The sequence below is a fragment of the Streptococcus sp. UBA632 genome (assembly GCF_002300045.1).
In the GTDB taxonomy this organism is placed as follows: Bacteria; Bacillota; Bacilli; order Lactobacillales; family Streptococcaceae; genus Streptococcus; species Streptococcus alactolyticus.
In genome coordinates, this window is record NZ_DBPA01000006.1 from 27,913 (window position 1) to 84,862 (window position 56,950).

General features: G+C 41.2%; 63 protein-coding genes and 1 pseudogene (1 of these 64 cut by a window edge). 16 read left to right on the plus strand and 48 right to left on the minus strand.

What is annotated here, in order from left to right; all coding sequences use genetic code 11:
• Positions 1-57 precede the first annotated feature (57 nt).
• Genes B3473_RS00440 through B3473_RS00455 form a run of 4 tightly spaced genes read left to right on the plus strand, consistent with a single transcriptional unit; the run spans position 58 to position 3,021 of the window.
• A complete protein-coding gene (locus B3473_RS00440; protein ID WP_167829297.1) occupies positions 58-822 on the plus strand; it encodes an amino acid ABC transporter ATP-binding protein in 765 nt (254 codons plus the stop codon).
• 14 nt (positions 823-836) lie between these two features.
• Positions 837-1,649 carry a transporter substrate-binding domain-containing protein gene (locus tag B3473_RS00445; protein WP_154455016.1) on the plus strand — a complete coding sequence of 271 codons (813 nt, stop codon included), beginning with the start codon at positions 837-839 and terminating at the stop codon, positions 1,647-1,649.
• Between the two features lie 14 nt (positions 1,650-1,663).
• The gene (locus B3473_RS00450) at positions 1,664-2,362 is read left to right on the plus strand and encodes an amino acid ABC transporter permease (protein WP_154455015.1); all 699 of its coding nucleotides are present in this window, start codon (positions 1,664-1,666) and stop codon (positions 2,360-2,362) included.
• Between the two features lie 11 nt (positions 2,363-2,373).
• Positions 2,374-3,021, plus strand: a complete 648-nt coding sequence (locus B3473_RS00455; protein ID WP_154455014.1) for an amino acid ABC transporter permease — start codon at positions 2,374-2,376, stop codon at positions 3,019-3,021.
• A 42-nt stretch (positions 3,022-3,063) separates the two neighbouring features.
• Here the strand turns inward: B3473_RS00455 and B3473_RS00460 are convergent, their stop codons facing one another.
• The 3 genes from B3473_RS00460 to B3473_RS00470 all read right to left on the minus strand — a co-directional run bounded on the left by B3473_RS00460 (position 3,064) and on the right by B3473_RS00470 (position 5,997).
• Positions 3,064-3,672: a TVP38/TMEM64 family protein gene (locus B3473_RS00460; protein ID WP_154455037.1), complete on the minus strand. Its 609-nt coding sequence runs from the start codon at positions 3,670-3,672 to the stop codon at positions 3,064-3,066.
• 180 nt (positions 3,673-3,852) lie between these two features.
• Positions 3,853-5,274: a sensor histidine kinase gene (locus B3473_RS00465; RefSeq protein WP_235280758.1), complete on the minus strand. Its 1,422-nt coding sequence runs from the start codon at positions 5,272-5,274 to the stop codon at positions 3,853-3,855.
• A gap of 39 nt (positions 5,275-5,313) precedes the next feature.
• Positions 5,314-5,997: a response regulator transcription factor gene (locus tag B3473_RS00470; RefSeq protein ID WP_269725554.1), complete on the minus strand. Its 684-nt coding sequence runs from the start codon at positions 5,995-5,997 to the stop codon at positions 5,314-5,316.
• 172 nt (positions 5,998-6,169) lie between these two features.
• Between B3473_RS00470 and B3473_RS00475 the strand changes: the two genes are divergently transcribed.
• Together B3473_RS00475 and B3473_RS00480 are read left to right on the plus strand one after the other, a co-directional pair.
• The gene (locus tag B3473_RS00475; RefSeq protein ID WP_235280756.1) at positions 6,170-6,688 is read left to right on the plus strand and encodes a TetR/AcrR family transcriptional regulator; all 519 of its coding nucleotides are present in this window, start codon (positions 6,170-6,172) and stop codon (positions 6,686-6,688) included.
• Between the two features lie 114 nt (positions 6,689-6,802).
• Entirely contained in the window at positions 6,803-8,572 is a 1,770-nt protein-coding gene (locus B3473_RS00480; protein ID WP_154455011.1) for an oleate hydratase, read from the plus strand.
• Positions 8,573-8,719: 147 nt separating this feature from the next.
• Here B3473_RS00480 and thrS read toward each other — a convergent pair whose 3' ends face one another.
• The 5 genes and pseudogenes from thrS to ccpA all read right to left on the minus strand — a co-directional run bounded on the left by thrS (position 8,720) and on the right by ccpA (position 14,437).
• Positions 8,720-10,663 carry a threonine--tRNA ligase gene (thrS, locus tag B3473_RS00485; RefSeq protein ID WP_154455471.1) on the minus strand — a complete coding sequence of 648 codons (1,944 nt, stop codon included), beginning with the start codon at positions 10,661-10,663 and terminating at the stop codon, positions 8,720-8,722.
• Positions 10,656-10,847: pseudogene (locus B3473_RS07320) on the minus strand (hypothetical protein). Before B3473_RS07320 ends, thrS begins: the two are co-directional and overlap by 8 nt.
• 126 nt (positions 10,848-10,973) lie before the next feature.
• Positions 10,974-12,305: a glycosyltransferase family 4 protein gene (locus B3473_RS00490; protein WP_154455472.1), complete on the minus strand. Its 1,332-nt coding sequence runs from the start codon at positions 12,303-12,305 to the stop codon at positions 10,974-10,976.
• A gap of 4 nt (positions 12,306-12,309) precedes the next feature.
• Positions 12,310-13,305 carry a glycosyltransferase gene (locus B3473_RS00495; RefSeq protein ID WP_154455473.1) on the minus strand — a complete coding sequence of 332 codons (996 nt, stop codon included), beginning with the start codon at positions 13,303-13,305 and terminating at the stop codon, positions 12,310-12,312.
• 130 nt (positions 13,306-13,435) lie between these two features.
• Positions 13,436-14,437: a catabolite control protein A gene (ccpA, locus tag B3473_RS00500; RefSeq protein ID WP_154455474.1), complete on the minus strand. Its 1,002-nt coding sequence runs from the start codon at positions 14,435-14,437 to the stop codon at positions 13,436-13,438.
• Between the two features lie 220 nt (positions 14,438-14,657).
• On the opposite strand from ccpA, the gene B3473_RS00505 reads away from it, so the two are divergent.
• Entirely contained in the window at positions 14,658-15,743 is a 1,086-nt protein-coding gene (locus B3473_RS00505; RefSeq protein ID WP_154455475.1) for a M24 family metallopeptidase, read from the plus strand.
• A gap of 38 nt (positions 15,744-15,781) precedes the next feature.
• Here B3473_RS00505 and B3473_RS00510 read toward each other — a convergent pair whose 3' ends face one another.
• Positions 15,782-16,108, minus strand: a complete 327-nt coding sequence (locus B3473_RS00510) for a DMT family transporter (protein WP_167829331.1) — start codon at positions 16,106-16,108, stop codon at positions 15,782-15,784.
• A gap of 175 nt (positions 16,109-16,283) precedes the next feature.
• Between B3473_RS00510 and B3473_RS00515 the strand changes: the two genes are divergently transcribed.
• On the plus strand, positions 16,284-16,964 hold the full coding sequence (locus B3473_RS00515; RefSeq protein WP_154455476.1) for an NAD(P)H-dependent oxidoreductase: 681 nt from the start codon (positions 16,284-16,286) through the stop codon (positions 16,962-16,964).
• A 42-nt stretch (positions 16,965-17,006) separates the two neighbouring features.
• On the opposite strand, the gene B3473_RS00520 is transcribed toward B3473_RS00515, so the two are convergent.
• From B3473_RS00520 to B3473_RS00580, 13 genes are all read right to left on the minus strand, one after another.
• Complete coding sequence (locus tag B3473_RS00520; protein ID WP_154455477.1) at positions 17,007-17,306, minus strand: bacteriocin immunity protein; 300 nt, start codon at positions 17,304-17,306, stop codon at positions 17,007-17,009.
• Between the two features lie 155 nt (positions 17,307-17,461).
• Positions 17,462-17,929: an SsrA-binding protein SmpB gene (smpB, locus tag B3473_RS00525; RefSeq protein WP_154455425.1), complete on the minus strand. Its 468-nt coding sequence runs from the start codon at positions 17,927-17,929 to the stop codon at positions 17,462-17,464.
• 42 nt (positions 17,930-17,971) lie between these two features.
• Positions 17,972-20,290, minus strand: coding sequence for a ribonuclease R (gene rnr / locus B3473_RS00530; protein ID WP_264879738.1), 2,319 nt, complete (start codon positions 20,288-20,290; stop codon positions 17,972-17,974).
• Positions 20,290-20,430, minus strand: coding sequence for a hypothetical protein (locus B3473_RS00535; RefSeq protein WP_154455426.1), 141 nt, complete (start codon positions 20,428-20,430; stop codon positions 20,290-20,292). Before B3473_RS00535 ends, rnr begins: the two co-directional genes overlap by 1 nt.
• A 59-nt stretch (positions 20,431-20,489) precedes the next feature.
• Complete coding sequence (gene secG / locus B3473_RS00540; RefSeq protein WP_154455427.1) at positions 20,490-20,726, minus strand: preprotein translocase subunit SecG; 237 nt, start codon at positions 20,724-20,726, stop codon at positions 20,490-20,492.
• A gap of 76 nt (positions 20,727-20,802) precedes the next feature.
• A complete protein-coding gene (rpmG, locus tag B3473_RS00545) occupies positions 20,803-20,949 on the minus strand; it encodes a 50S ribosomal protein L33 (RefSeq protein WP_167829324.1) in 147 nt (48 codons plus the stop codon).
• On the minus strand, positions 20,946-22,115 hold the full coding sequence (locus B3473_RS00550; RefSeq protein ID WP_167829327.1) for a multidrug efflux MFS transporter: 1,170 nt from the start codon (positions 22,113-22,115) through the stop codon (positions 20,946-20,948). Before B3473_RS00550 ends, rpmG begins: the two co-directional genes overlap by 4 nt.
• Positions 22,116-22,250: 135 nt before the next feature.
• Positions 22,251-22,859, minus strand: coding sequence for a dephospho-CoA kinase (coaE, locus tag B3473_RS00555; protein ID WP_167829325.1), 609 nt, complete (start codon positions 22,857-22,859; stop codon positions 22,251-22,253).
• A complete protein-coding gene (gene mutM / locus B3473_RS00560; RefSeq protein ID WP_154455430.1) occupies positions 22,844-23,665 on the minus strand; it encodes a DNA-formamidopyrimidine glycosylase in 822 nt (273 codons plus the stop codon). Before mutM ends, coaE begins: the two co-directional genes overlap by 16 nt.
• Before the next feature lie 85 nt (positions 23,666-23,750).
• Entirely contained in the window at positions 23,751-24,647 is an 897-nt protein-coding gene (era, locus tag B3473_RS00565) for a GTPase Era (RefSeq protein WP_154455440.1), read from the minus strand.
• Positions 24,648-24,693: 46 nt separating this feature from the next.
• Positions 24,694-25,122, minus strand: coding sequence for a diacylglycerol kinase family protein (locus tag B3473_RS00570; RefSeq protein ID WP_154455431.1), 429 nt, complete (start codon positions 25,120-25,122; stop codon positions 24,694-24,696).
• Positions 25,106-25,600 carry an rRNA maturation RNase YbeY gene (gene ybeY / locus B3473_RS00575; RefSeq protein WP_168260478.1) on the minus strand — a complete coding sequence of 165 codons (495 nt, stop codon included), beginning with the start codon at positions 25,598-25,600 and terminating at the stop codon, positions 25,106-25,108. Before ybeY ends, B3473_RS00570 begins: the two co-directional genes overlap by 17 nt.
• A gap of 128 nt (positions 25,601-25,728) precedes the next feature.
• The gene (locus tag B3473_RS00580) at positions 25,729-26,790 is read right to left on the minus strand and encodes a PhoH family protein (RefSeq protein WP_154455433.1); all 1,062 of its coding nucleotides are present in this window, start codon (positions 26,788-26,790) and stop codon (positions 25,729-25,731) included.
• Positions 26,791-27,091: 301 nt separating this feature from the next.
• Here B3473_RS00580 and B3473_RS00585 point away from each other — a divergent pair, with 301 nt between their 5' ends.
• Positions 27,092-28,783: a carboxylesterase family protein gene (locus B3473_RS00585; protein WP_293650844.1), complete on the plus strand. Its 1,692-nt coding sequence runs from the start codon at positions 27,092-27,094 to the stop codon at positions 28,781-28,783.
• Between the two features lie 105 nt (positions 28,784-28,888).
• On the opposite strand, the gene B3473_RS00590 is transcribed toward B3473_RS00585, so the two are convergent.
• From B3473_RS00590 to rplK, 7 genes are all read right to left on the minus strand, one after another.
• A complete protein-coding gene (locus B3473_RS00590) occupies positions 28,889-29,104 on the minus strand; it encodes a YozE family protein (protein WP_154455435.1) in 216 nt (71 codons plus the stop codon).
• Positions 29,101-29,610, minus strand: coding sequence for a peptide-methionine (S)-S-oxide reductase MsrA (msrA, locus tag B3473_RS00595; RefSeq protein WP_293650847.1), 510 nt, complete (start codon positions 29,608-29,610; stop codon positions 29,101-29,103). Before msrA ends, B3473_RS00590 begins: the two co-directional genes overlap by 4 nt.
• A gap of 98 nt (positions 29,611-29,708) precedes the next feature.
• A complete protein-coding gene (locus B3473_RS00600) occupies positions 29,709-30,566 on the minus strand; it encodes a CvfB family protein (protein WP_154455437.1) in 858 nt (285 codons plus the stop codon).
• Between the two features lie 70 nt (positions 30,567-30,636).
• Positions 30,637-31,194 carry a ribosome recycling factor gene (gene frr, locus B3473_RS00605; RefSeq protein WP_154455438.1) on the minus strand — a complete coding sequence of 186 codons (558 nt, stop codon included), beginning with the start codon at positions 31,192-31,194 and terminating at the stop codon, positions 30,637-30,639.
• 50 nt (positions 31,195-31,244) lie between these two features.
• Positions 31,245-31,982: a UMP kinase gene (pyrH, locus tag B3473_RS00610; RefSeq protein ID WP_167829326.1), complete on the minus strand. Its 738-nt coding sequence runs from the start codon at positions 31,980-31,982 to the stop codon at positions 31,245-31,247.
• Between the two features lie 192 nt (positions 31,983-32,174).
• Positions 32,175-32,864: a 50S ribosomal protein L1 gene (rplA, locus tag B3473_RS00615; protein ID WP_154455528.1), complete on the minus strand. Its 690-nt coding sequence runs from the start codon at positions 32,862-32,864 to the stop codon at positions 32,175-32,177.
• Between the two features lie 146 nt (positions 32,865-33,010).
• Entirely contained in the window at positions 33,011-33,436 is a 426-nt protein-coding gene (gene rplK / locus B3473_RS00620) for a 50S ribosomal protein L11 (RefSeq protein ID WP_003065913.1), read from the minus strand.
• 224 nt (positions 33,437-33,660) lie between these two features.
• On the opposite strand from rplK, the gene B3473_RS00625 reads away from it, so the two are divergent.
• The gene (locus tag B3473_RS00625) at positions 33,661-34,014 is read left to right on the plus strand and encodes a DUF3397 family protein (protein WP_154455396.1); all 354 of its coding nucleotides are present in this window, start codon (positions 33,661-33,663) and stop codon (positions 34,012-34,014) included.
• 30 nt (positions 34,015-34,044) lie between these two features.
• Here the strand turns inward: B3473_RS00625 and B3473_RS00630 are convergent, their stop codons facing one another.
• Positions 34,045-36,423, minus strand: a complete 2,379-nt coding sequence (locus B3473_RS00630; protein ID WP_293650932.1) for an FtsK/SpoIIIE family DNA translocase — start codon at positions 36,421-36,423, stop codon at positions 34,045-34,047.
• Between the two features lie 144 nt (positions 36,424-36,567).
• On the opposite strand from B3473_RS00630, the gene B3473_RS00635 reads away from it, so the two are divergent.
• The 4 genes from B3473_RS00635 to B3473_RS00650 all read left to right on the plus strand — a co-directional run bounded on the left by B3473_RS00635 (position 36,568) and on the right by B3473_RS00650 (position 40,055).
• Positions 36,568-37,398, plus strand: a complete 831-nt coding sequence (locus tag B3473_RS00635) for a peptidylprolyl isomerase (RefSeq protein WP_293650934.1) — start codon at positions 36,568-36,570, stop codon at positions 37,396-37,398.
• A gap of 117 nt (positions 37,399-37,515) precedes the next feature.
• A complete protein-coding gene (locus B3473_RS00640) occupies positions 37,516-38,172 on the plus strand; it encodes a metal-dependent transcriptional regulator (protein ID WP_154455399.1) in 657 nt (218 codons plus the stop codon).
• Positions 38,173-38,338: 166 nt separating this feature from the next.
• On the plus strand, positions 38,339-39,856 hold the full coding sequence (locus B3473_RS00645; protein WP_293650938.1) for an alkaline phosphatase: 1,518 nt from the start codon (positions 38,339-38,341) through the stop codon (positions 39,854-39,856).
• Between the two features lie 49 nt (positions 39,857-39,905).
• On the plus strand, positions 39,906-40,055 hold the full coding sequence (locus tag B3473_RS00650) for a hypothetical protein (protein WP_293650991.1): 150 nt from the start codon (positions 39,906-39,908) through the stop codon (positions 40,053-40,055).
• A 59-nt stretch (positions 40,056-40,114) separates the two neighbouring features.
• On the opposite strand, the gene B3473_RS00655 is transcribed toward B3473_RS00650, so the two are convergent.
• The 10 genes from B3473_RS00655 to metG form a co-directional block, all read right to left on the minus strand.
• Positions 40,115-40,807 carry a 5'-methylthioadenosine/adenosylhomocysteine nucleosidase gene (locus tag B3473_RS00655; RefSeq protein WP_154455400.1) on the minus strand — a complete coding sequence of 231 codons (693 nt, stop codon included), beginning with the start codon at positions 40,805-40,807 and terminating at the stop codon, positions 40,115-40,117.
• A 52-nt stretch (positions 40,808-40,859) separates the two neighbouring features.
• Positions 40,860-41,180, minus strand: a complete 321-nt coding sequence (gene macP, locus B3473_RS00660) for a cell wall synthase accessory phosphoprotein MacP (protein ID WP_154455401.1) — start codon at positions 41,178-41,180, stop codon at positions 40,860-40,862.
• Positions 41,180-41,734 (minus strand): NUDIX domain-containing protein, encoded by a 555-nt coding sequence (locus B3473_RS00665; protein ID WP_154455410.1) that lies wholly within the window; start codon positions 41,732-41,734, stop codon positions 41,180-41,182. Before B3473_RS00665 ends, macP begins: the two co-directional genes overlap by 1 nt.
• 165 nt (positions 41,735-41,899) lie before the next feature.
• Complete coding sequence (glmU, locus tag B3473_RS00670; protein ID WP_293650944.1) at positions 41,900-43,288, minus strand: bifunctional UDP-N-acetylglucosamine diphosphorylase/glucosamine-1-phosphate N-acetyltransferase GlmU; 1,389 nt, start codon at positions 43,286-43,288, stop codon at positions 41,900-41,902.
• A gap of 106 nt (positions 43,289-43,394) precedes the next feature.
• On the minus strand, positions 43,395-44,366 hold the full coding sequence (locus B3473_RS00675; protein ID WP_154455403.1) for a Gfo/Idh/MocA family protein: 972 nt from the start codon (positions 44,364-44,366) through the stop codon (positions 43,395-43,397).
• 23 nt (positions 44,367-44,389) lie between these two features.
• Positions 44,390-44,833 (minus strand): ASCH domain-containing protein, encoded by a 444-nt coding sequence (locus B3473_RS00680; RefSeq protein ID WP_264879680.1) that lies wholly within the window; start codon positions 44,831-44,833, stop codon positions 44,390-44,392.
• 9 nt (positions 44,834-44,842) lie between these two features.
• Complete coding sequence (locus B3473_RS00685; protein ID WP_154455405.1) at positions 44,843-45,541, minus strand: 3-oxoacyl-ACP reductase; 699 nt, start codon at positions 45,539-45,541, stop codon at positions 44,843-44,845.
• Positions 45,534-45,770, minus strand: coding sequence for a DUF2829 domain-containing protein (locus B3473_RS00690; protein ID WP_154455406.1), 237 nt, complete (start codon positions 45,768-45,770; stop codon positions 45,534-45,536). The genes B3473_RS00685 and B3473_RS00690 overlap by 8 nt, the downstream gene beginning before the upstream one ends.
• Positions 45,771-45,840: 70 nt before the next feature.
• Complete coding sequence (locus B3473_RS00695; protein WP_154455407.1) at positions 45,841-47,076, minus strand: aminoacyltransferase; 1,236 nt, start codon at positions 47,074-47,076, stop codon at positions 45,841-45,843.
• A 157-nt stretch (positions 47,077-47,233) separates the two neighbouring features.
• Positions 47,234-49,237, minus strand: coding sequence for a methionine--tRNA ligase (gene metG, locus B3473_RS00700; protein WP_154455408.1), 2,004 nt, complete (start codon positions 49,235-49,237; stop codon positions 47,234-47,236).
• Positions 49,238-49,416: 179 nt separating this feature from the next.
• Here metG and B3473_RS00705 point away from each other — a divergent pair, with 179 nt between their 5' ends.
• The gene (locus B3473_RS00705; RefSeq protein ID WP_154455409.1) at positions 49,417-50,244 is read left to right on the plus strand and encodes an exodeoxyribonuclease III; all 828 of its coding nucleotides are present in this window, start codon (positions 49,417-49,419) and stop codon (positions 50,242-50,244) included.
• Positions 50,245-50,288: 44 nt separating this feature from the next.
• Here B3473_RS00705 and B3473_RS00710 read toward each other — a convergent pair whose 3' ends face one another.
• The 5 genes from B3473_RS00710 to serC form a co-directional block, all read right to left on the minus strand.
• Complete coding sequence (locus B3473_RS00710) at positions 50,289-50,642, minus strand: arsenate reductase family protein (RefSeq protein WP_235280668.1); 354 nt, start codon at positions 50,640-50,642, stop codon at positions 50,289-50,291.
• Between the two features lie 13 nt (positions 50,643-50,655).
• Entirely contained in the window at positions 50,656-51,141 is a 486-nt protein-coding gene (locus B3473_RS00715) for a methylated-DNA--[protein]-cysteine S-methyltransferase (RefSeq protein ID WP_154454587.1), read from the minus strand.
• Between the two features lie 112 nt (positions 51,142-51,253).
• Positions 51,254-52,432, minus strand: coding sequence for a 3-phosphoglycerate dehydrogenase family protein (locus B3473_RS00720; RefSeq protein WP_168260458.1), 1,179 nt, complete (start codon positions 52,430-52,432; stop codon positions 51,254-51,256).
• Positions 52,433-52,478: 46 nt separating this feature from the next.
• Positions 52,479-53,027 carry a GNAT family N-acetyltransferase gene (locus B3473_RS00725; protein WP_154454582.1) on the minus strand — a complete coding sequence of 183 codons (549 nt, stop codon included), beginning with the start codon at positions 53,025-53,027 and terminating at the stop codon, positions 52,479-52,481.
• Between the two features lie 62 nt (positions 53,028-53,089).
• On the minus strand, positions 53,090-54,187 hold the full coding sequence (serC, locus tag B3473_RS00730) for a 3-phosphoserine/phosphohydroxythreonine transaminase (protein ID WP_154454581.1): 1,098 nt from the start codon (positions 54,185-54,187) through the stop codon (positions 53,090-53,092).
• Positions 54,188-54,323: 136 nt separating this feature from the next.
• Here serC and B3473_RS00735 point away from each other — a divergent pair, with 136 nt between their 5' ends.
• Positions 54,324-54,956: a copper homeostasis protein CutC gene (locus B3473_RS00735; RefSeq protein ID WP_154454580.1), complete on the plus strand. Its 633-nt coding sequence runs from the start codon at positions 54,324-54,326 to the stop codon at positions 54,954-54,956.
• 39 nt (positions 54,957-54,995) lie between these two features.
• Here B3473_RS00735 and B3473_RS00740 read toward each other — a convergent pair whose 3' ends face one another.
• From B3473_RS00740 to rsmI, 3 genes are all read right to left on the minus strand, one after another.
• Complete coding sequence (locus tag B3473_RS00740) at positions 54,996-55,337, minus strand: P-II family nitrogen regulator (RefSeq protein ID WP_154454579.1); 342 nt, start codon at positions 55,335-55,337, stop codon at positions 54,996-54,998.
• Between the two features lie 21 nt (positions 55,338-55,358).
• A complete protein-coding gene (locus tag B3473_RS00745) occupies positions 55,359-56,594 on the minus strand; it encodes an ammonium transporter (protein WP_235280674.1) in 1,236 nt (411 codons plus the stop codon).
• 344 nt (positions 56,595-56,938) lie between these two features.
• On the minus strand, positions 56,939-56,950 hold the end of the coding sequence (gene rsmI / locus B3473_RS00750; protein ID WP_154454577.1) for a 16S rRNA (cytidine(1402)-2'-O)-methyltransferase. Its footprint extends 858 nt past the window's final position; only the last 12 of its 870 coding nucleotides appear in the window; its start codon lies beyond the right edge, outside the window — the gene reads right to left on this strand; the stop codon is at positions 56,939-56,941.

Consider the following 56,950-nt stretch of genomic DNA (forward strand, 5'->3'; position numbering starts at 1 on the left):
CCCCTTATGTTAGATATGCTTACATCTAACTGTTTCTATCTTAAAAAGGAGATACTCGTGGCACTTATTGAATTTAAAAACGTTGAAAAATACTATGGTGATTACCATGCGCTTAGAAATATTAACCTAGAAATCGAGAAAGGACAAGTCGTGGTGCTTTTAGGACCGTCTGGTTCTGGGAAGTCAACCCTCATTCGTACCATGAACGCCTTGGAATCTATCGAAACAGGTAGCTTAAAAGTTAACGGGCATGAATTGGTAAATGCGTCTGCCAAAGACCTTGTGCAACTCCGCAAAGAAGTCGGCATGGTCTTTCAACACTTCAACCTCTACCCTCACAAAACCGTGTTAGAAAATGTTACTTTGGCTCCTATGAAAGTTCTTGGAAAATCAAAACAAGAAGCTGAAGAAATCGCTCAAAAATATTTGACTTATGTGAATATGTGGGACCGCAAAGATTCTTACCCAGGTATGCTTTCTGGTGGGCAAAAACAACGTGTGGCTATCGCTCGTGGATTAGCCATGCAGCCTGAATTGCTCTTATTTGACGAACCGACTTCAGCCCTTGACCCTGAAACGATTGGGGACGTGCTTGCCGTTATGCAAAACCTTGCCAAAGAAGGCATGAACATGATTGTCGTAACCCACGAAATGGGCTTTGCGCGCGAAGTGGCGGACCGCATCATCTTCATGGCAGAAGGTAAAATTCTAGTGGATACCACAGACGTCAAAGGCTTCTTTGACAACCCAACTGAGCCTCGCGCCAAACAATTCTTAAGTAAAGTCATCAATCATACCAGCGACAATGTTGCCCAAGAATAAAGGAGTTCACTGATATGAAGAAATTAACCAGAATGCTAGTTGTCGCTGTTATGGCACTAATCAGCTTGACCCTGTTTTCAAGTAAGGTCAGAGCAGACGATAGCAGTTCAGAAGCCATTCAAAAAATCCAAAAAGCAGGCGTGTTAAAAGTTGGGGTCAAACAAGACGTGCCAAACTTTGGTTATTATTCTGCCGAGGCTGGCCAATACGAAGGGCTCGAAATTGATTTAGGGAAAAAAATCGCTAAACAATTAGGCGTGAAAGTAGAATTCACACCCGTAACAGCTCAAACGCGTGAAGCCCTTTTGGACAATGGGCAAATTGATATTTTGATTGCGACTTATACCATTACCAAAGAACGTCAAGCATCTTATGCCATTTCAGAGCCTTACTACTACGATGAGATTGGCTTCCTTGTTGACCGTTCAAAAGGCTATAAAACCATTGACGATTTAAATGGCTTGACTATTGGGGTGGCACAAGGTTCAACAACCAAAGCAGCTATTGAAGAATACGGCAAAGCCCACCATCTCAAATTTAAATTTGTGCAATTGGGTTCTTATCCTGAGTTGGCTATTTCGCTTTATGCTAACCGCATCAACGCTTTTTCTGTGGATAAGTCTATCTTGAGTGGTTACGTCAGCAAGAAAACCAAAATCCTTAGCCAAGGATTTAACGTCCAAGAATATGGTATCGCGGCGACCAAAGCCAACCAAGGCTTGATTAACGATATCAACACCTTGCTTTCAGAATGGAAAGCTGACGGAGAGTTGCAAAAATTATATGACAAATATCATCTAACACCTGCAACACCGAGCGAGAATTAAGAAAGGAGAAACGTATGTTTTTATTAACGTCTAGTCCTTTTGCGCTCTCACGTTGGGCAGATTTCTTTGCCAATTTCGGTGAATTTGCAAAAGGGTTTCTATATACTTTGAGTATGTCAGCCTGTGCCTTGATTTTAGCCTTTTTGCTGGGCGTCGTTTTTGGTGCCATGTCTTCGTCTAAAAGCAAGGTCTTAAAAGGGATTGCACGGGTTTATGTTGAGATTTTCCAAAATACCCCACTGCTGGTCCAATTCGTGTTTGTGTATTATGGACTTGCCATTATCTCAAATGGGGCTATCATGATTTCAACCTTTTTCACAGCGGTTTTGTGTGTGGGCATTTACCACGGGGCTTATATCGCTGAGGTTATCCGTTCTGGGATTGAAGCCGTGCCAAAAGGGCAAACAGAAGCTGCCCTATCACAAGGTTTTAGCTACAATCAAACCATGAGCCTCATCATTTTGCCACAAGCGGTGCGAACGATTTTACCACCGTTGACTAACCAAGTGGTAAACCTTATCAAAAATACGTCAACGGTTGCCATCATTTCTGGGGCAGACATCATGTTCACAGCCAAAGCTTGGGCCTATGAAACAACTAACTACGTTCCTGCCTTTGCTGGAGCGGCGGTTCTTTACTTCATCATGTGTTTCCCACTTGCAACTTGGGCACGCCGTCGAGAAGAAAAGAACAAACGCTCATATTCACTTTAGGAGGAATCTAAATGTCAGTATTAACACCGACGAATATTAGCTTTATCCTCCAAGGATTACAGCTAACGCTTTATATTTCATTTATTTCCATTGTTTTATCAACGCTTATTGGAACAGTTTTAGCCGTGATGCGTAATGGGAAAAATCCTGTTCTTCGCATCATTTCAAGCATTTACATCGAATTTGTCCGTAACGTTCCTAACTTGCTTTGGATTTTCATCATTTTCTTGGTTTTCCAAATGAAATCCACTCCAGCTGGGATTACGGCATTTACCGTCTTTACCTCTGCGGCTTTAGCTGAAATCATCCGTGGTGGGCTAAATGGGGTCGATAAAGGGCAAACCGAGGCTGGCTTGTCACAAGGAATGACTTCTTTCCAAATCTTTGTTTACATCATTTTCCCTCAAGCCTTCCGCAAAATGCTACCAGCTATCATCTCACAGTTTGTAACGGTCATCAAAGACACGTCATTGTTGTATTCGGTTATCGCCATTCAAGAATTATTTGGGAAAAGCCAAATCTTGATGGGACGCTATTTTGAACCTAGTCAAGTCTTTACCTTGTATGCGTTTATCACAGCGATTTACTTTGTTATCAACTTTTCGATTTCAACTTTCTCAAGACGACTAGCCAAAAAATGGGAAAAAGCTGCCGAATAAAAACCTATCAAAAAAGCTTATTCATTTGAATAAGCTTTTTTATTAACGCAACAAGGCAAGCAAGTAGCCAAAGCCTTGGTAAGCAACGATGGTATATAGGTACAAGGTAACTGGCTTTGTCAGCAAGAAAATCAAGGTAAATCGCTTAAAGGTCATTTGGGATAAACCTGAAACCATGCACAAAAAATCATCTGGAAAACCAGGGAGAGCAAAGGCAATACCTAGAAATTTCTCATAAAATTTACCATCGTTTTTATCCAAGTAACCAATATATTTGTTATACGTTTCTTCTGAAACAAAGGCTCTGGCAAAATTTTCCCCGTAACGTCTTGCCAAGGCAAAAGCCATGAGGGACCCTAAAAAGATACCTGTGAGGTTATAGACAAAGCCCCAAATTGGACCAAACGCAATGTAACCAATGACGCTAGTCATGCCCCCAGGAATAATAGGGTAAACCACCTGAACCATTTGTGCTAGGATAAAAATAATGGGTGCTAGTAAGCCCATTTGACCGAGGTATTGTTGGAAAGCGCCGCCCACCTGAAAGTAACTTTGGTGTTGCTGAAAGAAAATGAACAAGGCAATCGAAATCACCACTCCGATACCTGTTAAGATTTGAATGTATTGTCGTTGTTTGCCAACTTGTGTCATCATATCTCCTCGCGTTCTATTCGATTTCTACGTGGTATTCTTTTAACAAGAACACCGTTGCCGTATGGTTCTATTATAACCTAAGGCTCTTTTAGAAATCTTGGTCAAAGTCTTGAAAAGTTGCGGCAAAATTGTGGCAAGTTTTTTGGCATTTGCGACGATAAAAGCACCCATGAAAACTCATAGATGCTTTTGGGTATTTGGCAAATCAATGATAAAGCAGGTTTTCTCCTCGTTAGAAGTGGCTCTTATCGTGCCTTGATGACGTTCGATGATTTCTTTAGTGATGGCTAAACCGAGCCCAAATTGCCCTGATTTGCCCTTGTAAAAGCGTTCAAAAAGATGCTCAAGGTCATCTGCAGCAATGGGTTCACCGTCATTTGCCAGCTCGATACGAACACCCGTTTCCAGCTGCTCAACTGAAATAGTCAGGTACTTGTTGTCATAACGGATAGCATTGGACACAATATTTGAAACAGCGCGTTCCAATAGCTTCTCATCACCCTCTATCACGACTTCTTCAGAACTAAAGTGGTGCACAAAGACAAGGCCACGCTCATCTGCGGTCGCTTTTAATCGCCAAGTCACGTCATAAAGCAAATCTGTGATGTTTACAGGCTCCAGATGCAACTGGGTTTGAATAGATTCCATCTTGGATAGGGTCAGCATATCCTCAACCAAATGAGCCATTTTATCACTCTCATCAACAATAATACCAGCTGCTTCTTGCGTATTGGGGATAATCCCCTCGCGAATCCCTTCAGCATAACCTTGAATAGACATGAGAGGCGTCCGCAATTCATGAGAGGAATTTTGAAAGAAGAGCTGCTGGCTGCGTTGGTTGGCGTCAATCAAATCACTCATGTGGTCCACTGTTTCGCGGACCTCGTTAAATTCATGGTAGGCAAAATGTGGGTCGTCCTCCATTTTTTCCCGATTGCCAAGGCGTAAAATATAAGATTTGAGATTGCTAAAATTGCGGTCCAATTTTCGTGAAGTCACATAAATGCTAAGGCTAGCTACCAAGCCCACAATCACCATGACCAACAACAAGATGTTAATGTAGGATTCAAATTCTTCGATGGGAGTAACATTAGCAAATACAAACACATAATATTTAGACGATTGAGCGTCACTTTTGGCAATATAATTTCCCTCTAATTGCCCAGAATAACTTTTCATCTTGACCATGTAGCTGGCGCCATCTACCCTGACTTTTCGAAATTGGTGCAATTGCGCTAGAAAATAATTGGACGACTCCCGATAGGACCAATCTGCCTTGGGGTGATTGATAAAATCATCGACCACTTTTTTGGAAATCGTCTTTTCTGATAAATCGTACAAAGAAGCCGAAATGTACTGAATGTCAAATTGGTCATCTACGATTACATAAGTGGTTTCAAAGATATTGCCCGTGGTTTTCTGAGGTGATTTTTCCCCTGAATGATAGGCATCCAGAGTGGCGTACTGCATTTGCATGGCCGTAATGGCTTGCTCAGCGATAAAAATACGAAAAAGCGTGTTAAAAACCAGCAAAATCATGATAAATGACAGCATGAGAATGGCTAGAGGTTGCACAAACAAAGTTGTGCGAAAACGCACCTGTCGCTGCCAAAATCGTCTGCCCTTAGCTGACTCTTCTTATTTCTTGGTGAGTTTGAAGTCATAACCCCAAACCGTTTCAATAAGGACATGGCTGTCAACCTCCCTCAATTTTTTTCGCAAGCGTTTGATGGTGTCATCTGTCACACGCGTTTCCACATCTTCCTCATAACCCCAAATCTGCTGGAGCAGGTCTTGGCGAGAAATGGCCTCCTCTTGATGTTTGAGGAGCATTTTCAACAACTCAAATTCTGTATTGGTCAGTTTCAATGGGACTTTCTTGTAAAGGACAAGCCGTTCTTTTTCTGACAAGGTCAAGCCTTCGTAGGCAATCACATCCGCGTCGCTTTTTTTAGAACTCGTGGCATGACGGCTCAAAATCGCCTTCACCCGGAAGCTTAATTTCAAAGAGGAAAACGGTTTGGTAAAATAATCATCTGCCCCTGCTGAAAAGCCCTGCAAAAAGTCCTCGTCCCCATCACGCGCCGTCAACAAGATAATCGGAACATCTGATTGTTTTCGAATACGAGCAGCAATGTCTATGCCACTGGTGCCTGGCATCATCACATCCAAAATAATTACATCCGCTTCTTCCTCCAAAAAGCGCAAAAACAACTGGTCCCCTGTTTCAAACACCTCTACCTCTAAACTTTGTTCACACAAAAAAGAAGCAATCAAGTCCCGAATATTCTTCTCATCATCTGCCACATAAACCCTTGCCATGACCAACCTCCTCAATCTTTTTCTCTTTATCCTAAAATGCCCATATCATCTCTTTAAAAGCGTTTTCGTATTTCTAATCATCTTATTATACCATACCGCAAGAGACTTCTCTTTTTTCAGGTTTTTCTAGGCAAATCATGATACAATGAAGACCGAATCAAGAAAGGACATTATGAATAATTTAACAGAACGTGCCTTTGCCAAGGCCTTAAAAGACATCATGCAGGACAAATCCTTTGATAAGGTGACCGTTACCGAATTGGTCAAAAAGCTCAATGTCAACCGCCAAACTTTTTACTACCATTTCAATGATTTGTACGACCTTTTGGAGCGTATTTACATCATGGATGGGGATACGATTTTAAATCAAGCTGCCAACTCAGGCACCTGGCAAGAAGAGCTTTTGGCTATTTTTCATTACATTCAAGACAATCGGCAATTTGTCTGCAACACCTATTATTCTGTAAACCGCAATTATCTGGAGCATTTTTTATATGACCGCATTTACCGCTTTATCAATCCAATCGTACAAGAAAAACACCCAAACTTGAGCGGAACAGAGCTAGATTACCGTGTGAATTTTTACAAATACGCTTTGGTCGGTTTTGTTTTAGACTGGATTGATTCTGGCTTAAAAGAAAATCCTGAAGCATTAGCGCAACACATCAGCCGTGTCCTTGAGCAATTATAACTAGACACATCTACCAAAGTGTCTAACATCTATACACTTTCCACAATTTGTCTATGTTCTTTTTTCTCATAATGGGGTTTAATGAGAATGAATTTAGATAAGGAGTTGACATGTATGTATTATTCAAATGGTAATTACGAAGCTTTTGCTCGTCCTAAAAAACCTGAAGATGTCGATAACAAATCGGCTTACATTGTCGGTGGAGGTCTAGCTGCCTTGTCAACAGCTGTTTTCCTTATCCGTGATGCACAAATGCCAGGCGAACGCATCCACATCCTTGAACAATTAGGGCTACCAGGTGGTAGCATGGATGGGATTAAAAATGAACGTTTAGGCTATGTCATCCGTGGTGGGCGTGAAATGGAACCTCACTTTGAAGTGCTTTGGGATTTATTCCGTTCCATTCCATCTTTAGACAATCCTGAACATTCTATTTTGGATGAATTTTACTGGTTAAACAAAGAAGACCCTAGTTATGCTAAGACACGTGCCATTCATCAACGTGGTAAAGCCATTCCTGACGATGGTCAATTAACCCTTTCTGAAAAAGCTATTAAAGAAATCATTCACTTGATTTTGATACCCGAAAGCCAACTAGACGATGTCCAAATCAATCAAGTCTTTAGCGATGAATTCTTTGAATCAAACTTCTGGCTTTATTGGAGTACCATGTTTGCCTTTGAACCTTGGGCAAGTGCGATGGAAATGCGTCGTTACCTCATGCGTTTCATCCAACACGTTGGGACATTGAAGAACCTTTCATCTCTTCGATTTACCAAATACAATCAATACGAATCATTGATTTTGCCTCTTGTTCACTTCTTGAAAGAAAAAGGCGTTGATTTCCAATACAATACAACCGTTACCAACATCTTGGTCAACCGCTCTGGAAATGATAAGATCGCCACTAAAATTGAATGGGTTAAAGATGGTGAACGCGAAAGCCTTTCATTGAGCAAAGACGACCTTGTCTTTGTTACAAATGGTTCGATCACTGAAAGTTCTACCTTTGGTGACAATGACCACCCTGCTCCTGTCGAACATCCACTTGGTGCCAGCTGGGAACTTTGGAAGAAATTAGCCGCTCAAGATAGCGACTTCGGTCACCCTGAAAAATTCTGTGAAAACATTCCTGATAGCAACTGGACCATTTCTGCGACAATCACTTTCAAAGATAAACGCGTGGCTCCTTACATTGAAAACATCAACCATAAGGACCCTTACAGCGGTTCTATCGTTACAAGTGGACCAACCAGTATCAAGGATTCTAACTGGTTGTTAGGTTATTCTATCAGCCGTCAACCACACTTCCAAGTTCAAAAAGAAAACGAACTTGTTGTTTGGCTCTACGCTCTTTACACTGACCGCGAAGGTAATTACATTGCCAAACGTCCTGATGAATGTAGCGGTAAGGAACTTTGTGAAGAATGGCTTTACCATATTGGTGTGCCAGAAGACCAAATTGAAGACATTGCCAGTGCTGCGTCAACCATTCCCTGTCACATGCCGTACATCACCACTTACTTCATGCCACGTGGCAGCAAAGACCGTCCATTAGTTGTTCCAAAACACAGTAAAAACCTTGCCTTTATCGGAAATTACGCCGAAACCCCAAGAGATACTGTCTTTACAACAGAATACTCTGTTCGAACCGCTATGGAAGCTGTTTACACCTTGTTACATGTTGACCGTGGTGTGCCAGAAGTATTCGCTTCTGCCTTTGACGTGCGCATGCTATTAAACGCCTTCTATTACTTGAACGACCAAAAATCATTGGATGAACTTGACCTTCCTTGGGCTGAAAGAGCCATTCTTAAAGAAACCCTCAAGAAGATTAAGGGCACTTATATCGAAGAACTCTTCCACGAATACCACTTATTGTAATTATCCTGTATATCGTAGAAAACTCTGTTCAAACTATTCAAATAGGCTCCACGTAAAGTGGAGTCTTTTTTGTTAGCTGATTTTGAGGAAAAGAAAACACCCAAAAGTCTAAGCTTTCGAGTGTTTCTGGTCCATTGAGCAAATGCCTTATTTAGCTGGACGAGATTTGCGAGCAATATCTGCCAAAATGTTTTCCACAAAGGCATCAACACTTTCTGTGTGGGTTTGTTTGCTACCGTAACGACGAACATTGACAGTCTTGTCAGCCATTTCTTTATCCCCAACAATCAATTGGTAAGGAATTTTCTTGGTTTGGCTTTGACGGATTTTAAGTTGCATTTTTTCGTTACGTTCGTCCACGTCAGCACGAACCCCTTTATCACGCAAGATTTTAGCTACTTCCCAAGCGTAATCAATATGTGCTTCGTTAGATACTGGGATAACAGTCACTTGGTGTGGAGCAAGCCAAGTTGGGAAAGCCCCTTTGTAATTTTCAATCAAGATGGCTGTGAAGCGTTCCATAGTTGAGATAACCCCACGGTGAATCATGACTGGACGGTGTTCTTCACCATCAGCACCGATGTATTTAAGGTCAAAACGTTCTGGAAGAAGGAAATCCAATTGGATAGTTGAAAGGGTTTCTTCATTACCAAGGGCAGTTTTCACTTGGATATCAAGTTTTGGTCCATAAAAGGCAGCTTCACCTTCTGCTTCAAAGTAATCCAAGCCCATGTCGTCCATGGCAGCTTTCAACATGCTTTGAGCATTTTCCCACATTTCATCGTTGTCATAGTATTTGTGAGTGTCTTTAGGGTCACGGTATGACAAACGGAAACGGTAATCAGTCAAGTTGAAATCTTCATACACATCAATAATCAATTGGAGGGTACGTTTGAATTCGTCTTGGATTTGTTCAGGTGTCACAAAGGTATGGCCGTCATTCAATGACATTTCACGCACACGTTGCAAACCAGTAAGAGCACCAGATTTTTCGTAACGGTGCATCATACCAATTTCAGCGATACGAATTGGCAATTCACGGTAAGAATGCACGTGGTGTTTGTAAACTTCGATGTGGTGTGGGCAGTTCATTGGACGAAGCACAAATGATTCGCCATCACCCATATCCATTGTTGGGAACATGTCTTCACGGTAGTGGTCCCAGTGACCTGATGTTTTGTAAAGGTCAACAGAAGCAATTGGTGGTGTGTAAACATGTTGATAACCAGCTGCGATTTCTTTATCCACAATATAGCGTTCCAACGTACGACGAATAGTTGCTCCGTCTGGCAACCAGAATGGCAACCCTTGACCAACTTCTTGTGAAATCATGAACAAGTCAAGTTCTTTACCAAGTTTACGGTGGTCACGTTCTTTGGCTTCTTCACGTTGTTTGAGGTAAGCTTTCAAATCTTTTTTATCAAACCAAGCTGTACCATAAACACGTTGCATCATCGCATTGTCACTGTTACCACGCCAGTAAGCACCCGCTACGTTCAACAAGTGGAAAACTTGGATGCGACCAGTACTTGGGACGTGTGGGCCACGACAAAGGTCTGTGAATTCTCCTTGTGAATAAATAGTCAAACCACCTTCATCTTCTGAATGTTCTTCAATCAATTCAAGTTTGTAAGGGTCATTTTTGAAGATTTCACGCGCTTCGTCTTTAGTCACTTCTTGACGAATACATGGGTAGTTTTCTTTAACAATTTTTTTCATTTCTTCTTCGATACGAGGAAGGTCTTCATCAGTGATTTGACCAGCAGCATTATCAGTATCGTAGTAGAAACCATCTTGGATAGCAGGACCAACACCAAGATGAATATCAGGGAAAAGACGTCGTGCAGCTTGTGCAAAGAGGTGAGCTGCAGAGTGACGCAAGATTGGCAAGGCATCTTCGTGATCAGGTGTCACGATTTCAAGACTACCGTCTTCTGTAATGGCACGCGTTGTGTCAATCAATTTACCGTTTAATTTACCTGCCAAAGCTTTTTTGGCTAATGAATTGCTGATGCTTTGCGCGATTTCAAATGTTGTCACGCCAGATTCAAATTCACGCACAGCGCCGTCTGGAAAAGTAATGTTAACCATATCTATCTCCTTTTATATTGGTTACAAGTGTTAGAAGGTTATCAAGCATCTCAGGATAAAAGAAAAACGACATCCCAAAAGGACGTCGTAACGTGGTTCCACCTTCATTTATCCACGACAAAAAATGCCATGAACCTCAGATCAGCTATATCGTAGCTACCGTTTTATGTTTGCATAAAAACAAGGAAGTAGTATTGAAGCAGTCAACCCTGTGCCCTTCTCACCAGCCGGCACTCGCTCTAAAGGTTGGTTCTTGTTCAACTTGTCTTCGTTAGTTATTATAGCACGATTATTTTATTTTTCAAGGAATCTAATCTAAAAAATCACGAATAGATTGAATCATGCGTCCTGGGACTTTGAGAACCTTGACAGACGTTTTAGCTGTTGATTTCGCCACTCCTCTTGGCAAATCTCTAGCAGAACGGGCAATATGGACAGAACGTTTTTCCTTGCGACGAATGGTCATGGAAATTTTTTCTTTTTTCTTGTTACGTGCTGAAATCAAGACATCCAAGTAAAATTCATAGACCGATTTGCCAAAATGCTCAGCTGAAATATCATACAACTTTTCTTGATAGGTTTTAGGGTTCATCGGTGGCGTGTCTGCAATCGCATCTAAAATAGCGTCCGCCAAATCATCCTCACGGTAAAACAGGGTTCCAAACATCTTGTGGTCAATCACGTCATCCAAGTAAGGATTACCATGTGCAATCACTGGTGTTCCGCTCGCCAAACTTTCTGTATAAGTCAAACCTTGGGTTTCACTGGTTGAAGCTGAGATGAAAAAATCGCAGGTTTTGTAATACAAGACCGTTTCATCATGTGGCACCATACCTGTAAAAATAACCGCGTCCTCAATACCCAGCTCTTTTGCTTGCTGCTGCAAGTCTTTCAAGTAAGGCCCATCACCAGCAATAACCAATTTGACGTGCTTGTTTTCAGACAAGACCTCTGGCAAATGTTTTAGAACAGCTTGAATGTTTTTCTCGTAAGAAACCCTAGACAAGCTAAGCAACATAATGTCATCATCAGCCAACCCTAATTTGTCACGTAAAACCTTGGTGTCTTCAGCGGTGATGTCATCTCGTTCGTATTCAGCCACACGGATGCCTGTTGGAACGACACGTTTAGGGATTTTGATATGATAGTCATCCAAAAGATTTAAAACAATACGTGATGGGCAAATAACCCCATCCAAGTCATTCAAATAGCCACGCATGATGTATTTGACCATGCCTGGTTTGATGATTTTTCCATTTGCAATATAACCCACATAATCTTCGTATTGGGTGTGATAGGTATGGACAGCAGGAATACGTAAGGCCGCTGCGATCATTTTTCCTAACATCCCAACGCTAAATTCGGTCTGCGTGTGAATAATGTCCAATTTGTATTGTTTGGCGATTTTGTAGGTTGAAATCAAGCCACGGTAAGCCACGCGACGGTCGGTAAACGACACAAAAGGAACGCTTGGCAAACGAATAATTGTGGGATCTTCGTAACGTTTCACCGCTTTATCGGTTGTTGTAAAAATATAAACCTCGTGCCCTGCTTTTTCTAACTCTTCTTTTAGGGTACGAATACTCGTTGCAACTCCTGATACCTGCGGAAAATAAGTATCCGTAAAAAGACCTACTCTCATGTTATCACTCCATTACTTTTTCATAAACCTGCACTAATTCATGAGCCACCTTGTCAATGCTGCGACTCTCAGCCACATGATAACCTGCCTCACGTGTAGAGGTTTTATCAGCAAGCACCTGTCTAAGCGCCTTGACAAAACCAGGAACATCGCTGGCAAAGGTAGCTGATTTATCATCCAACCAACCCTTATAAACGGGAATATCACGCAAAACGACTCGTTGGTGACTAGCCAAAGCCTCTAAGACCACGATACCTTCTGTTTCTTCACGACTTGGGAAAAAGAAAGCATCCGAACCACTCATAGCTCCCTCAAAAACATCACCTTTAATGTAGCCTGCAAAAGTAACATTTTCAGGGTGGTCGTGTTCGACTAAACGTCTGACTTTATGCGGAATCACCCATTTGTTTGTATCTCCAAACCAAATAAATCGGACATCAGGCATCTGCTCAGCGACCTTGATAAAATCATCAATACCCTTGCGCATGAAATACAATCCCGCACAAATAACCACTTTGTCATCAGATTTTAGCTTAAAATAATCCCTAAAAGCCTGCTCTTTTTGTGGATTTGGCACATAACGTGACAAATCAATGCCATTTGACACTGCATAAATAGGTGTTTGAACCCCATAACCTGCAATCAAAGATTTAGAATACTCGGTTGGAGTGATGACCGCATCGGCTGTTTGGTAAAAATGACGCAAATAGCGTTTCACCAAAGGGGAAACCAAATTAGAACCAATGAAAGAGTTTCTAAAATCTTCCTCCGTCGAATGCCCATGCACAATCACCTTTTTCCCAGCCCTTTTAGCCTGATGGAGCAGGTAACCACTCCTTAGACCGTAAGTGTTAATATGAATCAAATCGTAATCATCTTCAGGATTGATGGTATAAGCTTGTCCTACCATGTTTAAAGCGCGTTCTTGGTGTTTTATCGCACGCCCAATACCTGATTTACTCAAATAATTTTCCGCTTCCAAATATAGTAAAACTTTCATACTATTTATTATAGCTTATTTTCTGTTTTTTTTCATTTAAAGACAAAAAAGTGCCTGATTAGACACTTTTTTGCGGATACTCGGCGACTGCATCGCGAGTTTTTTTAAGGAAAGATCTCTAAGATTAAATTTAACGTGTGGTTCCACGTACAGTCACGCCATGGTTTAGAATGATTTCTTTTTCTTCTAACTCTTCTTTGTTCATGATTTTAGTGAGCATACGCATACTAACAGCCCCTAAATCATAAACTGGCTGACTGATACTTGTTAGGTTTGGACGTGTGTAGGAAGTGATTGGTGAATCATTGCTTGTGATGATTTCAAAATCTTCTGGAACATTGACACCCGCTTCAAACAAGCCATTAAGCAAGCCTGCTGCTAATTCATCTTCTGCCACATAAGCTGCGGTAGCACCTGAATTGAGCACACGCTTGGCTAACTCAAACCCATCTTTATAGTTGTAATTGATTTCAAAGACAAGACCTTCTTTGAACGATAAGTTGTTCTTTTCAAGACCTTGCTTATAGCCAGCTAAGCGAACTTTACCATTGATTTCGTCAATGAGCGGACCTGAAACAAAAGCGATTTCTTGGTTATTCTCAGCTAAGCGATCCACAACATCAGCCACAGCAGCCTTGTAATCAATATTAACACTTGGCAATTGGTGGTCTAAATCAACAGTACCGGCAAGAACAACTGGTGTACGTGAGCGAGAGAACTCTGCACGAATTTTTTCAGTCAAATGGTGTCCCATAAAGATAATACCGTCCACTTGTTTGGCAAACAAGGTGTTGATAACGTTGATTTCTTTGTCATCGTCTTCATCACTAGATGCTAGGACAATATTATACTTATACATAGCAGCGATATCATCTATCCCTTTTGCTAGAATTGAGAAATAACTATTGGCAATATTTGGGATAACCACACCGACAGTTGTCGTTTTTTTACTTGCCAAACCACGAGCAACGGCATTTGGACGATAATCCAAACGTTCAATGACTTCAAGAACTTTTTTACGTGTGTTTTCTTTGACATTTTTGTTTCCGTTTACAACACGGCTGACAGTTGCCATAGAAACACCAGCTTCTCGGGCAACGTCGTAAATTGTAATCGTATCATCAGTATTCATTGTTGGACTTCCTTTCTATTTGAAAATTTCGCTTTCATCATATTCTATCATTTTTTATAAACGCTTTCAAGTACTAAAGCACTCTTTTTAATTTTTAAAAGCTACTTTTTCGCTTAACCAAGCCGTTTTGCAGCTATCTCTAATCTTTATTTTTTTCAAGAAAGACTTGATTTTTTTACTTTTTTTTGAAAAAATGTGAGTAATAGAAAGAAGGGTTCTTATGTCTAAATTAACACAAATTCGTTCTTATCTTCAGCAAGAAAAAGCTAACCTTGCGGTTTTTTCTGACCCTGTAACGGTCAACTATTTGACTGGTTTTTACTGTGACCCACATGAACGCCAAATGTTCCTCTTTGTTTACAGTGACCGTGACCCTGTGCTTTTTGTTCCAGCACTAGAAGTGGCACGCGCTAGCCAAGTCCTTGATTTCACTGTTTTTGGCTATGTGGATTCTGAAAACCCTTGGCAAAAAATCAAAGCAGATTTGCCATCAACTGACAGCAGCAAAATTTTTGCAGAATTTGACAACCTTAATCTAACCAAATTCCAAGGCTTGCAAACTGTTTTTGATGGGCATTTTGAAAACTTGACACCGTTTATTCAAAAAATGCGCCTCATCAAATCACAAGACGAAATCGACAAAATGTTGGTTGCTGGACAATTTGCGGATAAGGCTGTTCACGTAGGATTTGACAACATTTCACTCAACAATACCGAAACAGACATCATCGCGATGATTGAGTTTGAAATGAAAAAACAAGGCATCAACAAAATGAGTTTTGATACTATGGTTTTGACTGGTAATAACGCTGCCAACCCACACGGTATTCCAGGTACCAACAAAATCGAAAACAACGCTCTTTTGCTCTTTGACCTTGGTGTTGAAACGCTGGGTTACACTAGTGATATGACGCGTACTGTTGCGGTCGGCAAACCAGACCAATTCAAAAAAGACATTTACGAACTTTGCTTGGAAGCCCAATTAACCGCTCAAGACTTTATCAAACCAGGTGTAACCGCTGCTGAAGTCGATGCTGCGGCTCGCAATGTGATTGAAAAAGCAGGTTACGGTGAATACTTCAACCATCGTCTTGGACACGGAATCGGTATGGACGTGCACGAATTCCCATCAATCATGGCAGGAAACGACTTGGTTATCGAAGAAGGCATGTGCTTCTCTATTGAACCTGGTATCTACATTCCTGGTAAAGTTGGGGTTCGTATTGAAGATTGCGGTCATGTGACCAAATCAGGATTTGAAGTCTTTACCCAAACACCAAAAGAATTACTTTACTTTGAAGGCTAAACACAAGAAAAAACGTTCAACATCTGAACGTTTTTTTGTTAATGCCCTGCATTTCCTAGCAAATTAACCATCAAGACTCCGACAATAATCAAGCCCAAACCAATAATGGTGTAAAGATTGAGCTTTTCATTGAAAACCAAGATGGAAATAACAGCCGTTACTAGCAAACCAACACCTGACCAAGTGGCATAGGTAATCCCCAGTGGAATTTTTTTCATGGCTAATGACAAGAAAAAGAAACACACTCCATAACTCAACAGGGCTGATACACCAGGTAAGGGTTTACTAAACCCTTCTGATACTTTTAACAATGTTGTCCCCAACAACTCACCTATTATCGCGATAAACAGGTAGATATACGACACAACTGATTGACCTCCTTATGTCTTGCTTTATCTATTGTATCTACGTTTTGCATCTCTTGTGGTAAAATAAAAGATAGATAACCCTATTTTATTTTAAATAGGTAAAAAAAACAAGTCTTAATTCTAATGATATGGTCATTTTAGTAACAATGATTAACTAGAAAGGAATGTGACAATGACATCTAAAGAAACCATCAAAGAAACCGTTCGTGCTGCATTTGATAACCGCGTGGCCGTTCGTGTCTATAATGACAAAGCCATTTCGCGTGAGGATATGGAATTTATTTTGGATAGTGCTTGGCTAAGCCCTTCTTCTATCGGATTAGAAGGTTGGCGTTTTGTCGTCTTGGACCGTCCACACATTGCCAAACTGCGTCAAGAACTCAATGCCGTCGCTTGGGGTGCCCAATACCAGCTGGACACTGCTAGTCATTTTGTCTTGCTCCTTGCAGAAAAAAATGCCCGCTACGATTCTGAATCGGTCAAAGAAAGCTTGATTCGTCGTGGGTTTATTGGTGAGGAAGAGCTCAATGCTCGCTTGGCGACTTATAAATCTTTCCAAAAAAACGACATGAAGATGGCTGATAATTCAAGAGCCTTGTTTGATTGGACAGCAAAGCAAACCTACATCGCTCTTGGCAATATGATGACCACAGCTAGCATGATTGGCATTGATTCTTGCCCGATTGAGGGCTTCAACTATGACAAGGTCAATACTATTTTGGCTCAGGAAGGCATCATTGACCCTGACAAAGAAGGCATTGCCAGCATGGTATCCTTTGGCTATCGCCTCCGTGACCCAAAACACCCACGCTCACGCAAACCACGCGAAGAAGTCATCACTTGGTGGGATTAAAAACCAAAAGGCTAGGACTTGTGTCCTAGCCTTTTTAACTGCTTAATAATAACCATAACGGATAGCCGATAGCTGCTGCAAAGCTTTAAATAAGTCGGATTGTTCTTTGGATAAAACAATGTGATTATCTGCCATGACCTTTACCAGTTCGATGTTCATTTGATTAAAGATAAAAGGCGTTGAGGTACCACTTGTTTTTAATTCCTGACGGTACTTGACCAAGAGTGCCTTCAAAGGCTCTTTTTTTCTATCATTTGCCATTGATGCGATTAATTCCTCAAAAATAGGCAAGGCTGCCTCTCTTCTCTCTTTACCACCTGAAAACCATTTTATTCCCATCATAATCACCCCTTCTATCACCTTTCGGTATCTTCTTAATGCTTACTAGTATAGCACACTTTTCAAAACAATGGACAGCTTAGTCACAAACGGTTATTTTTAAGTCCTAAACGGTTCTAAAAACAAAAAAAGCTCACCACGGAGCTTTTTTATGGTGATTAACGTGCATTGAAATTTTTCATTTGGCGTTTGATATCGCGGTCTTGTTCGCGGCGTTTGATGGATTCGCGCTTATCGTAATCGTGTTTTCCTTTTGCCACACCGAGCAAGACTTTAGCAAAGCCATTTTTCAAATAAACCTTGAGAGGAACGAGGGTCATCCCTGTTCCTTTTAATTCATTGGCTAATTTGTCAATTTCACGTTTTTTCAGCAATAATTTTCGAGTGCGGTCGGGGTCTTGATTCCAGATATTCCCTTGCTCAAAAGGAGAAATGTGGACATTAATGAGCCAAGCTTCTCCGTTTTTAATTTGAGCGTAGCCGTCCTTTAGTTGAATACGAGCAGCACGAACGCTTTTGATTTCAGTCCCTGTTAGGACTATTCCTGCTTCAATTGTATCAATAATGTTATAGTCATGACGAGCTTTTTTATTTTGGGCCACGACATTTCCTTCACCTTTTGGCATAGCGATACCTCTCTTGAACCTTTGTCGTCACGTTATAGCGACTTATTTCTTTTTACGTTTTTTTTTCTTGGCAACCTCTTTGTAAAAAGGTTTCTTACCTGATTTTTTAGCTGGTTTAGAGCCTTTGCGTTTTTTAGATTTGTGGTCCTTTGCTTGGTCTGATTTTGGTCGGCGTTTGTCCTTGTTAGAGCGGTCCTTACGGGATTTTTTCACTTTTTCAATCACGTCATACTCGCTTGGTAGGTATTCAAAGTCAATGTCGCCTGTTTCCTTGTCGGCACGAACCAACTTAATCTTAATTGGTTGCCCCACACGAAAGACCTTGCCAGACTTCTCACCTTGCAGCGTCATGGTACGCTCATTGTAGTTGTAAAATTCTGGGAGAGTCGTGATGTGAATCAACCCTTCAATGGTATTTGGCAATTCAATAAACAGACCAAATTTGACAACGCTAGATACCACACCTTCAAACTCTTCGCCAACGTATTCTTCCATGTATTCTGCTTTTTTCATAGCTTCTACTACGCGTTCAGCGTCGATAGCCCGGCGTTCAAGGGTTGATGAGGAAGTGGCTAATTCAGGGATAACTTGTCTGAAATGCTCGATTTTCTCATCAGTGACCTGCGTGTATTCGCGAATCATGCGGTGAACCAGAAGGTCAGGATAACGGCGAATTGGGCTGGTAAAGTGGGTATAATACTCTGCTGCCAGACCATAATGCCCATGATTGTGTTCTGAATAGCGGGCTTGTTGCATCGAACGCAGCAACATCATGTTCAAAACGTCTGCACCTGGCTTATTTTCCACCTTAGCCATGAATTCTTGCAAGGCTTGTTGGGTGATTTTATTGGCCGTCCCATGAATGTGAATGCCAAAAATACTTGCATAATCAAGGAATTTTTGCAATTTCTCTGCTTTAGGCTCTTCGTGAATACGATAGATAAAAGGCAATTTGCGTTTTGAGAAATGTTCTGCTACGGTTTCATTGGCTGCCAACATGAAAGACTCAATCATGCGTTCAGCTACACCACGCTGACGCAAGACGATATCCACAGGCATCCCTTTATCATTGATGATAATTTTTGCCTCATTGGTATCAAAATTCAAAGCCCCACGACGCACACGCATTTTCTCCAAAATGGCGTGCAAATCAGCCATGTGGTGAATCGATTCAACAATCGGCTGGTATTTTTCTGCCAATTCGTCATCCCCAGCAAGGATAGCATTGACATCACTATAAGTCATGCGGAAAGTGGTGTTAATCACTGATTGGCAAATTTGGTGATTGACCACACGACCCTTGCGATCGATTTCCATCAGACAAGATTGCGTCAAACGGTCCACATTTGGATTGAGGGAACAAATTCCATTTGACAAACGCTCAGGCAGCATAGGTACCACACGGTCCGTTACATAAACAGAAGTTCCACGCGCCACTGCCTCACGGTTTAGGGCAGAGCCTTCTGTCACATAATAAGATACGTCCGCAATATGCACACCCAATTCAAAATGGCCATTATCAAGCAATTTAATATGTACGGCATCGTCCAAGTCCTTGGCATCCGCACCGTCAATGGTAAACGTCACTTCTTGACGCAAATCCACTCGCCCAATCAAATCTTTGTTTGTTGGTGCATTGGGCACAGCATTGGCTTCCGCAAGCACATCATCTGGAAAGTCAGACACGATGTCCATCGATTCCAAGACCTCCAAGACATCAATCCCCACATCGCCTTGATGTCCCACAATATCACGCACTTGACCGACAAAATAATCGTGGCCACGCGTTGGGTACTTGTCAATATCTACCTTGATAATCTCAGTTCCGTCCAAGACCACGGGCTCTTTTTTGATGTAAATTTTTTGTTGGATTTTTTGGTTTTTAGATTTGATGTAACCAGCATATTTTGGCTTTTCATCATCGAGGATAAATTTCCCCACAACAGTCTTCAGGCTGCGTTCCACAATGCCAACAATTTTAGCTTCAGCAGCTGTTCCTTTCAAACGGTTAGCAGGCTTTTTAATGACTGCCTCAACCGTATCCCCATCAATCGCATAGCCAACATCATTGCGACCGATAAACATATCGTCTTCATTCTCATCAACGATTAAAAAGCCAAAGCCAGCCTTATTTGCTCGAAAAATCCCTGTAACGGTAACTTCTTTTTTCTTTTCTTGTTTCTTACGCAAAGATAGCATACCAGCGTCATTAAAACGCAACTTTCCCTGACTTTCAAGGGTTGAAATTTCCTTAATCAGCTTAGGAAATTTCTTAGCTCCAGTCATCTCCAAAGCCTCGGCTAATTCATTCACCGTCACTTTTTCTCGTGTTTCTAAATACGTTATAATTTTGTCATTCATCATACTGCTTTTTTGGCTTTTTCCTCTAAAAAGCCTTTTATATCCTCACCTTTAATCTCTTGATTTGGAAAAGCAAGTACTGTGAACTCGCTTTTACCACTTTCATTCATAATAAAAAATGAGCTGACTGACCAGCTCATGAGTTCTTAGACACCATTCAAGATGAGCGGCTAAGACAAAGTCCGTCCCTAACCGCTATCTAGTTACTTGATAAGATTGCTAGTACTAAAGCAATGGCTAACCAAAAGAAAACCAAAATGGCTGTAAAACGTTGCATGAATGCTTCAAAGCCACGTGCCTTTGTACGCTCAAACAAAGCTTCAGAGCTATTACTATCAAAGACATTGCTACTTGGATTCTTTTGTGGTTGCATTAAAATCGAAATCACAATAATAACTGATAAAATCAGTAAAACGGTTAATAAAAAGTCGTACATTTATGCCATCAAGAATACCGAAGCATTCTTTTTTCCTTCCTACACTATGGTCAATACTACTTTAACATAAAACTTATCAAGATTCAATATGTAGGGTCACTTTTCGTTCTTTTGGACAATATTTGGGTACCTCAATCCGTTCTGGATGGGTGGTTTTGTTTTTACTGGTCAGATAATTTTTTTGACCACAACTGCTACACGTTAAATGAATCTTTACTCTCACACTATTTCCTTAACTGTTAAATATTTTCTAAAGGTAATCAAACTCCACACAAAGTTGGCTAGGACAATCAGACTGGTTACATAAAAGACTGAACGATAGCCAAGACCTGTGGCAACAGCTGAACCAATGAATGGCCCAATAACTTGTCCTAAGTAACTAAAGGTTTGATTGTAACTAAAGATTCGCGATATCCCTTCTCGTGGTGCAATCTTATTCAAAAGCGAATTGATACTTGGCATCAAAGCCCCTGTCCCAAAACCGTAGAAGAAACGCACAATTCCCAATTGGAGGGTATTTTGGGAGAGGGCTGATAAGATATACATGCAAAAACTATAAAAAAGAGCAATAAGCAACAAACGGTGGTTACCAATCTTATCCCCAAGTTTTCCAAGGCTTGAGCTAGAAAGCATACTTGAGAAACCTAACGCCGAAACGATCAATCCTGAAACAAACATCAGATTTTCTTTTTGCCCCAAATGACGAATGTACATGGTCAAAATTGGAGCAATGGATTGCGCAGAAATTTGAATGGTCATGCTGGTGATAAACAAGCCAATCAAGATTTGTTTGTCTTTAATTGCTTCAAACACTTCGCGGGTTGATAAATCTTTTTCCTTGGTAACAGGCTTGAAATCTTCCTTGATAAAGAAGAAAGTCAACAAGTTACAAAGTAACAAGATAAAGCCGACCAATAAAAAAACGTGGCGGATACCTAGCCACTGAGCTAATACCCCACCAATTAAAGGACCCACCAAGGTTCCACCAATAACCCCTGTTGCTAAGGTTCCTAGAGCATAACCCGAACGTTCTTTGGGAACTTGACTAGCAATCAGAGCGGTTGAATTGGGCACATAACCCGAAAGCAAACCATTTAACACGCGCAAAGCCAACAACCAATACACATTGTGAACAAAGGCTAACCCCCCCATAGTAAAGGTCATGGCCAAACTTGCCCGCACCATCATTGGCTTACGACCATAACGGTCCGCAAAACGCCCCCACACTGGTGAAATCAAGGCTGAACTTAGTGCCGACAGCGAAACCGCCAAACCAGCGTACCAGTCAATCATATCCTTAGGAGCGCCTAATTCCTCAATATACACAATCATGAATGGCATAACAAGTGAAAAACTTGCCCCAGTAAAGAAATTACCGAGCCAAGCTATACGGAGATTTTGTTGCCAATTAACTTCGCGACTAATAATAACCCCTTCTTTCTAAAAAAATCATTGATATTATAGCACACTTTTTTCTTAATGGAAAAGTGATTATACAAGAAATTGTTTTTACAGCGTAAAAAGCTAAGGTTGGGATAAGTCTGTCAATAGAGCTTCTACTTGCTTCTCTAGGGCAGCTTTATCGCCATTATTATCTAAGATATGGTCCGCATAAGCCAGTTTCTCTTTGGTCGGCATTTGGCTAGCCATACGCTTTTTGGCCTCAGCTAACGTGAGATGATTACGCGCCATCAAGCGATTTAACTGCGTTTCATCGTCCACAACCACCAACCAAATGGCATCGAACCAACCCACATAATCCAACTCAATCAACAAGGGAATGTCCATGAAAAAGAGGCTTTCCGTTTTGGCAAGTTCCTGACGACGTTGGGCGAGTTCCTGACGAATAATATCGTTTTGCAAAGCAGATGACTTGGCCATCATCTCTTGATTTCCAAAAATTGCTTGCCCTAAGGCTTGACGGTCAAGTTCACCATTGTCCTGTAAAATGGCATCACCTAGCCAATCAAACAAAGCTTGATACAGCCTGCCACCTTTTTTTTGCAAGTCATGCACCACTTGGTCAGCGTCAATCACCTGATAACCGTGTTTGCGAAGCTGGGCTACCACCGTTGATTTGCCAGAAGCAATGCCGCCTGTAATACCAACTATCTTCGTCATCGTTTTTGGCACCTCGGACAAATATGCGTGCCACGCCCGCCCACCTTGATTTTTTCAATAGGCGTTCCACAACGTGGGCAAGGCTGACCTGTTTTGCCATAAACCTGCAAAAAATCCTGCATGCGGCCATTTTCACCAAAGGCATTCTGATACGTTCGAACCGTTGTTCCACCTTTTTCAATGGCCAACTGCAAAATACGAATAATCTCGTCATGAAGCAAGGTGATTTCAGGACTTGTCAAAGTCGAACTCACACGTTCTGGATGAATTTTTGCTGCCCAAAGCACCTCATCGACGTAGATATTACCCAAGCCAACCACCAACGTTTGGTCCAAAAGATGCGGTTTTATCAGTTTTTTTGATTGTCCCAGTTGCTTTTCAAAAGTTGCTAAATCAAAAGCCGCTTTGGTTGGCTCTGGTCCAAGCTTCCTCTTTTGGAAATAAGGCTCAACTTGCTCAGGCAACAACAATTCCATTGTGCCAAACTTGCGGACATCTTGGTAAACCAAGGTTGAGCCATCATCTAACGTGAAAAAGACGTGAAAATGCTTGTTTTCAGGAACTTCTTGTGGAAAAAGCAGGTATTTTCCTTCCATACGCAGATGGGACACAATCACTTGCCTATCTAATTGCAGCAACAAATATTTACCACGGCGGCCAATGGCCTGAAACGTTTGCCCAATTAGGTCTATTTCAAAGGCTTCGACACCTGTCTTTATCAGTTTAGGCACACGCACGTCAATGGCTTCAATTTTACGCCCCAAAATCAACTTTTCCAAACCGCGTCTAACGGTTTCAACTTCAGGTAATTCAGGCATAACAACACTAGCAAGCAGCCTAAACCTTTAGACTGCTTGATTTTCCTTTCTGTAAGATCTCAGAGTTTAGCAAAAGCTATCTCTTTTAGTATTCTTTTTCGTTATAGCCAAAGTCCGCCAAATCTAGTTTTTTATCACGCCAATTTTTCTTGACTTTAACCCATGTTTCAAGATAAACCTTATCACCGAGCATGATTTCAATATCACGGCGAGCTAAAGTACCAATTTTTTTCAACATGGCACCATGTTTCCCGATAATAATGCCTTTTTGGCTGTTTCGTTCCACCATGATAGTTGCTTGAATGTGAATTTTATCCGTTTCAGGGTCGCGTTTCATCGAATCCACCACAACAGCAACTGAGTGTGGCACTTCTTGTTCAGTGAGGGTCAAGATTTTTTCACGAATCATTTCAGATACCAAGAAACGTTCAGGGTGGTCAGTTATTTGGTCTTCTGGGAAATATTGGAAACCTTCTTCCAAATTCTCAGTCAAGATAGTCAACAATCTATCCACATTGTTACCTTGAAGGGCTGAAATTGGGATAATTTCTTTGAAATCCATTTGGTCACGGAAATCATCGATTTGCTCCAACAATTGGTCAGGATGAACCTTGTCAATTTTGTTGATAACCAAGATAACAGGCACCTTAGCTTCTTTCAAACGCTCGATAATCATGTCATCGCCCTTACCACGTTTTTCATCGGCAGGCACCATAAAGAGTACCGTATCCACTTCGCGCAAGGTACTATAAGCTGATTCCACCATAAAATCGCCTAGAGCCGTCTTAGGTTTGTGAATACCTGGTGTGTCGATAAAGACGATTTGCTCTGTTTCTGTCGTGTAAATCCCCATGATTTTATTACGCGTTGTTTGAGCTTTATTACTCATAATCGCAATTTTTTGACCCATTACACGATTTAAAAAGGTTGATTTTCCAACATTTGGACGACCTAAAATAGCAACAAAACCTGATTTAAACATAAGATAATAAGGACGCATCTCACAACGTCCTACTCCTTTCCATCATCTACCATAAGCTCTTATCACTAAGGATAAGTTCAAAGAATTTTAGCAGTTTTGGGACAAAGATAATCAAGCCCGTAATCACTGCATATCCTGACATCAATAAAACAGCACCAGCAGCCATGTCCTTAGCATTTTTCGCTAACATGGAAAAATGGTAGTTGCTGGCTAAATCCACAACATTTTCAATAGCCGAATTAACGACTTCAAGCGTAATCACTAAAAATATGACCAACAGCAAAAAGAGCCACTCGACAGCTGAAATACGAAAAATCGCACCTGCCATGCAGGCTAAAATCGCTGAAAACATGTGTTTGCGCATATTGCGCTCTTCTTTTAACGCGGTAATAATCCCAGTAATCGCAAATTCTAAACTTGATACTAGGGTACGGTTCTTCCACTTCTTTGGGGAATGCTTATCTCTTGAGTCCATAGGCGGTTAAAATTTCTTCCTGTAACGTAAACATTTCTTTTTCTTCTTCTGGTGTGTAATGATCGTAACCATTGATGTGTAAGAAACCATGAACCGCAAGAAATCCCATTTCACGTTCAAAAGAGTGACCATATTCTTCGGCTTGCTCACGCGCCTTATCCACTGAAATGAACAACTCTCCAATATAAGCATCAAATTCGTCGAGCATTTCGACCAATTCAGGATTGTCTTTCAAATCTTCTTCTGAAAATGACAGACCTGAGTCTGGCTTGTACTCCAAGCTAATCACGTCCGTTGGACGATCTGTATGACGATACTTCAAGTTCAATTCGTGACTGCGTTCATTTGTCACAAAAGTCACAGACATTTCCTTGTTTTCTTTACCTGTCTTTTCAGCAGCAAACTCCAATAAATCAAGCGTTTGTTTCTTGATGGCTTCTGAAACTTGACCAGTTTCATCTATCATTTCAACGTACATAATATTCTTCTTTCAACTGTATTCTTGTCAATAATATTATACCACAATAAGTGTTGGAGTGCTATTTTATGTCCCAATTCCCCATTTTAAAAGACTTCTTGGAAAACAAGAAGTCTTTGGTTAAGCAATTAGTTATCTGTCGTATCTACCTCTTTGGGCAATTCGCCGATGGTTTCATAATTGGCAAAGTTCGATTCATTTTGAGCGTGTCTCTGTTCAGGCGAAACTTGAGGTGCTTGCTCAGACTCGTAAGCGTTGATAATTTCAGCCACGACAGGATGACGCACCACGTCATTTGCTGAGAAATGCACAAAGTCAATTTGCTTGATGTGTTTGAGCTTTTCAGTCGCGTCAATCAAACCTGATTTGACTTTTTTAGGCAAATCAATCTGGCTAGTATCTCCATTGATAATCATCTTAGAGTGGAAACCTAGACGAGTCAAGAACATCTTCATTTGCATGATGGTCGTGTTTTGGGCCTCATCTAAAATGACAAAAGCGTCATCAAGCGTCCGACCACGCATATACGCCAACGGAGCAATTTCAATAATGTCGCGCTCCATGAGACGAGTGGTTTGCTCCTTGCCTAAGATTTGATAAAGGGCATCGTAAACAGGACGAAGGTAAGGGTCCACTTTTTCCTTCAAATCACCAGGCAAAAAACCTAGATTTTCACCAGCTTCAACGGCTGGACGCGTCAAAATAATGCGTTTAACCTGACCACGTTTAAGAGCCGTCACTGCCAAGGTCACCGCCAAAAAGGTCTTACCAGTCCCCGCAGGTCCAATCCCAAACACAACATCATGTGATTTGACACTATCGACATAAACCTTTTGCCCCAAAGTCTTAACACGGATAGGCTTGCCTGAATTGTCCTTGATAATTTCTTCTTCGTATAGGGCAACAAATTTATCTACCGAACCATCTTGTGCCATGCTCAAAGCCGTCACCACATCTGAAGTGTTGATGAGCATGCCACGTCCCACCAAAATCAACAAAGCTTGAATGGTCAGACGGGCTAATTCGACACTATCTTCATCATCCCCTAAAATCTGCACCCGCTCAGTTCGTGCGTGGATAATGACGCCCAAGTTATCTTCAATCAATTTTAAATGACGCTCATTTGAGCCAAACAAAGCCAACACATCATCTGGATGGCTTAACGTAATCTCAGTCGAATACTCTTGCAAATAGAGTCCCTCTTTCTTTTGTATCTGATAAACCTATTATAGCTCATTTACCACAAAAAATCACGACTTGCGTGATTTCTTGCTTATCTTTATTGAAAATGGCGGTGCTAAATGAACAATAAGAAAATTCCTAATACAATATATATCTCATTGATACTAAGCCACTAAAAAATGATACTATCTCACTAAATAATAAGTAAGCGGTTGGATAAATGAGAAGTAAATTATAATATAAGGCTAAGATAAACAATTCCAACTTATTAATGCACTTATTTCTATCTGATAACTGAAAGGAAACATCATGAAAAAAACGATAATGGGTCTGATCGCGTTTAGCGCTGTGCTAACTTTAACAGCATGTAGTCATAAAAGTACTGAAAGTGCTGATACCTTTAATCAATCAACTACACAAACTATTGAAACTGGAAATATCAAAGGGAAAAAAGATACGGAAAATAATGCTTTAGAATGGCTAGGCGTTCCTTATGCACAAGCTGAACGTTGGCAAGCTCCAAAAGAAGTAGATAAATGGGACGATACTTTTGATGCAACAGAATACGGAGAAAAAGATATTCAATTTTCTAATAACGAAGTCGTCGGCTCTGAAAATGAATTAAATTTAGATATTGTACGTCCTGATACAGATGAAACAGATTTACCAGTTTTAGTCTTTTTACATGGTGGTAACAACCAAACTGGTCATGCTCAGGAAATCAAAGGAAATACTCTCGCAAATGATTTAAACGCAGTCTATGTGTCTGTTAATTACCGATTAGGAGCATTAGGTTTCAATCCTCTGGATGCTTTAAAAACTGGATCAGATGAAGAAAATTCTGGTAATTTTGCGTTACTGGATATCGCTCAAGCACTAGACTGGGTAGAAAAGAATATTGAAACCTTCGGTGGTAACAAAGATAATGTGACCTTAGCTGGATTTTCAGCAGGAGGTCGAGATGTTATGGCCACTTTAATTTCACCTACTTTCAAAGGAAAATATGACAAGGCTATCTCCTTTAGCGGTGGAATGACACTTTCAGATGAAGAGGAAAGTCAAGAGATTTTCGCAACAGCTATTGCACCTTTAGTTGTTGAAGATGGCCTACAACCAACTGAAGAAGATGCTAAAAACTGGCTCCTCGAAGATAATAATGAAGTTGCTGATTATCTCAAAAATCTTTCTGCTGATCGTTTAGCTCCACTTATGGGAAATGCAGGTATTCGCATGTCTGTTTTCCCACATCTTTATAAAGATGGAACTGTTATTCCAGAAGAAGGCTTTGAGACTGAAACATTCAACGATGTGCCGCTTATGCTTGTCACTGGAACTAATGAATTTTCACTCTTTATTGCATCAGATGAGCGCTTCGCAGAGGATTTTAATAGTGGGGACTTATTCCAAGATGAACAAAAACAAGCAGAATTTGACTATTCAAGAAATTACGGTGGTCAACTTTACAGACTTTCAAATGGGGTTGACAGTGCACGAAAATTAGCAGGAAAATATAATTCAGATATCTATATTTCAGAAATTTTCTATGGCGATGATTCAAATGTAACACCTCAATTAGCATCAACTCTAGGAGCTTTTCACGGTATCTTTAAAGCAATGCTTCAAACTCCGTCAAACTATGCTGCATTTATTGGAGAAGAATTTGATAACGATGGTGCTAAGGACATGTCAAGTGACTTTAAGGCTTACCTGAAAAACTTCTTAGCCTCAGGTAATCCAAACGATAAAAATTTGGTTAATTGGCCAAAATGGTCAGAGCAAAGCGAAGTCCTATCAATTTCTGCTACTGAAAATGCTAAAGACATTAAAGCAGCGACTGATAGTGAGACTGCCAGTGATATTTTAGAAAAAATGCAAGCGGACACTACCTTATCTGAAGGGGTAAAAAATGAATTGAATACAACTGTATTAAGTGGTCGCTGGTTCTCCGCTCCTCTTGATGAAATCTATTCTAGTCAAGAAGAGCAAGTTGTTAAAAATTAACTCATAATTAAAAGCAATAGCCTCAGTGCTATTGCTTTTATATTAACAATAATACCAATAATTCATTTATTAGAAAAAGTGCTAAAAAAGAGAGGTTATAACCTCTCAATGTGCTAAATAATCTTCCCAAATCTGGTCAAAGTCACTAAGATTGAAGGTGAAGTCCGCCTCATTTTCCAAATAAGTGCTGATAACTTCAAAATCATCGCTATGCTTTGGGAAAGTTGAATCTTCAAATACCAAGTCCGCTAAAATAGCGACAGGTTCGTGACTTTTGGGGTTACGCTGGGTCATTAACCAGGTATAAAATGATTTTCTCATTGCCAATACTCCTTTAAAAACTGATGTCGGATGGCGCTACTTTGGGCATAGCGTTCAGGGTTCTTTTTGTAGAAACCTTGGTGATAGTCCTCAGCCACGTAAAATGCTTGTGCAGGTTCAATCGTCGTCACGATAGGTGAATGAAAACGTCCTGACTCTTGTAGGGCTTGTTTGGATTGCTCTGCGATGCGACGTTGCTTGTCGTTTTCATAAAAAATCACAGGACGGTAATTATCACCGCGGTCCTCAAATTGCCCAAACGCATCCGTCGGATCTGTCTGTGCCCAGTAAATCTCCACCAAATCCGCATAAGAAATAATGTGCTCATCAAAAATAATCTCAACTGCTTCGGTATGCCCTGTCTGGTGGGCTTTGACTTGCTCATAAGTTGGATGAGGCACATGACCTCCAGTGTAGCCCGAACGCACAGATAAAATACCATCTAATTCCTCAAAAGGCTGCACCATGCACCAAAAACACCCACCTGCAAAAATCGCTCGTTCCATTCTAGCACCTCCAAAAATAATGTTTCTATTATAACATAAGACTTTCAAAAAAAGAGCGTGTTAGACCATTTCTAACACAACTCTTTTTGATAAAGCCTTTAATCGATTAATTCTGTTCCAAGGGCATCTTGTTTGACTTTCTTAGCTTTCATCAAACCACCCAAAGCTTTTTTAAATTGTCCTTTTGAAATACCAAAAGTAGCCTTGATATCCTCTGGTGATGACTTGTCATTCAAGGTCATAAAGCCACCATTTGACTGCAAATAAGTCAAAATCATCTGCGAATCATTTTCCAACATTTCAAAAGAACGCGGTTTTAACGAAAGGTTTAGCGTGCGGTCAACAGCACGATAACCAATGACGCGAGCCGTTACTTCTTCCCCAAGACGTGGTTCCGCATAGCGCTCACTTGGATGGATAAAACCAAGCATATTATTATCTGGCAGGTAAACAAACGTTCCTGACAATTTCAAACGGTAAACAATTGCGCGTAACTTCTCATTTTGCATATTGTCATAAGCTGATCCTGAGAGTTTTTGGAAAACTTCAGGTTCTGCTGGAATGGCCCAAATGCGGTCTTTTTTATCCACATCCAAACGAACATAAAGCTTGTCACCCTTCTTAGGCCAAAGTTCTTTTAAATCAGGCAAAACGTCTAGCGAAACGACAAATTGTTTGTCTGGCAGACCTGTGTCTAGGAAAACACCGAGGTCGCGACGCACTTCTGTCACAACGCCCCAACCATAGCTAGTGCGTGTTGCTGCCACATCTGCAGTTGTCAGACGTGCTTTTTGGTGCAAATCCGTGTAAGCAAAGCCCTTGACCATATCTCCGATAGCGTGTGAACCCTCGCTCTTATCCAAAGTGAAAGTCACTCCACCTTTTTGAACAAAATAGGCTTTTGCATTTTCATCAATTACCAAACCAGTGATAACCGTAGCAAGTAGTTTATTCATGTTTTTTTCCTTTATCATAGAAAAGAGAGTGGAATCTCCACCCCCTTACCTTTGTCTTATAGAGATGACATTAGACTTCTAGCAATTCTTTTTCTTTGTTAGCAGTCATGCTGTCAATGTGTTTCACAGCTTCGTCAGTAACTTTTTGAATATCTTTTTCAAGCACTTTCAATTCGTCTTCTGTGATTTCTTTGGCTTTTTCTTGTTTTTTAGCTTCGTCCATCGCATCACGGCGGATGTTACGGATAGCAATTTTGGCACTTTCACCAACTTTTTTCACTTCTTTAGCCAAATCTTTACGTGTTTCTTCTGTCAATGCTGGAATAACAAGACGGATCACTGAACCATCATTGGCAGGGTTAATACCAAGGTCAGAAGCGTTGATCGCATGCTCAATGTCTTTCAAAACAGATTTGTCAAATGGAGAAATCAAGAGAACACGCGCTTCTGGAACGGTAATAGAAGCCAATTGGTTCAAAGGTGTTGGTGCGCCGTAGTATTCCACTTGAATACGGTCTAAGAGTGACGCGTTAGCACGTCCAGCACGAATAGAAGCAAATTCACGCGCCAAAGCACTGTGTGATTGTTCAAAGCGTTCTTTCGCTTTTTCAATAATAGCATTAGCCATAAGTCAGTATTATCCTCGTTTCTTGTTTTTTTAAATAGTAGAGCCAACTCTTAATGGTTGTGGTGGTCTGCTTTGTTAGAAACCGTTGTCCCGATAGCTTCACCAAAGACCACACGTTTGATGTTACCAGGTTCGTTCATGTTAAAGACAACTAAGTCAATATCGTTGTCCATTGAAAGGGTAGAGGCAGTAGCATCCATGATTTTAAGACCACGTTTAATCACTTCAACGTGTGTTAATTCGTCGAATTTAACTGCATTGGCATCTTTCTTAGGATCTGCGTTGTAAACCCCATCAACACCATTTTTCGCCATCAAAATAGCTTCTGCTTCGATTTCAGCAGCACGAAGGGCAGCTGTTGTATCTGTTGAGAAATAAGGTGAACCGATACCCGAACCAAAGATAACGATACGACCTTTTTCAAGATGACGAAGGGCACGTCCACGAATATAAGGTTCCGCAACATTTTGCATTGGGATAGCTGTTTGAACACGAGTGTCCACACCATATTGTTGCAAGCTATCAGCCATAACAAGGGCATTCATGACTGTTCCTAACATTCCAGTGTAGTCTGCCTGTACGCGATCCATACCAGCTGCCGCAGCTGGTTCACCACGCCAAAGGTTTCCACCACCGATAACCAAGGCAATTTCAACACCTGAATCATGAACTTCAGCAATTTCTTTTGCGATAGCTTGAACAGTGGCAAGGTCAATACCCACACCCTTATCACCAGCCAAAGCTTCTCCAGACAACTTAATTAAAATACGTTTATACTTAGGTTCCACTACACGTTACTCCTTCTTTTATCCCTACTATTTTATCATAAATTGCTTATTTTACCTAGCAAAATATCTCATTTTTAACGATTCAATACTCGCCAGTCCCTAAGGTACAGCGTTAAAAAATTTTTTGACACAGCTCATAAAAAAATCCGCTTCAGCGAAACGGAAACGGATTTTTTCTGTCATATCATTACATTAGAATGAGCTTGGATCTACTTTGATACCGACACCTTGAGTTGTTGTGATAGACAAGTTAGTCATGTAAGTACCTTTAGCAGTAGCTGGTTTAGATTTCACGATAACATCGTGGAATGCTTTGAAGTTTTCAACCAATTTGTCTGCGTCGAATGATACTTTACCGATGATAGCTTGTACGTTACCAGCTTTATCAGCACGGTAAGTGATTTTACCACCTTTAGACTCTTCAACTGCTTTAGCAACGTCCATAGTTACTGTACCAGTTTTAGGGTTTGGCATAAGGTTACGAGGTCCAAGGACACGTCCAAGACGTCCAACGATAGCCATCATATCTGGTGTTGCGATAACAACGTCGAAATCAAGCCAACCATCGTTGATTTTAGCAACAAGGTCATCTTCACCAACGAAGTCTGCACCAGCAGCTTTTGCTTCTTCAGCTTTAGCACCACGTGCGAAAACAAGCACACGTTGTGTTTTACCAGTACCGTTTGGCAATACCATTGCACCACGGATTTGTTGGTCAGCTTTACGAACGTCAATATTAAGTTTATATGCAACTTCTACAGATGCATCAAATTTTGCGAAGTTAGTTTCTTTTGCAAGCGCCACAGCTTCTTCTACGCTGTATGCTTTAGTGCTGTCGATTTTTTCAAGTGCAGCACGCATTTGTTTGCTTTTTTTAGCCATTTAAAATTCTCCTTGTAATGTGGTCATATCGATTTGATTTAAAATCTCCCACGTCACTCATCAAATCATGATGAAGTCTTGCGGGTCTAGTGTGAGTGATTTTTCGGTTTAGCAACCAAATTCAGTCACAATTTGGGTGTTATTGATTAATCAACAACAGTGAATCCCATAGAACGAGCAGTACCTTCAATCATACGCATTGCAGATTCAATATTTGCAGCGTTTAAGTCTGGCATTTTAGTTTCAGCAATTTCTTGTACTTGTGCACGAGTAACTGTTGCAACTTTTGTTGTGTTAGGTGTTCCTGAACCTTTTTCAACACCTGCAGCTTTTTTCAAAAGAACAGCAGCTGGTGGTGTTTTTGTAACGAAATCAAATGATTTGTCTTCATACACTGAGATAACAACTGGGATGATCATGCCAGCTTGATCAGCTGTACGTGCGTTAAATTCTTTAGTAAATCCCATGATGTTAATACCTGCTTGACCAAGAGCTGGACCAACTGGTGGAGCTGGTGTCGCTTTACCAGCAGGAATTTGAAGTTTAACAACTTTTTCGACTTTTTTAGCCATTTTTAAATCCTCCTGTTGTGGTTTTGGCGGTAATTAAGATTTTTACCTCCCACAGATATGCTCAATCGCATACTTTATCATTATACAGGAATTCAGGGAAAAAGCAAGCTATTTAGCTCATTATTTTTCAAAAAAATCTTCCCCTTTTTTTGAGAGCAAAGGAAATTTGAAGAAAAAGGCTCTAATCATTTACATCTTCAGGGTTTCGGTATAAAATATAGGACATGATATATAAATTATTTTCGATTGCTTTTTTGGTGCTGACGCCGCTTTTTTCTTACATTTTGGTTACCTTTTTTAACCTAAAACGCTTTGGGATCTTGTTTACAGACCTGTCTTTTCCCTTGTTTGCACTTGAAATTGCTTTAGTGGCAATGCAATCTTTGACATTAGATGTTTTCTTTTACTACTTGATTTGCCTATCTTTGTTGGCTTTGATTTTGAGCATTACTTTTTTGAAACGTTACCACGCTTTTTCTTATCGCCGCTTTTTGAAATTTTTCTGGCGGTCAGGGTTTATTTTGACAGCTATTTTTTATGTCATTGAGTTGATTTTAGTATTTACAATTGGACGCTAAAAAAACGTTAGCTGTACAGCTAACGTTTTTTTAGTCTTCCGATGTTGCAGTAGTCATCAAAACTTTTCGAGGTTTGGTTCCTTCGGCGGGCCCGATGACACCAGCAGCTTCTAATTCATCCATTAAACGAGTAGCACGGTTAAAGCCTACTGACAAACGGCGTTGGAGCATTGAGGCACTGGCTTTTTGGGTTTCAAGCACTAAAGCCTTAGCGTCTTCAAATAGGGGATCACCTTCTTGAGCGCTGCTGCCATTTCCTGATTTCAAATCAGCCTCAGACACATCACCTAGGTCAAAACTATCGTCATATTCGGCGTCAGCTTGATTTTTAATAAAGCTAACAATATGCTCCACATCGTCATCTGAAATGAAAGAACCTTGCAAACGGACAGGGTGATTTTCATCAATCGGTTTAAAGAGCATGTCCCCACGTCCCAAAAGTTTTTCAGCACCGTTTTCATCCAAAATCGTACGGCTATCGGTCCCTGATGACACGGCAAAGGCAATCCGCGATGGCACATTGGCCTTAATCAAACCGCTAATAACATCAACAGATGGGCGTTGGGTTGCTAAAATCATGTGAATACCTGCCGCACGCGCTTTTTGCCCCAAACGAATGATGGCATCTTCCACTTCTTTGCTGGCAACCATCATCAAATCTGCCAACTCATCCACAATAACCACAATCAAAGGTAGTGGAATGTGTTTTTGGTCAGATTGTTTGTTAAACTCTTCAACCTTGGCATTGTAACCTGCAATATTGCGAACGCCAAAATGGCTAAAGAGTTCATAACGGTTTTCCATTTCATCCACCACTTTTTGCAAGGCTCTAGCTGCCTTACGAGGGTTGGTTACCACAGGAATCAACAAATGGGGAATATCATTGTAAACCGATAATTCAACCATTTTGGGGTCAATCATCATGAATTTGACTTGGTCAGGTCGTGCTTTCATCAACATGCTGGCAATGATGCCATTGACCGCAACAGATTTTCCTGAACCCGTTGAACCAGCTACGAGCAGGTGAGGCATACGAGCCAAGTCAAAGGTGCGTGCCGTACCGTTGACTGCTTTTCCAAGGGGAACTTCCAACAATTTATTTGGGTCAGTATTGGATTGCTCCCATAATTCACGGAAAGTGACCGTGGCAATTTCAGAATTCGGTACTTCAATACCGACTAAGGATTTACCTGGAATAGGGGCTTCGATACGTACATCTTTAGCAGCCAAGGCTAGGGCTAGATCATCTGCCAAATTGGAAATGCGGTTGACACGCACACCAACGGCTGGTTTGACTTCGTACTTGGTTACCGATGGGCCAATTTCAGCACGCTCTACCTTGACATCAATACCAAAGCTGGTAAAGGTGTCCTCTAACACCTTGATATTATGACGGACAATGCTTTTTTCCTTGGATTGATTTTTGGGCTTGTCTGGTGCAAACAAATCAATCGTTGGCAAGGTGTAATGCAGGGCTGTTTTTGCCGTAAAATCAACGTCCAAAGGTTCGTCAGCTTGTTCTTCTTGCTCAGGTAGATCAGCGGCTTGTTGATCATCATCCGTCACAACTCCTTGGTCATAAGACAAGATTTCAGGCTCTGCGTCTGAAGGTTGGGGCACTTTGTCAGGCTCTGTTGCAGGCATGTCAACATTGGCTGAATCAGTCAAAATTTCGCCTGTTTCGAGATCCACTTCAAGCTGGGCCAAACGTTCTTCTTCTGCTGCTTTTTGTTCCTGCTCAGCACGTTTTTGCTCAGCTCTAGCTTTTTTCTCCTCACGTTTCACAAAGCGTTTTTGCTTGTGCAATTCATACCTCGAAGCAAGAGTCTGTCCTCTAGCTTTGACAAAATCAGCAATATCGTACAAATCCCACGGCGTCATCAAATAAATTCCCAAAAGAATAAACAAGCTACCAATCAAGAAGGTTCCAATATTGGAAAAAAGAAAGGAAACGGGCATGTAAAGTAAAGCCCCAATCATCCCCCCACCAACAAAGTAGCTGACTTTAAAATGAAGAATGTCATTAAAAAGCAAGGAAGCCGTTGTGGATAAAACAGGCTTGTCATGATAAGCTGATAGTGAAAATAAATAGGCCTGCCACTCCAATAACATACCAATCATAAACACCACAAAACCACCCACAAGACCGACTTGTTTGTGGAACCATTTAAAACCGATAAAATAAGCCAAAATAGCCAGCATAACCAGATAAACAAGGCTACCAACGGCAAAGCGCATGAGGTTATAAACCGTAACGCCAAAAATCCCCAGCCGTGTCACTGCAAAGAAAAAGACTATAATCAGAATAATAGTCCCTATAAAGCGTTGCAAGGCTTGTTGTCTTTTTATTTCTGCTTTAGTTGGTCGGCGCGTTTTACGACCTTTTTTTCTATTTTTTGATTTTGCCATGAGTTTATTATAGCATTTTTTAAACTTTTAGGTTATTGAAAACAAAATATGGTAGAATAGCTTAGTTGAGTTTGCTTAGAGCTCAATGAATTTTGACAAATAACCCTATCAACACAGCTTTAAGATACATATTTAGGAGTTTACATGAAAAAAACAATCCCATTGCTTGTTATAATGCTTAGTTTGGTAATCCTATCAGGTTGTAGCCAATTGACCAAAGCCATTCGAGGAGAAGATTACGTCAATGCCAAAGCATCTGCTTCAGCCGCTTCTGCTTCAAAAAGTGCCAGTGCATCGTCCTCAAAAGCCTACCCAAAAGAATTGAAAAAAGCTTTGAGTGCTGATACGTCAGCTTTTCCACAATTATCTAATGACGTCACTGACAACGAGTCAGAAGTCCTCATGCACACCTCTGAAGGTGACATCACCATCAAGTTATTTCCAAAATATGCTCCACTCGCTGTGGAAAACTTTCTCACTCACGCCAAAGAAGGTTATTACAACGGTGTGCTATTTCACCGCGTGATTTCTGATTTTATGATTCAATCAGGTGACCCTAAAGGAGATGGCACAGGCGGAGAATCTATCTGGAAAAATAAGGATAAGAGCATTGATTCTGGCAATGGTTTTAAAAATGAAATCTCACCTTACCTCTACAACATTCGCGGGGCGGTTGCCATGGCAAATGCTGGTGCAGACACCAATGGCAGTCAATTTTTCATCAATCAAAATACAGATGACCAATCGCAAAAACTCTCATCATCAAGCTACCCAGAACCCATTATTGGAGCTTATGCTAAAGGTGGTAATCCAAGCTTAGATGGCAATTACACCGTTTTTGGGCAAGTAATTGATGGCATGGACGTTGTGGATAAGATTGCTCAAACCGCGACCGATGACAACGACAAGCCAACAACCGATGTTACCATCACATCAATTGATATTCTAAAAGACAGTTCTTCACAAAAGGACTAAGGATAACCCTTAAAAAATCAAGTAAGCCTAGCGACTTGATTTTTTTGCTTATGTTGGATTGATGAACAGGAATAAGTGATTTTTTGGTATAATAGAAAGGATAGAAAGCGAGATTATATGACGCCAAATAAAGAAGATTATCTTAAATGTATTAACGAACTTGGAGAAAGTCAAGCCAAGGTAACCAATAAAGGCATCGCTGAATTGATGGGCGTTTCAGCACCAGCCGTTTCTGAAATGGTCAAAAAAATGAGCAACGAAGCCCTCATTGCCAAAGACCAAAAAGTAGGCTATCACTTGACACCAAAAGGTTTGCTCTTGGTTTCTGAATTGTACCGCAAACACCGCTTGATTGAAGTCTTTCTAGCCAATGAGTTGCATTATAGCCCTGATGAAATTCACCAAGAAGCCGAAGTTTTGGAGCACACAGTTTCCACTACATTCATCGACCGTTTAGAAGAAAGTCTAGGTTTTCCAAAATTCTGCCCGCACGGTGGAACCATTCCGCAAAAGGGAGAATTATTGCAAGAAATTCACCGTCAGCCACTCAATCATATCTCAGAATTGGGTACTTATCGCATTTGCCGAGTTCATGATGAGGTGCATTTGTTAAACTATTTGCAAGAGCATCACTTGGCCATCAATGATGTTGTGGAGTTGGTTAAACAAGATAGCTACGCCAAGACCCACACACTTATCCACAACTCACAAACCTTGATTATTCCAGAACGCGTCGCCGAACAAATTTACCTCGAAAAAATCGAATCTCTTTAACAGCAAAACATCAGCGTTTTACTGTTTTTTTGTTGTTTTGTAAATTTTATCAAACCCTGCTGCAAAAGGATTTATGGAAGTTTTACAAAAGGCGGTTAGGGAGTTTACATTCATTTGCTAGAATAAGAATCAAGACCAAGGTCTAAAAATTATTAACGAGGTTCTTATGAAAAAAAGTTCAAAATATTTGGCACGCTTAGGGGTGACCTTACTGGTTTCTAGCACCTTGCTAGCTGCTTGTAGTTCAACAACATCATCAGGCAATAAGCTGAAATTGGATACAGAAGCCGCAAACAGCACAAGCTTGGCAAAAGAAACAGCTAACGGTAAAGACGTGCAAATGTACGATACTAGCCGTGCAAAAATGGAAGACTATTCTAAAGTCAATTCTAACCAAGCTAAATATGTTTTCCTTTTCATCGGTGACGGGATGGGGGTAACTCCTGTAACGGCTGCTGAAGATTATCTTGGCTACACACAAACAAACAAAGGCGAAGTTTACCCAGATCGTATGAACTTTACTGAAATGCCAGTTGTTGGTCTGAAAACACAATACGACTGTTCTTCATTCATTCCTGATTCAGCGGCTACGGCTACGGCTTTTGCAACTGGAATTAAGACCCAAAGTAAAGTCATCGGTTTGACAGGCGATTTGGAAAAATCTGCTGATTCTGTGGCTGAAAAAGCCAAACGTGCTGGCAAAGCTGTCGGAATTGTGACCAATGTAACGCTTAACCACGCAACTCCTGCTGCTTTCTACGCAAATGTTGAGTCTCGTAAATCTTACTACGATATCGGACTTCAAATGGCAGAATCAGTTTTTGACTACTTTGCTGGTGGTTCACTTGGACAGCGTACTGGTAAAGATGAGGACCAAAAGGACCTTTATGAAGTCATGGAAGAAAATGGCTACACTATCGCTGATACTAAAGAAAAAGCAGAGAAAATAAATGCTGACTCTGAAAAAGTTTACCTAGTATCTGAGCGTTTACAAGATAGCGGTTCAATGCCTTATACCATTGACCAAGAAGAAGGTGACCAAACCCTTAGCGACATGGTAGCTAAAGGAATTGAAGTCATGGAAGATGATCCTGAAGGTTTCTTCATGATGGTTGAAGGTGGAAAAGTGGACTGGGTTGAGCACGCCAATGACGGTCTAACAGCTATTCACGAAGTACTTGGTTTTGAAGAGTCAATTCAAACAGCGATTGACTTCTACAACGAGCATCCTGACGAAACCTTGATCGTTGTAACGGCAGACCATGCAACTGGTGGTTTCACAATTGGTAATGGTTCAACAGGAAATAGCACTTATTTTGATCTTTTAACTAACCAAAAAGGGTCACAAGTTGCCTTTGCCGACTTGACTACTGAAGCTTTGGAAAAAAATCCAGATTTGACCTTCGAAGAATTTGCGCCACAAATTGAAGACTACTTCGGCTTAGTCTTGGATCCAGATGCGCCATCTGAAGACGTTACAAACGCTGAAAGCGAAGCTTACGCGGAAGAACTAGCTAAAAACAGACTTAAATGCTCTAAAGAAGAGTACAACGAGTTAAAAACAGCCTTTGATGAAACTAAAAAATCAGAAGATGAGCAAAATGTAAGCTACGGTGTCTACGTTCCAATTGCTATCACGGCTACTCGTTTGCTAGACAAAAAAGCTGGCTTGGACAACAACTGACCACTCTGGTGACAAAGTTCCTGTCTATGCTATGGGTTCAGGTGCCAAAATGTTTGACGGTGAGTACGATGATACTGACATCAGTATTCGTTTAGGAGAGGCTATGGGCTTCAACAGCGATTCAAAAGACGCTGAAGAACAAGTTGAAACAGAAACTAAAAAACCAACTGGAGTCGGACTAAAACCAGCTGACAAATAAAGCAAAAAAAGAAGAAAATACCACTCGGTACTTTCTTCTTTTTTAGGTTTAGATGCTATTTAAGCTAATTTTTCTAAGAAGGCTAACAAAATCTCAGCAGATTGTTTGCCTGCTGCAATGATAAATTCATCAAAGGTAATGTTAGCATCGTGGGCTGCGGTGTCAGACATGGCACGCACAACAACAAATGGCTTTTTCAAACTGTGAGCGGCTTGGGCAATTGCAGCCCCTTCCATTTCAACCGCTAAAACCTGTGGGAAAACAGATTTGATGGCATCAATTTTATCTTGGCCAGCTATAAAAGAATCTCCTGTCGCAATCAAACCAATATGGCTTGGCACGTCTGCTTCACTCAAGACTTGCTCAAACGTTTCCACGAATGTTTTATCAGATTCAAAATACAAAGGTTGCATAGACATTTGACCGTAGTCATAGCCAAAGGCTGTCAAATCAACATCGTGGTAAGCTAAAGTGTCAGCCACAACAACATCGCCAATTTGCAAACCTTCTGCAACAGCGCCAGCTGACCCTGTGTTAATCAAGGCATCCACTCCAAAATGGTCCGCCAAAATGGCAAACGACATAGCTGACATGACTTTTCCGACACCTGATTGCACCAAGACAACTTGATGACGGCCCAGTTTTCCTTCGTAATACGTGTTTCCTAAAACATGGTGTTCGACTTTATTTTCCAAATGGTCTACAAGAAGTCGTAATTCTTGCTCCATTGCTGCTATAATTCCAATTTTCATCACATCTTCGCACACCGCTTAAGCAGTGGCTTGTCCTCCTTTTCTCGCTTTCTTAGAGTTTAAACACAGCGTAGAATAACGCCACAAGCAAAAGAAAGATAATCAATATCGCCAAGTTTAATTTGCGTTGAAAACGGCTTCGCTTGACATTTTCAATCCGACGGCTTTTATAGACGAACTGATCCTTTTGCTTGCGGTTGGTCCATCTTTCTAAAAAGCCTCTGTCAGCATACTCTTCAGGCGGTATAATGCTGTCGTAACGATCTGTCCGAATAACTTTCGTTTCTTCATCGTCAGTCATCATGTCATCATAAAAAAGTTCACCACGGTTAGCACGCTCGATTATCTCGTCTGTTAAAAGTGGTTTTCCCATTACAAGTTTCCTCCAAATGTTAACGCGTAATATTGTAGGGCGATAATCGTTTTAGCATCCTCGATAGCTCCCGAAGCAACCAAATCCATGCATTCTGCATAAGTCAACTCCAAGATTTCAAGGACTTCATCGTCATCTTGCGGACGAGGATTCGGCACTTTTTGCAAATCAGTTCCAAGATACAATCTGATTTTTTCATTGCAAAAGCCTGTTGCAGTGTAAAAATCATAGATTTTTGTTAATTGTCCTGAGTAGCCTGTTTCTTCTTCCAATTCACGCGCCGCAGCTTCTTGCTCATGCTGAGCTTCACCAGCTTCCAATTTCCCTGCTGGAATTTCATAAGACACTTTTTCAATCGCCTTGCGGTACTGCTTAACCAAGACAATGCGATTGTCCTTGGTCACTGGCAAAACGGCCACCGCCCCACCGTGAAAAATCAATTCCCGTTTAGCTTGCCCTAATTGATTAGGCAATTCCACGTCATCCACGACAACCTTAAAAATATGCCCATCAAAAACCTCAGTGCGTTTAATTGTTTTTTCCTCAAAATCCATCTGCTCTACCTTTAAAATACCTTTCACGTTTGATTCTACTATAAATTTGCCAGAAATGCCATTATTGTCAAAATATCCTTACTATGATAACGCAAAAATGCTAAAAAAATCTAAAAGCGCAAGGCAAATAAAGAACCTGAGACCCTCATCTCAGATTCCATGCTATTACGATTTCTTTTTATTGTTTGGGTGGTGAGGTTTGTTGAGGGCATAGCCAGCTTTGTTGACTTGGCGTCCGCGTCCGATAGCTAAGGCGTCTTTTTCAATATCCATAGAAATGGTAGAACCCGCAGCTGTCAAGGCATTGTCACCAATAGTAAGAGGAGCAATGATGGTCGAATTGCTTCCTACAAAAGCGTTGTTACCGATGGTGGTCTTGAATTTGTGCTGGCCATCATAGTTGGCAATAATCGTACCTGCACCAAAATTCACGTCGTGTCCTACGGTCGCATTGCCAATATAAGTCAAATGCCCTGCTTTAGTATCCTCACCAACAAGTGATGACTTAACTTCGACGAAGTTACCAATATGAACATTCTTTTCAAGGGTTGAATCAGGACGAACATGGGCAAATGGACCAATGGTTACGCCGTCTTTTACAACAGATTGTTCAATCATTGAGTTGGTAATCACGACTTGCTCACCAATAGTTGCATTAACAAGATAAGTGCCATTAGTCAAGACTGAGCCTGTACCGATTGTTGTGTGGCCTTTTAGAGTGACATTGGCTTCGATAGTGACATCAGGGGCGATTTCCACATCAACGTCAATGTAAGTCGCAGCAGGATTTTGGAAGGTTACGCCATTCACCATGTGTTTGTGGTTGATACGGCGACGCATAATCTCTTCGGCAGTTGCTAGTGCCACGCGGTCATTGACCCCAAGACTTTCATCAAAATCATGAAGCACATAAGCCCCAACTTTTTCACCACTATTACGGAAAATAGAAATGACATCCGTCAAGTAATATTCCCCTTGGGCATTGTTGGTGTTAATGTTTTTGAGGGCTTCAAATAAACGTTTGTTATCAAAGACATAAGTTCCTGTATTGATTTCTTTGACTTGGCGTTCAAATTCAGAAGCGTCTTTTTGTTCAACGATTTTAAGCACTTCGCCATTTTCGTTGCGGATAATACGTCCGTAACCAAAAGGATTGTCAGCAGTAGCTGTTAAAATAGTCGCTACATTTTTATGGCTGATATGAAAATCAACCAACTGTTTCAAACTGTCACCTGTAATCAAAGGAGTATCCCCAGCGATAACAAGGGTTTGCCCCTCAAGACCAGCCAATTCTTCCTCTGCCATCATGACAGCGTGACCTGTTCCTAATTGCTCTGTTTGAAGAACAAATTCTGATTGACCTGCTAAAACGTCACGAACCATATCGGCTTTGTGCCCGATAACCGTCACGTTTTTTTCTGGATTTAAGGCTGATACAGCACGAAAAACGTGTTCTAGCATGGTCAGACCAGATACTTGATGAAGCACTTTTGGCAAGTCTGATTTCATGCGAGTTCCTTTACCAGCGGCTAAAATAATTGCATAATTTGACATGACTAATATTCCTTATAAATATAGAGTAGCGTGCGAATACTTTGTACTTTCTCACACAATCTATTCCATTATACCATAATTAACACAACTGAACGTGATTTTTAAGTTACTGATGCCACATAATTTGAACAGCTTGTTCCAAGACTTCCATAACCAAGCGGCTATGGTCTAGGGCAAGCTTGGTAGCTGTCATATTTTCTTGCTCAATAATAGCTTGAAAGGCCACAAATTCATCGTGCATTCGGTGATTGAGCGTGTTTTCGTTGATAATCGTCTTGCTTTCTTCATTGAGTGCCAGTGCTATTTCGGGCAAGGTATTGGTAGCACCAAGAATGGCCAAAGAACCTTTATTGCCCTGAATAGTTGAAGTCAGTTCTGCCGCACAATCCTTGGCACCGATACAAACCGCTTTGAAATCGCCATAGTCCATAAGCAAAATACCAGACGTATCCACCTCACGCTCCATATTAGCCAGATACTGTACCCGTTGCGGTTTCCCAAACAAGCCTACCACCAAATGAATATTATAAATATTTAAATCACGGAGGGCACCGCCACCTTTTTGTGGGTCAAAGGCTGGCGCAATTTCCCCGCGCTTGAAAGCATCATAACGCGACGAATATTGGGAATAATTACAGGTAACAATCTTAATCTCACCTAACTTGGCAAGATTGGCCTTGATAGAGGTGAAATTACCCAAATATTGATTGGTAATGGCTTCTAGCAAAATGCGTTGCTGCTGCTCGGCAATCTGAGTCAAGTCTTCAAATTCGTCTAAGGTCATTGTAAAAGGCTTCTCACAAATCACGTGTTTGCCCGCCAGCAAAGCCTTCTTGGCATAGGCATAATGAAGGTGATTCGGCAGGGCAACATAAACCGTATCAACGTTTGGATTTGCCAAAAGGCTATCATAGTCGCTAGTCGCCTGAGTGATGTCGTAAAGCTTCGCCAATTGGTGCGCTTTTTCTAAACTGCGTGGCGTTGACAAAATAGCTTCAATCGCAATGCCGTTGATTTCTTTTAAAACAGGCAAGACCTCGTCAACGATTTTTCCTGTTCCTAAAATGGCTAATTTCATGAATTTCCTCCTATCGTATCTTACTAAACTGTGGGATAAACCACTTCAAATTCTTCTAAAACGATTAAGCTTTCTGGTGTGAATGTCAACCCACATTCTTTAAAATAGGGTTTGAAAAATGCTTCGTGAACATCTCGCCAGTAAGCAAGCGATTTATCACCCTCACCTTCTTTGAAAGCATGCTTCTCCGAGACTTCTTTAAAAGGTACAACAGAGACTTTTTTAATCTGAATAATGCAAACTGCTCGGTCTTTGCTATCTAAAATCACATCATAAGACCCAACTTCAGGCAAGGGGACATTGTCAATGTGGTACAAATCATAGGCCGATGCTGTCGCCGTTTTGGTTTCCTCAAGGACCAACTGTGCCAACACATCAGCTTCCGTACCAAATTGCCAAGCGTCAATGTCATCTCCGATTGAAGGATTCATTTTCTTATACTTGTTCCAAAGTTCTTGTGCATTCATAGTTTTCTCCTACTTCAAACTCCAGCCACCGTCAATTTTAACAATTTCGCCCTGCATAGAGCTGGCTTTGCCTGAGGCTAAAAAGCCTGTTAATTCTGCTATTTCGTCAGGGCTACTCCAACGTCCAATTGGGGTTTCTTGAGCTACCCAATCAGCCAACCCGCCTGGTTCAAAATCACTAGCTGTCATGGCTGTCTTAACCGCACCTGGTGCAATACCAAAAACCTGAACCTTGTCTTTGGCATAATCAAGGGCAAGCTGGCGGGTGAAACCTGCAAGTGCGTGTTTGCTCGCTGTATAGGCTGCTCCGCCCCCACCTGCCATAAAAGACGCAATCGAACACATATTGATAATGATGCCCGCTTGTCGTTCCACCATCTTGGCTAAATAATGGCGAGTAATAGCAACGGTTGCAAAGAAATTGGTCTGAAAAACGTCTGCTATTTCGTCATCTGATATAGCCAGCAAGGGCTTGTAAGCATCGAGAATACCTGCCGTATTGCATAGGATATCCACATCAGGCACAACATCAAAAAGCGCAGCTAAATTCCCTGTGATATCCAACTGCAAAAAATGAAAATTCTCTTCTTGAATATCAGGGGCTTCTGATTTGTCAACCCCATAAACTGCGCAGCCATTTTTCAAAAAAAGACGAGCTTGTGCCAGTCCAATGCCAGAACTGACGCCTGTGATAAGCACCTTAGTCATGGACTTCCACCCAATCGGTCGCTAAAACGTCACAAGGGGTCGGTGACCACGTAGAAAAGCCCTCGCCCTCACCAGAAACGTTGATGAGGAAATAAGGGGTCACTGGCAAAGCCACACCGTTTTGCTCAATGCTGTCAAACAATTGCACGTAGTTTTCGGCACCGCCCCAGCCTGTACGCACGTATTTTTTCTTCGCTTTTAATCCTGGTAAAATCTCTTCAAAAGTCATTTTTCTCTCCTTGTTGTTACTATCTCTAGTATATCAAAAAACGAGCCCGTAAGCTCGTTTTGACGAATGGTTAGGCTCTTCCTAACAACTTTTTCACTGCTGTAATGGCTTTATGCAATCTAGGGCGTGGGTAATAACGGAAAGTCCCCATTTTACGGACAATGTAACCATTGAAATTTTGTTTGAAACGAAGGACACCATCGCTACCGTCGAAAACACCTTGAATACCAAGGAAGTTATAAAAGGTAATGCCACGTTTAATAGCTTCTGTCATGACGTGCTCTTGCAGTACTACTGGTGCGTAGAATTTGTTAAATTCGGTGTAAGAACCGCTGAAAAGGTAAACCGCTTCTTGTGGTGTGTAGATAAAGAGACTACCTGCCAAGACCACATCTTCTGAACCGTGCTGAGCAATCAAGTCCTTAGCTTCCTTGATACGAACGTCAAAAGTGGCAATTTGCTTATCCAACTGCGCTTTTTGTTTGTTAACCTTAGCTGAGTTGACCCCGTCAGCAATTTTTTGATTTAAAACCGCTAACTGAGCCGCAATATCATCATAACCTTCTTGAAGGTTGTTTAGATAATCTTTAAAATTCAAAGTCGCAATCATAAATTCACAGTTATCCCCAAAACTATCATAAAAGTCCTCATAATAATCTAAAGGCTTGTCTTGATAATCGCGTCTTGCTGATGTGGAAGCTGTGATTTCTTTAAAAATAGACAATTCATCACGTTTGAGGCGACGCACCTTGATACCGAAAGAATTGGTCTTATTAACCAAAGGGCGTCCTTTTTTACTGAAGGAGTTGCGTAGCGTTTCAGGTGTCAAGCCTGTCAAATCCTTGACATAATGCCAATCTGGTTCACCATCAGGGTAGCCCGTCTGCAAACCATCATAGTGATAGCCAAGGTCTGTCAAATCTGTAATCAATTCTGGTCTTTCATCGTCGTTGGGATTGCCATGGGTATCAAAACTTTGATAAATGTCATAAGGTTTGACAATCAGCTCCAAGGCGCCATTTTCCTTGGCGTAGGCTTGTAATTCCCGATAAAAGTCTGAAAGATAGGCTGGGTCCTTAGAAGCTGGACCTGAATTGATTTCCATGTGAAGCCCACCTGTCATCGCCTTGCTATACAAAATGCCAGCCACCTGGATAGCTCCGTCTGCCTCCAAACCTAGAAAAGTCACCTCAAACCCACGTTTTTCAAGTAAATCTGCCATTTCGACAGACTGCATAAACGAGCGTTCTTTAAAAGAGGCACTCACTTGTTCGTAATCCGCTCTGGATAAAATCGTTAAACTCATCTGTTTTTCTCAATTCTATTCGTTTTTTCAGTTAAAAGTCCCTTAAAATCTAGCAAAGGAAACTTAAATGAAAATAAACTGTCATTTCCTGAAAGGAGTTTCATTCCTCAACAAACAAATACTCAGCCTCTGATTTGAGGCTGAATATTCTGCTCTCTTAGCCAATTTGGCTGCCGTTTGGAACACTTGGATTCACTGTTAAAACAGTTAAATGGCCATCGTGTTCAGCTGATAAAATCATTCCTTGACTGAGCAAGCCCATCATTTTCCGTGGTTTCAAATTAGCTACGATTTGTAATTTTTTTCCCACTAATTCTTGTTCGTTTGGATAGTATTTCGCGATACCTGAAAGGATTTGACGGTCTTCACCATCACCGGCATCCAAGCGGAATTTCAAGAGTTTTTCAGAGCCTTCAACTTTAGACACTTCTTTGACTTCAGCGACACGGATTTCAACCTTGTCAAAATCATCAAATTTAATGGCTTTTTTCTCATTGTTAAGTTCAACGTCTGCTGGGTCCCATTCTTTTTCTTCGGCAACAACTGCACCAGCTCCCATGTTGGCTTTGATGTAGTCAATTTCTTCTTCCATATCAAGACGTGGGAAGATTGGTGTTCCTTTAGCAACTACTGTGATACCTTCTGGGAAACCAGCCAAGGTCAAGTTTTCAAGGTCAAAATCATTGCCAAGACCAAGTTGTTCCATGATAGCATCTGAGGTGCTCATCATAAATGGTTGGATCAAGTGAGCCACCACGCGCAGACTAGCCGCCAAATGTGCCATTACAGCTGCCAATTCATCGCGTTTAGCCTCGTCTTTAGCAAGAACCCAAGGCGCTGTTTCGTCAATGTATTTATTAGTACGTGAGATGATGTTCCAAACGGCTTCCAAAGCACGTGGGTAATCAACTGCGTTCATTTGTTTGTGGTATTCTGCGATATTTTCTGCCACGACAGCCGCCAAATCCGCATCAAAGGCTGTCACATTTTCCACATAAGTTGGAACCTTACCGTCAAAATATTTGTTAATCATGGCAACGGTACGGTTGAGCAAGTTTCCAAGGTCATTTGCCAACTCATAATTGATACGTCCAACGTAATCTTCAGGCGTGAAGGTTCCATCTGAACCGACTGGAAGAGAACGCATGAGGTAATAACGAAGTGGGTCTAAACCGTAACGTTCTACCAGCATTTCAGGGTAAACCACGTTACCTTTTGATTTAGACATTTTACCGTCTTTCATGACAAACCAACCGTGAGCAATCAAGCGTTCTGGCAATTTCATGTCCAACATCATCAACATAATTGGCCAGTAAATAGAGTGGAAACGCAAGATATCTTTACCAACCATGTGGAAAACAGTACCTTGGTTCCAGAATTTGTCAAAGTTGGCATGGTCTTCTTGGTCGTAACCAAGAGCAGTCACATAGTTCAATAGAGCATCAATCCACACATATACCACGTGTTTTGGATTAGATGGCACTTTGACACCCCATGTAAATGACGTACGGCTCACAGCCAAATCTTCAAGACCAGGTTCAATGAAGTTTTTGATGATTTCGTTCATACGACCTTCAGGCTGAATAAAATCAGGGTGAGCATGGAAAAAGTCAACCAAGCGGTCAGCGTATTTGCCTAAGCGAAGGAAGTATGACTCCTCAGAAACCCACTCAACTTCATGACCAGAAGGGGCAATACCACCAATGACTTCCCCTTTTTCGTTACGGAAAACTTCTTCTAATTGGCTTTCTGTGAAAAATTCTTCATCTGAAACTGAATACCAACCTGAATATTCGCCCAAATAAATGTCATCTTGTGCCAACAATTTTTCAAACACATCAGCCACCACTTTTTCATGGTAGTCATCTGTTGTGCGGATAAATTTGTCATAAGAAATATCAAGCATTTCCCACAATTTTTTAACGTCAGCAGCCATGCCGTCAACGTAAGCTTGTGGCGTGATACCTGCTTCTTCTGCTTTTTGTTGAATTTTTTGACCGTGTTCGTCAAGTCCTGTTAAATAAAAGACTTCGTGGTTCATCATGCGTTTGTAACGGGCTAAAACGTCACAAGCAATTGTCGTGTAAGCTGAACCAATGTGAAGCTTACCTGATGGGTAGTAAATCGGTGTCGTAATGTAAAAAGGTTGTTTACTCGTCATTTTCTTTCCTTTCAAATCGAAGCTAATGAAACTCCTTTATTGATAACACCTCATTATACCACATTTCTGTGACCCCTTATAGCGTAAATCAATCAGAATAATCAAATTTATCGCTGGATGGGGGATTTTTTGGTAGAATAGCAGGTAGCAAAGTATAGAAAGAAGACCTGTTTTACCTTATGAAATTAATCTCATGGAATATCGACTCGCTTAACGCTGCCTTGACCAGCGATTCTGCACGCGCCGTTTTGTCACGCGCGGTTATTGATACCTTAGTCGCGGAAGAAGCTAACATCATCGCTATCCAAGAAACCAAATTGTCTGCCAAAGGCCCAACGAAAAAACACCTGCAAATCTTACAAGACTATTTCCCAGATTATGAAATCGCTTGGCGTTCGTCTGTTGAACCTGCTAGAAAAGGCTACGCTGGTACCATGTTTCTTTACAAAAAGGGCTTAAACCCAAGTATTTCTTACCCTGAAATTGATGCCCCTGACACCATGGATTGTGAAGGACGTATCATCACCCTTGAATTTGAGCACTACTATGTTACCCAAGTTTATACGCCAAATGCTGGGGATGGGTTAAGACGCTTAGCCGATCGCCAAATTTGGGATGAAAAATACGCAGATTACTTGGCATCATTGGACCAAAAGAAACCTGTTTTGGCAACTGGCGATTACAATGTTGCCCACAAGGAAATTGACTTAGCTCACCCAAGTGCCAACCGTCGTTCACCTGGTTTCACAGATGAAGAACGTTCAGGCTTTACTCATTTGTTGGCTAAGGGCTTTACCGACACTTTCCGTTATATTCATGGCGACATTCCAAATGTCTATAGCTGGTGGGCACAACGCAGCAAAACCAGCAAAATCAACAATGCTGGCTGGCGGATTGACTATTGGCTCACATCAAATCGCATTGCCGATAAAATCGTCAAATCTGAAATGATTGACTCAGGCGCTCGCCAAGACCACACCCCAATTCTTTTGGAAATTGATTTGTAAGCATAAAAAATACCTCAGAGATGCTGTTCTCCGAGGTATTTTACTTATTCAAATAAATCACGGTAAGACTTACGGTGACCCAGTTGCAAGACACGATTGTCCTTGACTAGTACGGGACGCTTAATCAACATGCCGTCTGAAGCCAGCAACTCAGCCGCCTCATCAATGGAAAGACTATCAACCTTATCTTTCAAGCCCAAAGCGCGGTAAGCCTGACCGCTGGTGTTGAAAAAGTTCTTTATCGTGTAATCGGACTCTTGCATCCATTTCTTTAGTTGCTCTGCTGTGGGTGTATCCACCGTCAAATCAACTGCCTTAAAATCCACTCCTAATTTCTGTAATTCTGCTTTAGCACGACGGCAAGTACTGCATTTTGGGTATTCATAAAATGTTAACATCATGTCCTCTTTTCTAAAACGTGACCCCTCCATGGGATAGAAGCCAACGTTTCCGCTCTAGTCCTCCAGCATATCCCGTTAACTGCCCTTGACTTCCTAAAACCCGATGACAAGGAACAAAGACAGACAAAGGATTTTTTCCGACAGCACCACCGACTGCTTGGGCAGATGCACACTGGATTTTTTGGGCAATTTCCCCATAAGTCATCGTTTTTCCATAAGGAATCTCCCTCAAAACCTGCCACACGCTTTGTTGAAAAGCCGTTCCTTGTGGAGCTAAAACCACGTCCTCAGCTTTAGGATTTTCACCAGCAAAATAAGCATCTAACCACGCTGTTGCATCTGCTAAAAAGATAGAATCACCCTCCACAATCGCTTGGTCGCGGTAGCCATTTTCAAAATACTTTTGCCCGACAAAGTAGCATCCCAGCAAGCCACGCTCATCTGCCAACAAACTGATAGTTCCCAAGGGAGAAGGGTAATAGCTTCGCATCAACATCGTCAGTGCCTTTCCAAATGCTAGAGGTTTAACTGATTTCATTATAGCAAAAAGCGGTGGGAAGGAAAAACAAAAGCCCCTATCACCCACGCGAGGTAATAGGGAACTGGCTTTATTTTTTGGTAATTAAGCGCACACGAACGATGTTGTCGCTGGCTTCAAAGGTTGCTACTAAATCATCAATTTTCGCTTTGTCTGTTTCGTCCAAATCAAGCAAAGTATATGCGTACTCGCCTTTTGAACGGTTAATGATATTGTCAATGTTAATGCCTAGGTTAGACACGGCGGTTGAAATTCTCGCCACGATATTTGGCACATTTTTGTTAATCAAGGTAATGCGATAAGGCGCCGTCAAAGCCTGATGCACATTTGGGAAATTCACAGAATTGGTGATTTCACCTGTTTCCATAAATTGACGAATTGTTTTACCAGCCATAATCGCACAATTCAACTCAGCTTCTGCCGTTGAACCACCAACGTGTGGGAAAACCGTGATTTTATCTTTATTTAAAAGCTCTTCTGTCCCAAAATCAGTGATATAGCGTTTAACAACGCCAGTTTCAATCGCATCAAAAAGTGCAGCATTATCCACCAATTCACCACGGGCAAAGTTGATAATCACAGTTCCCTTTGGCATCAAGGCAAAGGCTTCGCTATTAAAAGTGTGACGGGTTTCATCAGTCAAAGGCACATGAACAGTGATGTAATCCGCATTGGCAAAAATCTCTTTCACATCGTCCACGCGTTTGACATGGTGTGAAATATTCCAAGCCGTTTCAATAGACACATAAGGGTCATAGCCCATGACATTCATACCTAGACGTTGAGCGTAGTTGGCAATGCGACCACCAATGGCACCAAGTCCAATGACACCAAGGGTTTTACCTGAAATTTCACTACCTGCAAATTGTTTTTTGCCTGCTTCAACTTGTTTGGGAACGTCATCACCTGACAAGGTATTGACCCATTTATTTGCAGCAATGTAATCACGCGCAGACATCAAAAGAGATGCTAAAACAGCTTCTTTGACGGCATTGGCATTGGCACCTGGGGTGTTAAAAACCACAATCCCTGCTGCCGTTGCCTCGTCAATCGGAATATTATTCGTACCAGCACCCGCACGCGCAATAGCTTTGAGATTATCTGGAAATGTTGTCCCGTGCAGATTTTGGCTCCGCAAAATATAAGCATCAGGATTATCTGCCAAATCACCATCTACCTGAAAATGATTGCCTAATTCCTTTAGACCCACTTGATTGATATTATTAAACGTTTTAACACTATAGACCATAGACTTCACTCCAAGGCTGCAGGCAGCCTCCCTTTTCTCTTATTTGTTACAAACTATGGTGGTCCGCCTCATCAACTTCTTGATAAAAGGCATTCTCAGCCTTAGTTTTGATTTTTTGATAAGCTAGACGTTCCCCATCAACAGGGACTTTTCCACAATAAACGTAACCGAGTTTGGTCAAAATATGCTGCATAGCAAGGTTTTTCTCGTGGGTATCGCAACGAAAATCATGCCCTTTTGTCCCTTCAATCAAGCCTTGAAGAAAGGTTTGAGCGACTTTTTGCCCTGTCACGCGCGATAAGACCGCCACACGGTGAAAGGTGACGTATTGGTGATTGTTGTGCTGCCAATGACCATCGTAAATCTTTTCATAAGCAGGTTCAACCCCAATCACCACCGCAGCATGGGCAACAATTTCCCCATCCAATAAGCCTACATAAGCTTGACCAGCTAAAATATCATCATAAATGGTATTTTCATCAGGGTAAGTCCCTTGCCACTGGTTGCTACCACTTGCAGCTAATTGCTTTCTAGCATCCTCAATTACTCGCATGATTGGTGTCACTTCATTGGGAAAAGCTTGTCTAATCTCCATTTTATTACCTCTTTTTTATTGATATACACCTATTGTATAACATTTCTGCTGTAAAAAGGGCATTAGTTAGATTTATTTTCAGCTTCAAATTGCTTCATAAAGGCAATCAAATCCACCACACCTTGACGTGGGAATGCGTTGTAAAGACTTGCACGCATGCCTCCAACTGAGCGGTGCCCTTTGATGTTTTTAAAGCCAAGCGCTGTCGCTTCTGCCACAAACTGCGCATCCAATTCTTTACTTGGTGTCACAAAAGGAACATTGGCAACAGAACGTTGGGCTGGATTTTTAACAGGATTGGTGTAAAAATCAGACTGGTCAATGAAATCGTACAAAAGTCCTGATTTTTCACGATTGGCTTCTTCCATTTTATCCACACCACCAAAGGCCTTGACCCACTCAAAAACCAATTTTGAAATGTAAATGCTATAAGCTGGTGGGGTATTGTAGAGCGAACCTGCCTCTGCTTGGATGCGATAATCCAGCATTGATGACAAAGTTGGCTCGTCGTTTAGGAAATCTTCGCGGATAATCACCACAGTCACACCTGCAGGACCAATGTTCTTTTGAGCGCCTGCATAAATAACCGCAAAATCTTCCACATTGTAGCGCGCAGCTAAAATATTAGACGACATATCAGCGACAATCGGCACACCATTGGTATCAGGAAGGTCATAAATGGCTGTTCCCTCAATGGTATTGTTGGTTGTGATATGCACATAAGCGGCTTCTGGATCAATGGTTTTAGGGTCAAATGTTGGAATATGGTCATACACCGTATCCTCAGACGATGCCAACAAAACAGGCTCAAAAGGAATGGTTTTGGACAATTTTACAGCTTCTGCATAAGCTTTTTTCCCCCATGATCCTCCAACAAGATAGTACGCTTTACGCCCCTTTGCTAGATTCAAAGGCAGCATTGTAAATTGCGTTGATGCACCACCTTGAAGAAACAGTACCTTATAATTATCAGGAATCGCCATCAATTCACGCAACAAGCGTTCTGCTTCTTTAATAATGTGGTCAAACTCTTTGGAACGGTGGGACATTTCTAAAACACTCATGCCGCTACCTTGGTAGTCAAGCATTTCACGCTGTGCTTGTTCAAGCACGGGTTTTGGCAACACTGCAGGACCTGCAGAGAAATTGTAAATTGTCATAAAAATACCTCCGTTATAATTGTTATAAATTATAGCATAATATTCTGAATTTTGTAAAGATTTTTAAGATTTTTACTCAAATGATTTATAAATAATCATGTTATAATGATAACGAAGGACTAGAAAAGGAGTTTTCATGATTATTAAAGAATTTTGTGCAGAAAATACCACACGCCTTAACCAGCTCGATGATACGATTAAACGCGTTGAATTGTGCGATAACTTAGCCGTTGGCGGTACGACTCCCTCTTATGGGGTTATCAAGGAAGCAGCGCGCTATCTCCATGAAAAAAGCATTGCCCTAGCCACTATGATTCGTCCGCGTGGAGGGAATTTTGTCTATAATGATAGTGAATTGCGCATCATGGAAGATGATATTTTACGCGCGGTGGAATTAGAAAGTGATAGCTTGGTTTTGGGATTGTTAACCGAGGACAACCTCATTGACCAAGACGCTATTGAACAACTCTTGCCAGCAACACAGGGCTTGCCGCTAGTTTTCCACATGGCTTTTGACCATATCCCACTTGATCAACAAACAGAAGCCATTGACCAATTGGTGGACTTAGGCTTCACGCGTATTTTGACACATGGGTCTGCTCAAAATAACCCAATTACTGAAAACATCACCCACTTGAAAGACTTGGTTGAATATGCTGACGGTCGCATTGAAATCATGATTGGCGGTGGCGTGACAGCAGAAAACTACCAAGATTTGATTAAACAAACGGGTGCCCAAGCCGCCCACGGTACTAAAATCATGGCCTAAAAGCCAAAAATGAGGACTTAGCCGTCCTCGTTTTTTTGATTAGAGAGCATCTCTGCCCTTTTCGCCTGTCCGAATGCGAATCACCTCATCAACTGGAATGATAAAAATCTTCCCATCGCCGACATCGCCTGTCCGAACAGTCTGGCAGATACTACTCACCACATCATCCACCAAAGCATCGCAAACCACGATTTCCACCTTAACTTTTGCCAATAAGGTTGGCACAATTTTTTGACCACGAACATATTCCGCAAATCCACGTTGCTTGCCGTGGCCCAAAACCTGACTGACAGTCATGCCATTGGTCAGATTCTTCTTAGACAGGGCATCCTTTAAATCTTCCAAGCGGTCTGCTCGAATAATGGCTTCTACTTTTTTCATAACGTCACTTCCTCGCTTTTATTAAGAATCCAATCCCATGAAGGTTGGGTAGGCTGTTTCTTTATGCTCAGCATCATCAAGACCAATTGCTTCCAAACGTTCTTCCACACGGATGTCCATAAAGAGCGAAATGACTTTGATAATCACAAAACTTGCTACCGCTGACCAAACAATTGTAAAGATAATAGCAGCTACTGTGACCAAAAGCAAGTGAGCATTGCCATAAATCAAACCAACATTATGCGAATCAAGAGCCAATTCTGGCGTTGTGAAAATAGCTGTTGCTAGACCACCAAAGATACCACCGATACCGTGACAACCAAAGGCATCCAAGGCATCATCATAAGCTAATTTTGGTTTCAAAACAGAAATAGCAAAGTAACAAATAGGACTCACACAAAGACCAATGATAAGAGAACTCCAAGTTGATACAAAACCTACCCCTGGTGTGATCGCAACAAGCCCTGCTACCAAACCTGTTGACGCGCCGACAAGTGAGAAACGACCCGCCATGATTTTTTCAACAATCATCCATGATAATAGGGCTGATGCTGCTGCGATATGTGTTGTGATAAAAGCATGAACCGCAAGTCCATCTGCTGCAAGAGCTGACCCAGCGTTAAAACCAAACCAACCAAACCAAAGGATACCAGCTCCTAAAAAGACAAATGGTACGTTGTGAGGACGGTATTCCAAACGATGATAGTCACGACGTTTACCAAGCATCAAGGCTAGAACCAAACCTGACACCCCTGACGTGATATGAACCACACCGCCACCAGCAAAGTCAATGGTTCCCCATTTAGCAAGAAGCCCTTCATCCCAAACCATATGAGCAAATGGGAAATAGACCAATAAGAGCCAAAAAACAATAAAGATAATCAAAGCACTAAAACCCATACGCCCTGCAGCTGCCCCTGTTAAAATGGCAACCGTAATAATCGGAAACATCATTTGAAATGCTGCAAATAAGGCATCTGGAATTTCTAGACCACGTGTGCTTGTTGTTTCACTGACACCATTTAGAAAGACATGGGACAGATTTCCGATGATATCCCCTTTTCCACCAAAAGAAAGAGAATACCCACAAACAATCCACATCACTGACGCCAGAGCAATCGGCAAGACACACATCATCATCGTGTTGATGACATTCTTACGCCTCCCTAAGCCACCATAGAAGAAAGCCAGACCCGGTGTCATAAGAAAAACCAAACTCGCGCAAATAATGATAAACGCTATACTTCCTGAATTCATATCCTATCTCCTTTACTCTCTTTACCACGACTTTTGGATAAAAAGCCACTTCCTAAAGATGTCAACCTCAATGACTTGAGTTATTATGTTAGATAATATAACACTAAGTTTTCCTGAAAGCAATACTTTTTACTAAAATTTTCTAAATTTTCTGCATTTATAACCTAGAATGTTACTTGTTTTTAAGACAAACGACTATCTTTTCTCAAACAAAACCGCTTTTTCTTCCACTTTTCCCCAAATACATCTGATGTAAGCTTTTACCCGAAATGTTTGTCGTTAGATTATGTCATATTTTATAACACAAAAAAGAGTCGTGCTAGCAACTCGACTCTTTTGGATATTTAATCAATATT

What these genes read in the sequence shown, in the direction of transcription:
- B3473_RS00650 (WP_293650991.1), top strand. Translation starts at nt 39,906, where the DNA reads ATGTTTGACGGTGAGTACGATGATACTGACATCAGTATTCGTTTAGGA.
- B3473_RS00635 (WP_293650934.1), top strand. Translation starts at nt 36,568, where the DNA reads ATGAAAAAAACAATCCCATTGCTTGTTATAATGCTTAGTTTGGTAATC.
- ccpA (WP_154455474.1), bottom strand. Translation starts at nt 14,437, where the DNA reads ATGAATACTGATGATACGATTACAATTTACGACGTTGCCCGAGAAGCT.
- B3473_RS00715 (WP_154454587.1), bottom strand. Translation starts at nt 51,141, where the DNA reads ATGTTGATGCGAAGCTATTACCCTTCTCCCTTGGGAACTATCAGTTTG.
- rnr (WP_264879738.1), bottom strand. Translation starts at nt 20,290, where the DNA reads ATGAATGACAAAATTATAACGTATTTAGAAACACGAGAAAAAGTGACG.
- B3473_RS00675 (WP_154455403.1), bottom strand. Translation starts at nt 44,366, where the DNA reads ATGAAATTAGCCATTTTAGGAACAGGAAAAATCGTTGACGAGGTCTTG.
- B3473_RS00590 (WP_154455435.1), bottom strand. Translation starts at nt 29,104, where the DNA reads ATGAGAAAATCATTTTATACCTGGTTAATGACCCAGCGTAACCCCAAA.
- rplK (WP_003065913.1), bottom strand. Translation starts at nt 33,436, where the DNA reads ATGGCTAAAAAAGTCGAAAAAGTTGTTAAACTTCAAATTCCTGCTGGT.
- B3473_RS00685 (WP_154455405.1), bottom strand. Translation starts at nt 45,541, where the DNA reads ATGACTAAGGTGCTTATCACAGGCGTCAGTTCTGGCATTGGACTGGCA.
- B3473_RS00705 (WP_154455409.1), top strand. Translation starts at nt 49,417, where the DNA reads ATGAAATTAATCTCATGGAATATCGACTCGCTTAACGCTGCCTTGACC.
- B3473_RS00505 (WP_154455475.1), top strand. Translation starts at nt 14,658, where the DNA reads ATGTCTAAATTAACACAAATTCGTTCTTATCTTCAGCAAGAAAAAGCT.
- thrS (WP_154455471.1), bottom strand. Translation starts at nt 10,663, where the DNA reads ATGGTTAACATTACTTTTCCAGACGGCGCTGTGCGTGAATTTGAATCT.
- macP (WP_154455401.1), bottom strand. Translation starts at nt 41,180, where the DNA reads ATGGGAAAACCACTTTTAACAGACGAGATAATCGAGCGTGCTAACCGT.
- B3473_RS00680 (WP_264879680.1), bottom strand. Translation starts at nt 44,833, where the DNA reads ATGAATGCACAAGAACTTTGGAACAAGTATAAGAAAATGAATCCTTCA.
- secG (WP_154455427.1), bottom strand. Translation starts at nt 20,726, where the DNA reads ATGTACGACTTTTTATTAACCGTTTTACTGATTTTATCAGTTATTATT.
- B3473_RS00720 (WP_168260458.1), bottom strand. Translation starts at nt 52,432, where the DNA reads ATGGTCTATAGTGTTAAAACGTTTAATAATATCAATCAAGTGGGTCTA.
- B3473_RS00735 (WP_154454580.1), top strand. Translation starts at nt 54,324, where the DNA reads ATGATTATTAAAGAATTTTGTGCAGAAAATACCACACGCCTTAACCAG.
- B3473_RS00455 (WP_154455014.1), top strand. Translation starts at nt 2,374, where the DNA reads ATGTCAGTATTAACACCGACGAATATTAGCTTTATCCTCCAAGGATTA.
- B3473_RS00515 (WP_154455476.1), top strand. Translation starts at nt 16,284, where the DNA reads ATGACATCTAAAGAAACCATCAAAGAAACCGTTCGTGCTGCATTTGAT.
- B3473_RS00445 (WP_154455016.1), top strand. Translation starts at nt 837, where the DNA reads ATGAAGAAATTAACCAGAATGCTAGTTGTCGCTGTTATGGCACTAATC.
- B3473_RS00600 (WP_154455437.1), bottom strand. Translation starts at nt 30,566, where the DNA reads ATGAATAAACTACTTGCTACGGTTATCACTGGTTTGGTAATTGATGAA.
- mutM (WP_154455430.1), bottom strand. Translation starts at nt 23,665, where the DNA reads ATGCCTGAATTACCTGAAGTTGAAACCGTTAGACGCGGTTTGGAAAAG.
- B3473_RS00740 (WP_154454579.1), bottom strand. Translation starts at nt 55,337, where the DNA reads ATGAAAAAAGTAGAAGCCATTATTCGAGCAGACCGCTTGGAAGATTTA.
- rplA (WP_154455528.1), bottom strand. Translation starts at nt 32,864, where the DNA reads ATGGCTAAAAAAAGCAAACAAATGCGTGCTGCACTTGAAAAAATCGAC.
- glmU (WP_293650944.1), bottom strand. Translation starts at nt 43,288, where the DNA reads ATGTCAAATTATGCAATTATTTTAGCCGCTGGTAAAGGAACTCGCATG.
- B3473_RS00480 (WP_154455011.1), top strand. Translation starts at nt 6,803, where the DNA reads ATGTATTATTCAAATGGTAATTACGAAGCTTTTGCTCGTCCTAAAAAA.
- B3473_RS00745 (WP_235280674.1), bottom strand. Translation starts at nt 56,594, where the DNA reads ATGAATTCAGGAAGTATAGCGTTTATCATTATTTGCGCGAGTTTGGTT.
- ybeY (WP_168260478.1), bottom strand. Translation starts at nt 25,600, where the DNA reads ATGTACGTTGAAATGATAGATGAAACTGGTCAAGTTTCAGAAGCCATC.
- B3473_RS00585 (WP_293650844.1), top strand. Translation starts at nt 27,092, where the DNA reads ATGAAAAAAACGATAATGGGTCTGATCGCGTTTAGCGCTGTGCTAACT.
- msrA (WP_293650847.1), bottom strand. Translation starts at nt 29,610, where the DNA reads ATGGAACGAGCGATTTTTGCAGGTGGGTGTTTTTGGTGCATGGTGCAG.
- B3473_RS00520 (WP_154455477.1), bottom strand. Translation starts at nt 17,306, where the DNA reads ATGATGGGAATAAAATGGTTTTCAGGTGGTAAAGAGAGAAGAGAGGCA.
- B3473_RS00450 (WP_154455015.1), top strand. Translation starts at nt 1,664, where the DNA reads ATGTTTTTATTAACGTCTAGTCCTTTTGCGCTCTCACGTTGGGCAGAT.
- B3473_RS00645 (WP_293650938.1), top strand. Translation starts at nt 38,339, where the DNA reads ATGAAAAAAAGTTCAAAATATTTGGCACGCTTAGGGGTGACCTTACTG.
- B3473_RS00690 (WP_154455406.1), bottom strand. Translation starts at nt 45,770, where the DNA reads ATGACTTTTGAAGAGATTTTACCAGGATTAAAAGCGAAGAAAAAATAC.
- B3473_RS00570 (WP_154455431.1), bottom strand. Translation starts at nt 25,122, where the DNA reads ATGGACTCAAGAGATAAGCATTCCCCAAAGAAGTGGAAGAACCGTACC.
- B3473_RS00640 (WP_154455399.1), top strand. Translation starts at nt 37,516, where the DNA reads ATGACGCCAAATAAAGAAGATTATCTTAAATGTATTAACGAACTTGGA.
- B3473_RS00665 (WP_154455410.1), bottom strand. Translation starts at nt 41,734, where the DNA reads ATGGATTTTGAGGAAAAAACAATTAAACGCACTGAGGTTTTTGATGGG.
- frr (WP_154455438.1), bottom strand. Translation starts at nt 31,194, where the DNA reads ATGGCTAATGCTATTATTGAAAAAGCGAAAGAACGCTTTGAACAATCA.
- B3473_RS00630 (WP_293650932.1), bottom strand. Translation starts at nt 36,423, where the DNA reads ATGGCAAAATCAAAAAATAGAAAAAAAGGTCGTAAAACGCGCCGACCA.
- metG (WP_154455408.1), bottom strand. Translation starts at nt 49,237, where the DNA reads ATGACGAGTAAACAACCTTTTTACATTACGACACCGATTTACTACCCA.
- B3473_RS00625 (WP_154455396.1), top strand. Translation starts at nt 33,661, where the DNA reads ATGATATATAAATTATTTTCGATTGCTTTTTTGGTGCTGACGCCGCTT.
- B3473_RS00475 (WP_235280756.1), top strand. Translation starts at nt 6,170, where the DNA reads ATGAATAATTTAACAGAACGTGCCTTTGCCAAGGCCTTAAAAGACATC.
- B3473_RS00695 (WP_154455407.1), bottom strand. Translation starts at nt 47,076, where the DNA reads ATGAGTTTAACGATTTTATCCAGAGCGGATTACGAACAAGTGAGTGCC.
- B3473_RS00725 (WP_154454582.1), bottom strand. Translation starts at nt 53,027, where the DNA reads ATGGAGATTAGACAAGCTTTTCCCAATGAAGTGACACCAATCATGCGA.
- era (WP_154455440.1), bottom strand. Translation starts at nt 24,647, where the DNA reads ATGTTTAAATCAGGTTTTGTTGCTATTTTAGGTCGTCCAAATGTTGGA.
- serC (WP_154454581.1), bottom strand. Translation starts at nt 54,187, where the DNA reads ATGACAATTTACAATTTCTCTGCAGGTCCTGCAGTGTTGCCAAAACCC.
- B3473_RS00460 (WP_154455037.1), bottom strand. Translation starts at nt 3,672, where the DNA reads ATGACACAAGTTGGCAAACAACGACAATACATTCAAATCTTAACAGGT.
- B3473_RS00710 (WP_235280668.1), bottom strand. Translation starts at nt 50,642, where the DNA reads ATGTTAACATTTTATGAATACCCAAAATGCAGTACTTGCCGTCGTGCT.
- B3473_RS00495 (WP_154455473.1), bottom strand. Translation starts at nt 13,305, where the DNA reads ATGAAAGTTTTACTATATTTGGAAGCGGAAAATTATTTGAGTAAATCA.
- B3473_RS00655 (WP_154455400.1), bottom strand. Translation starts at nt 40,807, where the DNA reads ATGAAAATTGGAATTATAGCAGCAATGGAGCAAGAATTACGACTTCTT.
- B3473_RS00535 (WP_154455426.1), bottom strand. Translation starts at nt 20,430, where the DNA reads ATGAGCTGGTCAGTCAGCTCATTTTTTATTATGAATGAAAGTGGTAAA.
- B3473_RS00490 (WP_154455472.1), bottom strand. Translation starts at nt 12,305, where the DNA reads ATGAGAGTAGGTCTTTTTACGGATACTTATTTTCCGCAGGTATCAGGA.
- B3473_RS00470 (WP_269725554.1), bottom strand. Translation starts at nt 5,997, where the DNA reads ATGGCAAGGGTTTATGTGGCAGATGATGAGAAGAATATTCGGGACTTG.
- smpB (WP_154455425.1), bottom strand. Translation starts at nt 17,929, where the DNA reads ATGCCAAAAGGTGAAGGAAATGTCGTGGCCCAAAATAAAAAAGCTCGT.